This is a genomic window from Mycobacterium szulgai (assembly GCF_002116635.1).
In the GTDB taxonomy this organism is placed as follows: domain Bacteria; phylum Actinomycetota; class Actinomycetes; order Mycobacteriales; family Mycobacteriaceae; genus Mycobacterium; species Mycobacterium szulgai.
The window spans coordinates 57,672-112,991 of record NZ_LQPW01000178.1 but is presented as its reverse complement, the minus strand read 5'-3'; the positions used below and the strand labels follow the sequence as shown (position 1 = coordinate 112,991).

At 65.3% G+C, this 55,320-nt stretch carries 60 protein-coding genes and 1 pseudogene (2 of these 61 running past the window's edge); 29 read left to right on the top strand and 32 right to left on the bottom strand.

Annotated features, from left to right (window positions below; all coding sequences use genetic code 11):
* Together aftC and msrB are read left to right on the top strand one after the other, a co-directional pair.
* A protein-coding gene (aftC, locus tag AWC27_RS29585; protein ID WP_085674639.1) for an arabinofuranan 3-O-arabinosyltransferase crosses the window boundary here: on the top strand, positions 1-796 show its 3' portion. The gene continues 461 nt to the left of window position 1, outside the view; only the last 796 of its 1,257 coding nucleotides appear in the window; its start codon lies off the left edge, out of view; it ends in the stop codon at positions 794-796.
* A complete protein-coding gene (gene msrB, locus AWC27_RS29580; RefSeq protein WP_085674513.1) occupies positions 793-1,200 on the top strand; it encodes a peptide-methionine (R)-S-oxide reductase MsrB in 408 nt (135 codons plus the stop codon). The genes aftC and msrB overlap by 4 nt, the downstream gene beginning before the upstream one ends.
* A gap of 67 nt (positions 1,201-1,267) precedes the next feature.
* Here the strand turns inward: msrB and AWC27_RS29575 are convergent, their stop codons facing one another.
* The 4 genes from AWC27_RS29575 to hemE are packed head-to-tail and all read right to left on the bottom strand — an operon-like array spanning position 1,268 to position 5,107.
* The gene (locus AWC27_RS29575; RefSeq protein WP_085674511.1) at positions 1,268-2,017 is read right to left on the bottom strand and encodes a class I SAM-dependent methyltransferase; all 750 of its coding nucleotides are present in this window, start codon (positions 2,015-2,017) and stop codon (positions 1,268-1,270) included.
* Positions 2,014-2,709: a hydrogen peroxide-dependent heme synthase gene (gene hemQ / locus AWC27_RS29570; RefSeq protein WP_085674510.1), complete on the bottom strand. Its 696-nt coding sequence runs from the start codon at positions 2,707-2,709 to the stop codon at positions 2,014-2,016. The genes AWC27_RS29575 and hemQ overlap by 4 nt, the downstream gene beginning before the upstream one ends.
* Before the next feature lie 5 nt (positions 2,710-2,714).
* Complete coding sequence (locus AWC27_RS29565) at positions 2,715-4,061, bottom strand: protoporphyrinogen oxidase (RefSeq protein ID WP_085674508.1); 1,347 nt, start codon at positions 4,059-4,061, stop codon at positions 2,715-2,717.
* Positions 4,058-5,107, bottom strand: coding sequence for a uroporphyrinogen decarboxylase (gene hemE, locus AWC27_RS29560; RefSeq protein ID WP_085674507.1), 1,050 nt, complete (start codon positions 5,105-5,107; stop codon positions 4,058-4,060). Before hemE ends, AWC27_RS29565 begins: the two co-directional genes overlap by 4 nt.
* A gap of 52 nt (positions 5,108-5,159) precedes the next feature.
* Here hemE and AWC27_RS29555 point away from each other — a divergent pair, with 52 nt between their 5' ends.
* The 4 genes and pseudogenes from AWC27_RS29555 to AWC27_RS29545 all read left to right on the top strand — a co-directional run bounded on the left by AWC27_RS29555 (position 5,160) and on the right by AWC27_RS29545 (position 7,999).
* The gene (locus tag AWC27_RS29555; protein WP_085674634.1) at positions 5,160-5,966 is read left to right on the top strand and encodes an enoyl-CoA hydratase/isomerase family protein; all 807 of its coding nucleotides are present in this window, start codon (positions 5,160-5,162) and stop codon (positions 5,964-5,966) included.
* Positions 5,967-6,044: 78 nt separating this feature from the next.
* Positions 6,045-6,112: pseudogene (locus AWC27_RS33420) on the top strand (hypothetical protein); the annotation flags it as partial.
* A gap of 14 nt (positions 6,113-6,126) precedes the next feature.
* Positions 6,127-6,708 carry a DUF3000 domain-containing protein gene (locus tag AWC27_RS29550; protein WP_085674637.1) on the top strand — a complete coding sequence of 194 codons (582 nt, stop codon included), beginning with the start codon at positions 6,127-6,129 and terminating at the stop codon, positions 6,706-6,708.
* 1 nt (position 6,709) lies between these two features.
* A complete protein-coding gene (locus AWC27_RS29545; protein WP_085674505.1) occupies positions 6,710-7,999 on the top strand; it encodes a ribonuclease D in 1,290 nt (429 codons plus the stop codon).
* Here AWC27_RS29545 and dxs read toward each other — a convergent pair.
* On the bottom strand, positions 7,996-9,921 hold the full coding sequence (dxs, locus tag AWC27_RS29540) for a 1-deoxy-D-xylulose-5-phosphate synthase (protein WP_085674503.1): 1,926 nt from the start codon (positions 9,919-9,921) through the stop codon (positions 7,996-7,998). The two genes, AWC27_RS29545 and dxs, sit on opposite strands and share 4 nt — an antisense overlap.
* Positions 9,922-10,121: 200 nt before the next feature.
* On the opposite strand from dxs, the gene AWC27_RS29535 reads away from it, so the two are divergent.
* The 4 genes from AWC27_RS29535 to AWC27_RS29520 are packed head-to-tail and all read left to right on the top strand — an operon-like array spanning position 10,122 to position 14,088.
* Positions 10,122-10,565: a CBS domain-containing protein gene (locus AWC27_RS29535; protein ID WP_085674500.1), complete on the top strand. Its 444-nt coding sequence runs from the start codon at positions 10,122-10,124 to the stop codon at positions 10,563-10,565.
* Between the two features lie 41 nt (positions 10,566-10,606).
* Complete coding sequence (locus tag AWC27_RS29530; protein ID WP_085674498.1) at positions 10,607-11,896, top strand: ArsB/NhaD family transporter; 1,290 nt, start codon at positions 10,607-10,609, stop codon at positions 11,894-11,896.
* Between the two features lie 41 nt (positions 11,897-11,937).
* On the top strand, positions 11,938-13,227 hold the full coding sequence (locus AWC27_RS29525; RefSeq protein WP_085674496.1) for an ArsB/NhaD family transporter: 1,290 nt from the start codon (positions 11,938-11,940) through the stop codon (positions 13,225-13,227).
* 9 nt (positions 13,228-13,236) lie between these two features.
* On the top strand, positions 13,237-14,088 hold the full coding sequence (locus tag AWC27_RS29520) for a sensor domain-containing protein (RefSeq protein WP_085674493.1): 852 nt from the start codon (positions 13,237-13,239) through the stop codon (positions 14,086-14,088).
* An 8-nt stretch (positions 14,089-14,096) separates the two neighbouring features.
* On the opposite strand, the gene AWC27_RS29515 is transcribed toward AWC27_RS29520, so the two are convergent.
* From AWC27_RS29515 to AWC27_RS29495, 5 genes are all read right to left on the bottom strand, one after another.
* On the bottom strand, positions 14,097-14,837 hold the full coding sequence (locus tag AWC27_RS29515; RefSeq protein WP_085674491.1) for a fluoroquinolone transporter permease: 741 nt from the start codon (positions 14,835-14,837) through the stop codon (positions 14,097-14,099).
* On the bottom strand, positions 14,834-15,547 hold the full coding sequence (locus AWC27_RS29510; protein ID WP_085674488.1) for a fluoroquinolone export ABC transporter permease subunit: 714 nt from the start codon (positions 15,545-15,547) through the stop codon (positions 14,834-14,836). Before AWC27_RS29510 ends, AWC27_RS29515 begins: the two co-directional genes overlap by 4 nt.
* Positions 15,544-16,437 (bottom strand): ABC transporter ATP-binding protein, encoded by an 894-nt coding sequence (locus AWC27_RS29505; RefSeq protein WP_085674486.1) that lies wholly within the window; start codon positions 16,435-16,437, stop codon positions 15,544-15,546. Before AWC27_RS29505 ends, AWC27_RS29510 begins: the two co-directional genes overlap by 4 nt.
* Before the next feature lie 142 nt (positions 16,438-16,579).
* Positions 16,580-17,788, bottom strand: a complete 1,209-nt coding sequence (locus tag AWC27_RS29500; protein ID WP_085674484.1) for a class I SAM-dependent RNA methyltransferase — start codon at positions 17,786-17,788, stop codon at positions 16,580-16,582.
* Positions 17,789-17,790: 2 nt separating this feature from the next.
* Positions 17,791-19,788: an APC family permease gene (locus tag AWC27_RS29495; RefSeq protein WP_085674481.1), complete on the bottom strand. Its 1,998-nt coding sequence runs from the start codon at positions 19,786-19,788 to the stop codon at positions 17,791-17,793.
* A 98-nt stretch (positions 19,789-19,886) separates the two neighbouring features.
* Here AWC27_RS29495 and AWC27_RS29490 point away from each other — a divergent pair, with 98 nt between their 5' ends.
* Both AWC27_RS29490 and AWC27_RS29485 read left to right on the top strand, forming a co-directional pair.
* Positions 19,887-20,570: a potassium channel family protein gene (locus tag AWC27_RS29490; protein ID WP_083113802.1), complete on the top strand. Its 684-nt coding sequence runs from the start codon at positions 19,887-19,889 to the stop codon at positions 20,568-20,570.
* On the top strand, positions 20,567-21,229 hold the full coding sequence (locus AWC27_RS29485) for a potassium channel family protein (protein ID WP_085674478.1): 663 nt from the start codon (positions 20,567-20,569) through the stop codon (positions 21,227-21,229). The genes AWC27_RS29490 and AWC27_RS29485 overlap by 4 nt, the downstream gene beginning before the upstream one ends.
* Positions 21,230-21,289: 60 nt before the next feature.
* Here the strand turns inward: AWC27_RS29485 and AWC27_RS29480 are convergent, their stop codons facing one another.
* Together AWC27_RS29480 and AWC27_RS29475 are read right to left on the bottom strand one after the other, a co-directional pair.
* Positions 21,290-21,964 (bottom strand): DUF3159 domain-containing protein, encoded by a 675-nt coding sequence (locus AWC27_RS29480; RefSeq protein ID WP_085674475.1) that lies wholly within the window; start codon positions 21,962-21,964, stop codon positions 21,290-21,292.
* Between the two features lie 12 nt (positions 21,965-21,976).
* Entirely contained in the window at positions 21,977-22,345 is a 369-nt protein-coding gene (locus tag AWC27_RS29475) for an OB-fold nucleic acid binding domain-containing protein (protein WP_085674473.1), read from the bottom strand.
* Positions 22,346-22,499: 154 nt separating this feature from the next.
* On the opposite strand from AWC27_RS29475, the gene AWC27_RS29470 reads away from it, so the two are divergent.
* Complete coding sequence (locus AWC27_RS29470; RefSeq protein WP_085674631.1) at positions 22,500-23,207, top strand: hypothetical protein; 708 nt, start codon at positions 22,500-22,502, stop codon at positions 23,205-23,207.
* Here AWC27_RS29470 and AWC27_RS29465 read toward each other — a convergent pair.
* A complete protein-coding gene (locus AWC27_RS29465) occupies positions 23,204-23,962 on the bottom strand; it encodes a DUF3710 domain-containing protein (RefSeq protein ID WP_085674470.1) in 759 nt (252 codons plus the stop codon). The genes AWC27_RS29470 and AWC27_RS29465 overlap by 4 nt on opposite strands.
* Positions 23,963-24,427, bottom strand: a complete 465-nt coding sequence (gene dut, locus AWC27_RS29460; RefSeq protein WP_085674467.1) for a dUTP diphosphatase — start codon at positions 24,425-24,427, stop codon at positions 23,963-23,965.
* Between the two features lie 25 nt (positions 24,428-24,452).
* Between dut and AWC27_RS29455 the strand changes: the two genes are divergently transcribed.
* The gene (locus AWC27_RS29455) at positions 24,453-24,929 is read left to right on the top strand and encodes a DUF3093 domain-containing protein (RefSeq protein ID WP_085674465.1); all 477 of its coding nucleotides are present in this window, start codon (positions 24,453-24,455) and stop codon (positions 24,927-24,929) included.
* A gap of 9 nt (positions 24,930-24,938) precedes the next feature.
* Here AWC27_RS29455 and AWC27_RS29450 read toward each other — a convergent pair whose 3' ends face one another.
* Positions 24,939-25,241, bottom strand: coding sequence for a DUF4193 domain-containing protein (locus AWC27_RS29450; protein ID WP_083113809.1), 303 nt, complete (start codon positions 25,239-25,241; stop codon positions 24,939-24,941).
* A gap of 410 nt (positions 25,242-25,651) precedes the next feature.
* Here AWC27_RS29450 and cei point away from each other — a divergent pair, with 410 nt between their 5' ends.
* The gene (gene cei, locus AWC27_RS29445; RefSeq protein WP_085674462.1) at positions 25,652-26,302 is read left to right on the top strand and encodes an envelope integrity protein Cei; all 651 of its coding nucleotides are present in this window, start codon (positions 25,652-25,654) and stop codon (positions 26,300-26,302) included.
* Positions 26,303-26,306: 4 nt separating this feature from the next.
* Here the strand turns inward: cei and AWC27_RS29440 are convergent, their stop codons facing one another.
* Positions 26,307-27,167: an inositol monophosphatase family protein gene (locus AWC27_RS29440; protein ID WP_085674459.1), complete on the bottom strand. Its 861-nt coding sequence runs from the start codon at positions 27,165-27,167 to the stop codon at positions 26,307-26,309.
* 61 nt (positions 27,168-27,228) lie between these two features.
* On the opposite strand from AWC27_RS29440, the gene ppgK reads away from it, so the two are divergent.
* Together ppgK and AWC27_RS29430 are read left to right on the top strand one after the other, a co-directional pair.
* Positions 27,229-28,011: a polyphosphate--glucose phosphotransferase gene (gene ppgK, locus AWC27_RS29435; RefSeq protein WP_085674457.1), complete on the top strand. Its 783-nt coding sequence runs from the start codon at positions 27,229-27,231 to the stop codon at positions 28,009-28,011.
* 176 nt (positions 28,012-28,187) lie between these two features.
* Entirely contained in the window at positions 28,188-29,726 is a 1,539-nt protein-coding gene (locus AWC27_RS29430; RefSeq protein ID WP_085674628.1) for an RNA polymerase sigma factor, read from the top strand.
* Positions 29,727-29,777: 51 nt separating this feature from the next.
* On the opposite strand, the gene AWC27_RS29425 is transcribed toward AWC27_RS29430, so the two are convergent.
* Both AWC27_RS29425 and AWC27_RS29420 read right to left on the bottom strand, forming a co-directional pair.
* Positions 29,778-31,253 (bottom strand): PecA family PE domain-processing aspartic protease, encoded by a 1,476-nt coding sequence (locus tag AWC27_RS29425; protein WP_085674454.1) that lies wholly within the window; start codon positions 31,251-31,253, stop codon positions 29,778-29,780.
* Positions 31,254-31,740: 487 nt separating this feature from the next.
* The gene (locus tag AWC27_RS29420) at positions 31,741-32,202 is read right to left on the bottom strand and encodes a DUF4352 domain-containing protein (protein WP_085674451.1); all 462 of its coding nucleotides are present in this window, start codon (positions 32,200-32,202) and stop codon (positions 31,741-31,743) included.
* Positions 32,203-32,276: 74 nt separating this feature from the next.
* Between AWC27_RS29420 and AWC27_RS29415 the strand changes: the two genes are divergently transcribed.
* Positions 32,277-32,648: a RidA family protein gene (locus AWC27_RS29415; RefSeq protein WP_085674448.1), complete on the top strand. Its 372-nt coding sequence runs from the start codon at positions 32,277-32,279 to the stop codon at positions 32,646-32,648.
* On the opposite strand, the gene AWC27_RS29410 is transcribed toward AWC27_RS29415, so the two are convergent.
* Positions 32,645-33,001 (bottom strand): DUF952 domain-containing protein, encoded by a 357-nt coding sequence (locus tag AWC27_RS29410; RefSeq protein ID WP_139837304.1) that lies wholly within the window; start codon positions 32,999-33,001, stop codon positions 32,645-32,647. The genes AWC27_RS29415 and AWC27_RS29410 overlap by 4 nt on opposite strands.
* Positions 33,002-33,129: 128 nt before the next feature.
* Here AWC27_RS29410 and AWC27_RS29405 point away from each other — a divergent pair, with 128 nt between their 5' ends.
* Complete coding sequence (locus AWC27_RS29405) at positions 33,130-33,315, top strand: DUF7455 domain-containing protein (protein ID WP_083113818.1); 186 nt, start codon at positions 33,130-33,132, stop codon at positions 33,313-33,315.
* Between the two features lie 63 nt (positions 33,316-33,378).
* Entirely contained in the window at positions 33,379-34,365 is a 987-nt protein-coding gene (locus AWC27_RS29400; RefSeq protein WP_085674622.1) for a YihY/virulence factor BrkB family protein, read from the top strand.
* Here the strand turns inward: AWC27_RS29400 and AWC27_RS29395 are convergent.
* Positions 34,362-34,604, bottom strand: a complete 243-nt coding sequence (locus AWC27_RS29395; RefSeq protein ID WP_083113819.1) for a DUF3039 domain-containing protein — start codon at positions 34,602-34,604, stop codon at positions 34,362-34,364. The two genes, AWC27_RS29400 and AWC27_RS29395, sit on opposite strands and share 4 nt — an antisense overlap.
* 56 nt (positions 34,605-34,660) lie before the next feature.
* Here AWC27_RS29395 and AWC27_RS29390 point away from each other — a divergent pair, with 56 nt between their 5' ends.
* From AWC27_RS29390 to ideR, 3 genes are all read left to right on the top strand, one after another.
* Positions 34,661-35,089 carry a DUF3099 domain-containing protein gene (locus AWC27_RS29390; protein WP_085674446.1) on the top strand — a complete coding sequence of 143 codons (429 nt, stop codon included), beginning with the start codon at positions 34,661-34,663 and terminating at the stop codon, positions 35,087-35,089.
* 165 nt (positions 35,090-35,254) lie between these two features.
* A complete protein-coding gene (sigB, locus tag AWC27_RS29385; protein ID WP_085674444.1) occupies positions 35,255-36,226 on the top strand; it encodes a sigma-70 family RNA polymerase sigma factor SigB in 972 nt (323 codons plus the stop codon).
* A gap of 148 nt (positions 36,227-36,374) precedes the next feature.
* A complete protein-coding gene (ideR, locus tag AWC27_RS29380; RefSeq protein WP_085674443.1) occupies positions 36,375-37,067 on the top strand; it encodes an iron-dependent transcriptional regulator IdeR in 693 nt (230 codons plus the stop codon).
* Positions 37,068-37,075: 8 nt separating this feature from the next.
* On the opposite strand, the gene AWC27_RS29375 is transcribed toward ideR, so the two are convergent.
* The gene (locus AWC27_RS29375; RefSeq protein WP_085674441.1) at positions 37,076-38,134 is read right to left on the bottom strand and encodes a DUF4192 domain-containing protein; all 1,059 of its coding nucleotides are present in this window, start codon (positions 38,132-38,134) and stop codon (positions 37,076-37,078) included.
* A 114-nt stretch (positions 38,135-38,248) separates the two neighbouring features.
* Here AWC27_RS29375 and sthA point away from each other — a divergent pair, with 114 nt between their 5' ends.
* Positions 38,249-39,655, top strand: a complete 1,407-nt coding sequence (gene sthA / locus AWC27_RS29370; protein ID WP_139837309.1) for a Si-specific NAD(P)(+) transhydrogenase — start codon at positions 38,249-38,251, stop codon at positions 39,653-39,655.
* 12 nt (positions 39,656-39,667) lie between these two features.
* On the opposite strand, the gene AWC27_RS29365 is transcribed toward sthA, so the two are convergent.
* On the bottom strand, positions 39,668-40,486 hold the full coding sequence (locus AWC27_RS29365; protein WP_085674437.1) for a trypsin-like serine peptidase: 819 nt from the start codon (positions 40,484-40,486) through the stop codon (positions 39,668-39,670).
* 225 nt (positions 40,487-40,711) lie between these two features.
* Between AWC27_RS29365 and AWC27_RS29360 the strand changes: the two genes are divergently transcribed.
* The 3 genes from AWC27_RS29360 to AWC27_RS29350 are packed head-to-tail and all read left to right on the top strand — an operon-like array spanning position 40,712 to position 43,472.
* On the top strand, positions 40,712-41,689 hold the full coding sequence (locus AWC27_RS29360) for a proteasome assembly chaperone family protein (RefSeq protein WP_085674435.1): 978 nt from the start codon (positions 40,712-40,714) through the stop codon (positions 41,687-41,689).
* A 36-nt stretch (positions 41,690-41,725) separates the two neighbouring features.
* Complete coding sequence (locus AWC27_RS29355) at positions 41,726-42,751, top strand: alpha/beta fold hydrolase (RefSeq protein WP_085674433.1); 1,026 nt, start codon at positions 41,726-41,728, stop codon at positions 42,749-42,751.
* 34 nt (positions 42,752-42,785) lie between these two features.
* A complete protein-coding gene (locus AWC27_RS29350) occupies positions 42,786-43,472 on the top strand; it encodes a PhzF family phenazine biosynthesis protein (protein WP_085674431.1) in 687 nt (228 codons plus the stop codon).
* Between the two features lie 3 nt (positions 43,473-43,475).
* Here the strand turns inward: AWC27_RS29350 and AWC27_RS29345 are convergent, their stop codons facing one another.
* The 3 genes from AWC27_RS29345 to AWC27_RS29335 form a co-directional block, all read right to left on the bottom strand.
* The gene (locus AWC27_RS29345; RefSeq protein ID WP_085674429.1) at positions 43,476-43,970 is read right to left on the bottom strand and encodes a peroxynitrite isomerase; all 495 of its coding nucleotides are present in this window, start codon (positions 43,968-43,970) and stop codon (positions 43,476-43,478) included.
* Between the two features lie 22 nt (positions 43,971-43,992).
* Complete coding sequence (gene nrdR, locus AWC27_RS29340; RefSeq protein WP_085674620.1) at positions 43,993-44,457, bottom strand: transcriptional regulator NrdR; 465 nt, start codon at positions 44,455-44,457, stop codon at positions 43,993-43,995.
* A gap of 169 nt (positions 44,458-44,626) precedes the next feature.
* Positions 44,627-45,121, bottom strand: coding sequence for a LysM peptidoglycan-binding domain-containing protein (locus AWC27_RS29335; RefSeq protein ID WP_085674617.1), 495 nt, complete (start codon positions 45,119-45,121; stop codon positions 44,627-44,629).
* A 285-nt stretch (positions 45,122-45,406) separates the two neighbouring features.
* Between AWC27_RS29335 and lexA the strand changes: the two genes are divergently transcribed.
* Positions 45,407-46,111, top strand: a complete 705-nt coding sequence (gene lexA / locus AWC27_RS29330) for a transcriptional repressor LexA (RefSeq protein WP_085674427.1) — start codon at positions 45,407-45,409, stop codon at positions 46,109-46,111.
* Positions 46,112-46,134: 23 nt separating this feature from the next.
* On the opposite strand, the gene AWC27_RS29325 is transcribed toward lexA, so the two are convergent.
* Entirely contained in the window at positions 46,135-48,438 is a 2,304-nt protein-coding gene (locus AWC27_RS29325; protein ID WP_211281729.1) for a sunset domain-containing protein, read from the bottom strand.
* 290 nt (positions 48,439-48,728) lie between these two features.
* Here AWC27_RS29325 and AWC27_RS29315 point away from each other — a divergent pair, with 290 nt between their 5' ends.
* Positions 48,729-49,937 carry a TerC family protein gene (locus AWC27_RS29315; protein WP_085674423.1) on the top strand — a complete coding sequence of 403 codons (1,209 nt, stop codon included), beginning with the start codon at positions 48,729-48,731 and terminating at the stop codon, positions 49,935-49,937.
* Here AWC27_RS29315 and AWC27_RS29310 read toward each other — a convergent pair.
* From AWC27_RS29310 to AWC27_RS29285, 6 genes are all read right to left on the bottom strand, one after another.
* Positions 49,926-51,086: an acyl-CoA dehydrogenase family protein gene (locus AWC27_RS29310; protein ID WP_085674422.1), complete on the bottom strand. Its 1,161-nt coding sequence runs from the start codon at positions 51,084-51,086 to the stop codon at positions 49,926-49,928. The genes AWC27_RS29315 and AWC27_RS29310 overlap by 12 nt on opposite strands.
* 80 nt (positions 51,087-51,166) lie before the next feature.
* Positions 51,167-52,618 (bottom strand): GTPase HflX, encoded by a 1,452-nt coding sequence (gene hflX / locus AWC27_RS29305; RefSeq protein WP_085674614.1) that lies wholly within the window; start codon positions 52,616-52,618, stop codon positions 51,167-51,169.
* A 47-nt stretch (positions 52,619-52,665) separates the two neighbouring features.
* On the bottom strand, positions 52,666-53,547 hold the full coding sequence (gene dapF / locus AWC27_RS29300; protein WP_085674420.1) for a diaminopimelate epimerase: 882 nt from the start codon (positions 53,545-53,547) through the stop codon (positions 52,666-52,668).
* Between the two features lie 4 nt (positions 53,548-53,551).
* Positions 53,552-54,472 carry a tRNA (adenosine(37)-N6)-dimethylallyltransferase MiaA gene (gene miaA / locus AWC27_RS29295; RefSeq protein WP_085674418.1) on the bottom strand — a complete coding sequence of 307 codons (921 nt, stop codon included), beginning with the start codon at positions 54,470-54,472 and terminating at the stop codon, positions 53,552-53,554.
* Positions 54,469-55,161, bottom strand: coding sequence for a class III extradiol ring-cleavage dioxygenase family protein (locus tag AWC27_RS29290; protein ID WP_085674416.1), 693 nt, complete (start codon positions 55,159-55,161; stop codon positions 54,469-54,471). The genes miaA and AWC27_RS29290 overlap by 4 nt, the downstream gene beginning before the upstream one ends.
* Positions 55,162-55,203: 42 nt before the next feature.
* A protein-coding gene (locus AWC27_RS29285; RefSeq protein WP_169726892.1) for a DMT family transporter crosses the window boundary here: on the bottom strand, positions 55,204-55,320 show its 3' end. Its footprint extends 876 nt past the window's final position; only the last 117 of its 993 coding nucleotides appear in the window; its start codon lies beyond the right edge, outside the window; the stop codon is at positions 55,204-55,206.

The window sequence follows — 55,320 nt, the reverse complement described above, 5'->3', positions numbered from 1 at the left end:
ACTGGTGTTCACCAACATCAACGGCTGCATTCTGCTGCTGGAGGTTTTGTTCCTGCGCTGGCTGCTGGACGGCCGCGCCAGCCGTCAGTGGTGGGCGGGCCTGGCCATCGGGCTGACGCTGGTGCTCAAACCCCTGCTCGGCCCGCTGCTGTTACTCCCGCTGCTCAACCGCCAGTGGCGGGCATTGGTGGCCGCCATCGGCATTCCCATCGTCGTCAACCTGGCGGCGCTGCCGGTGGTGCCCCACCCGATGGACTTCTTCACCCGCACGCTGCCTTACATCCTGGGCACTCGCGACTACTTCAACAGCTCGATCCAGGGCAACGGCGTGTACTTCGGCCTGCCCACCTGGCTGATCATCGGGCTGCGGTTGCTGTTCACCGCGATCGCCGTTGGCGCGCTGTGGCTGCTATACCGCTACTACCGCACCCGAGACCCGCTGTTCTGGTTCACCACGTCGTCGGGCGTGCTGCTGCTGTGGTCGTGGCTGGTGATGTCGCTGGCGCAGGGCTACTACTCGATGATGCTGTTTCCGTTCCTGATGACGGTCGTGCTGCCCAACTCGTTGATCCGTAACTGGCCGGCTTGGCTGGGGATTTACGGCTTCATGACGCTGGACCGCTGGCTGCTCTTCAACTGGATGAGGTGGGGCCGGGCGCTGGAATACCTGAAGATCACGTATGGCTGGTCGCTGCTGCTGATCGTGACGTTCACCGTGCTGTACTTCCGCTACCTGGACGCCAAGGCGGAGAACCGACTGGACGACGGCCTAGATCGCGCTAGCGTAGACGCATGACCCCCAAGCTGCGGCTCACCGACGACGAGTGGCGTAAGAAGCTCACCCCGGAGGAGTTTTCCGTGCTGCGCCAAGCCGGCACCGAACGCCCATTCACCGGTGAGTACACCGACACCAAGATCCAGGGTGTCTACCAGTGCCGGGCCTGTGGTGCCGAATTGTTCCGCAGCACAGAGAAATTCGACTCGCATTGCGGCTGGCCGTCGTTCTTCGACCCGGCGAAATCCAGCGCGGTATTCCTGCGCACCGACTACTCGCTGGGCATGAAGCGCATCGAGGTGCTGTGCGCGAACTGTGACAGCCACCTGGGCCACGTCTTCGAAGGCGAGGGCTACCCCACACCAACCGACAAGCGCTACTGCATCAACTCGATCTCGCTGAAGTTGGTCCCCGGCGCTGTCTAGCCGCGAGCCTGTAGTTAGCGCGGCCCGCACTCGCACTTTCCCGCGCTAACTACAGTTTCGACGCCAGCTAGTCGACCCGCGTGGCGTGCACTTCCCAGAACGGGGCGTGCACCCGACCGTCCTTCAGCCACGGTTCCATCACCCGGAACCGTTCCAGCAACTCCTGTGCCCGGTCAGCCAGATCGGGATTTCGCGCCGCCATCATCTCGATCGACTCAATGCTGACGTTGACTTGGTAAGTGGTGGGCCCCAGGTAGGTGATCTCCCAGCCGCCGGCGGGCAACACCTGGTGAAAATCGTCCTCGGACAACGACCGCAGCATCCTGAACCCGTTGACGTCGTGCGCGCCGAACTCGAACATATACAGCCGCGCTCCGGGCTTGGTGGCCTGCCGCAGCGCCTGCACATAGGACTTCTGCAGGTCCGGTGCGGTGCTGAAAGTGTGGAAGAAGGCGCAGTCGACGACGGTGTCAAAGCGCCCCTCGAACCCGTCCAGCTTCGTTGCGTCGGCCACCTGGAAATCCACCGAGACACCGGCCTTGCCCGCGTTGGCGTGCGCACGCTCGATGGCGGCCGCGGAACCGTCGATGCCGGTGGCCGAAAAGCCCTTGGAGGCGTAGTAGATCGCGTGGTGACCGGGGCCGGTACCCGGGTCGAGCACTTCGCCCTTGATGGCGCCGACGGCGACGAGTTGCTGGACCACCGGCTGCGGGCCGCCGATATCCCACGGCGTGGCCACCGGCAAGCCGTGCGCGACCCGCGCGTCGCGGTACATCTCCTCGAAGCGGGTGGGATCGGTGGGATCGAAGGCGGTCATGGCAGCGAGTTCACCAGCTGCTCGACCGGCACCCGCGGACCGGTGAAAAACGGCGTCTCTTCGCGGGTGTGGCGCCGCGCGTCAGTAGCCCGCAGTTCCCGCATCAGGTCGACGATGCGATGCAATTCCGGGGCCTCGAAGGCCAGGATCCATTCGTAGTCGCCCAGCGCGAAGGCGGGCACCGTGTTGGCCCGCACATCCTTGTATTCACGGGCGGCCATGCCGTGTTCGGACAGCATGCGGCGGCGTTCCTCGTCGGGCAGCAGGTACCACTCGTAAGACCGCACAAAGGGATACACGCAGATGTAGGCCCCGGGCTCTTCGCCGGCCAGAAACGCCGGGATGTGGCTCTTGTTGAACTCCGCCGGCCGATGCAGCGCCACGCTGCTCCACACCGGCGTGCAGACCTGCCCCAGCGTCGTGGTCCGCCGAAAATCGGCGTAGGTGGCCTGCAGCGCTTCGACGCGCTCGGCGTGGGTCCAGATCATGAAATCCGCGTCGGCGCGCAGGCCCGCGACGTCATAGAGGCCGCGCACCACGACGCCGCGCTCTTCCTGCTGTTTGAAGAACGTGGCGGCATCGTCGACGACGGCCTCACGCTGATCGCCCAGGGCGCCCGGCCGCACCGAAAACACCGAAAACATCAGGTAGCGAATGGTCGAGTTGAGAGCATCGAAGTCGAGTTTGGCCATGAAACCTATCGTGCCACTTCCGCTTCGAGGGCTTCGATCGCCCGCCCAGCAGCCCCGACGCAGGCGGGTACGCCGATTCCGTCCAGGTAACTGCCGGCTACCGCCAGGCCCGGCGGCAGGCCGGCGCGCACCTCTGCAACCAGCTCCGCGTGGCCGGGCCCGTACTGCGGCATCGCACCGATCCAGCGTTGCACGCGAGCGTCGACCGGGTCGACGGCCAGATCGAATACATCGACGAGGTCGCTCAACGCCCACCCCAGCAGTTCGTCGTCCGAGGCGGTCGTGGTCAGATCATCGCCAAATCGCCCAAACGACAGTCGCAGCAGCTGCACGTCCCCATGCCGCCCCCATTTGCGCGACGACAACGTGATCGCCTTGGACCGCAACGGCTCGCCGCTTGCCGCCAGCACCCCCGAACACTGCGGGAAGGCGGTCTCGGCGGGTACCGCAAGAGCCACGACCGCCGACGAGGCGCTCACCACCCGGTTCGCGGCGGCACAGGTACGCGGAGCCAGCTCGCCCAGCAGGCGCACCAGCTGCGCCGCCGGGACAGCCAGGATCACCGCGTCAGCGGGCCAGCGTGCACCGGTGTCATCGCGCAGGACCCAACCGGGCTCCACCCGGGCTATCGCGGCGCGCTGCCACTTCAGCCGGCTGCGCGCGACCAGCTCGTCGACCAGCACCTGGTAGCCGCCGGCCACTGCGCCGAACACCGGAGCCCCGGTAGCGGACGGCAACGCCTGGCGCACCGCATCCGTCAAGGACGCCGCCCCGCGATCGAGGGCCGCCGCCACACCGGGGGCCGCCGCACGCAGCCCGATCGTCGCCGCCGAACCCGCGTACACCCCACTGAGCAGCGGGTCCACCGATCGGGCCACCACCTGTTCGCCGAAGCGGTCGGCCACCAACTCGGCGACCGCCGGATCACTACCCGGTTGCCAGCTGAACGGACGCGCGGGCTCGGCATCGATGCGCGCCACCGTGGCGTCGTCGACCAGCCCGGCAACCGATGCCGCCGACGACGGAATTCCCACCACCGTCTCCGACGGCAGCGGGTGTAGCCGCCCCTGGCTGTAGATCAGCGGCCGAACGCCGGTGGTGTCCAGTTGCAACCCCGATAGCCCCAGCTCGGCCAGCAGCGCCGGGACCTCGGGGCGGCGCCGCACGAAGGCTTCGGCGCCGACATCCATGGGCTGGCCGCCGACGATCTCGGTGCGCAGCACCCCGCCGAGCCGGTCGCCGGGATCGAACACCGTGATCGACGCGTCGTCCCCGACCGCCATGCGCAATCGGTAGGCGGCCGCCAACCCCGAAATGCCGCCGCCCACAACACAATACGAGCGTGCGGTCATAGCGAGTGGACCAGCGCCACCAGATCGGTCAGCACACCGGGATCGGTCTCCGGCAACACACCGTGGCCAAGGTTGAAGACGTGACCGGCCGCCCCTGAGTCCACGGCCCGGCGACCGTCGTCGACGACGGCGCGCGCGGCGCGTTCCACCGCCGGCCAGCCCGCCAGCACCACCACCGGGTCCAGGTTGCCCTGCAGCGCGGTGCCGGGCACCACCCTGGCGGCGGCGTCGGTGAGCGCGGTTCGCCAGTCGACGCCGACGACTGTGGCACCCGCTTCCGACATCGCTCCCAGCAACTCCGCGGTGCCCACGCCGAAGTGGGTCATCGGCAGCCCATGTTCGGCCAGCGCGCCGAATACCCGTGCACTGTGCGGCAGCACGTACTGCCGATAGTCGGCCAGCGACAGCGTGCCCGCCCAGGAGTCGAACACCTGGATGGCGTCCACCCCCGCGTCGATTTGGCCACTTAGGAACGCAATGGTGAGGTCGGTCAGCTTGGTCATCAGCGCATGCCAGCTCGCCGGCTCGGACAGCATCATCGCCTTGGTGCGGGCGTGGTGGCGGCTCGGCCCGCCTTCGACCAGGTAGGAAGCCAACGTGAACGGCGCACCAGCGAACCCGATCAGCGGCACCTCCCCCAGCGCGTCAACCAACAGCCCGATGGTCTGAAAAACGGGCTGAATCGCTTGGGGATCAAGAGGTTTCATCGCAGCGATGTCGGTGTCGGTGCGCACGGGCTGCGCGATCACCGGACCGACGTCGGCGACGATGTCCAGATCGACGCCGGCGGCGCGCAGGGGCACCACGATGTCGGAGAACAGGATCGCCGCGTCGACGTCGTAGCGGCGGATCGGCTGCAGGGTGATCTCGCAGGCCATCTCCGGCTCAAAACAGGCGGCCAGCATGCTGCGCTGTTGGCGCAGTGCCCGGTATTCGGGCAGGGAACGTCCGGCCTGGCGCATAAACCACACCGGTACCCGGCTCGGTTTACGGCCGCCGACCGCGGCCAGATAGGGCGACTGGGTAAGGTCGCGACGCGTACTCATCGACGTCAATGCTGCCACGGGCGCCGCGCGGACCTTGCGTAACATCGATCCGATGCCGGTCAGCTACGACGACTTTCCCAGCCTGCGCTGCCAAACCCAGGACAACGGCGTGCTGGAACTGGTTCTCGATGCCCCCGGGCTGAACTCGGTGGGACCGCAGATGCACCGCGATCTTGCCGACATCTGGCCGGTGCTCGATCGCGACCCCGCGGTAAAAGTGGTCCTGGTCCGCGGTGAAGGCAAGGCGTTCTCCTCCGGCGGCAGCTTCGATCTGATCGACGAGACCATCAATGACTACGAGGGCCGGATCCGCATCCTGCGCGAAGCCCGCGATCTGGTGCTCAACCTGGTCAACTTCGACAAACCGGTGGTCTCGGCCATCAAGGGCCCCGCCGTCGGCGCTGGTCTGGTGGTCGCATTGCTCGCCGACATCTCGGTGGCGGGCCGGACCGCCAAAATCATCGACGGACACACGAAACTCGGGGTCGCCGCCGGTGACCACGCCGCGATCTGCTGGCCGCTGCTGGTCGGCATGGCCAAGGCCAAGTACTACCTGCTGACCTGCGAGGTGCTCTCCGGCGAAGAAGCCGAGCGCATTGGCCTGGTCTCGACCTGCGTCGACGACGACGAGGTGCTGGCCACCGCGACCCGGCTGGCCGAGAATCTGGCCGACGGCGCCCAAAACGCCATCCGCTGGACCAAACGCAGCCTCAATCACTGGTACCGGATGTTCGGGCCGGCCTTCGAAACGTCGCTTGGCCTGGAATTCATCGGGTTCGGCGGCCCCGACGTGCGCGAAGGTCTGGCTGCGCACCGCGAGAAGCGCCCCGCGCGATTTGCTGACGGCTCGGACAGCTGACCGCAATTCGGCGCGCCTGATTTCGCGTGTCGGACGATAGGTCTACCGTCGGAAACTGTGAGTTCTTCGCCGACGACGATGCAGAGCGCAGCGATGCTGAGGAGTGGCGCATGATCCCGCCGACGACGATGCAGAGCGCAGCGATGCTGAGGAGTGGCGCATGACGGCAGCAGAACCGGCCCCATTCCGAGACGCAGTAGCGGCGATGAACGCCGTCACCGTTCGGCCGGAGATCGAGCTCGGCCCCATCCGCCCACCGCAGCGGCTGGCGCCGTACAGCTACGCCCTGGGCGCCGAAGTCAAACATCCCGACCTCGACATCGTCCCGGAGCGATCAGAGGGCGACGCATTCGGCCGGCTGATTCTGCTGTACGACCCGGATGGCTCCGATGCGTGGGACGGCACCATTCGCCTGGTCGCCTACATCCAGGCCGACCTGGACTCCCACGAGGCCATCGATCCGCTGCTGCCTGAGGTGGCGTGGAGCTGGCTCGCGGAGGCGCTGGAGGCGCGCACCGAGCATGTGACCGCCCTGGGCGGCACCGTCACCGCGACCACCTCGGTGCGCTACGGCGACATCTCCGGACCACCGCGTGCCCACCAGCTGGAACTACGGGCCTCATGGACGGCCACCAACCCCGACGTGAGCAGCCATGTCGAGGCCTTCTGCGAGGTACTGGAGCACGCCGCGGGCCTGCCGCCGGCCGGGGTCGTCGACCTCGGCTCGCGGTCACGCGCTTGACATGAGCGAACCAGAGGCCGATCTGGCCGAGGAGGACGACCCCGAACCGACTCCGTTGCTGCATCCGGCCAGCGGGGTGCCCCAGGTCTCGGTGAGCCCGCGCCAGATCAAGGCAGCCGCAGAACTGCTGGCCGGCGGGCATGGACCATTTGCCGTCGACGCCGAGCGGGCATCGGGGTTTCGCTACTCCAACCGCGCCTACCTGATCCAGATACGCCGGGCCGACGCCGGCACCGTCCTCATCGACCCGGTCAGCCACGGCGGTGACCCGCTGACCGTGCTGCGACCAGTCGCCGAAGTCCTCAGCGAAGACGAATGGATTCTGCACTCCGCCGATCAGGATCTGCCGTGTTTGGCCGAGGTCGGCATGCGGCCGTCGGCGCTCTACGACACCGAGCTCGCCGGCCGCCTGGCCGGTTTCGATCGGGTCAATCTGGCCACCATGGTCCATCGCCTGCTGGGGATGGGGTTGGCCAAGGGCCACGGCGCGGCGGACTGGTCCAAGCGACCGCTGCCCGCGGCTTGGCTCAACTACGCCGCCCTGGACGTGGAGTTGCTCATCGAACTGCGCGCGGCGATCTCGGACGTACTGGCCAGTCAGGGTAAAACCGATTGGGCCGCAGAGGAATTCGAGTACTTGCGCACCTATGAGGATCGGGCCCTCCCGGCTCCGGGTCGGCGAGACCGCTGGCGACGCACGTCGGGCATCCACAAGGTGCACGATCGGCGCGCGCTGGCGGCAGTCCGCGAGTTGTGGACGGCGCGCGACCGCATCGCCCAGCGCCGCGACATCGCACCCCGGCGCATCCTGCCGGACTCGGCCATCATCGACGCCGCCATTGCGGACCCCAAAACGGTCGACGACTTGACCGCGCTGCCGGTGTTCGGCGGGCGCAACCAACGCCGCAGCGCCGCAATGTGGTTGGCAGCACTGGAAGCGGCGCGCGAAAACCAGGATCTACCCGAAGTGGGCGAGCCGCCCAATGGGCCGCCACCGCCGGCCCGCTGGAGCCGGCGCAAACCTGAGGCCGCCGCCCGGCTGGAGGCGGCCCGCTCGGGGTTGGCGAAGGTATCCCAACGGGTGGGGGTGCCGACGGAGAATCTGGTCGCCCCGGACCTGGTGCGACGGCTGTGCTGGGACTGGGAGGGCGCGCGCGCCCCGGTCGAAGTGGTCGATAACTATTTGCGGACCGGCCATGCGCGGACTTGGCAATGCGAACTGGTGGTCGAGGTGCTGGCGACCGCGGTGACGCACCCGGCCCAGCCCGATCCCAAAGCCGATAACGCCTAGTCCAGCTGCTCGCGGATTTCGGCTACTGCCCGGTTATCCGATGCACAGGCTCCCAGCGCGGCAACCCATCCGGTGATCCGGCGCGCCACGTCCTGATCGGTGAGCCCCAACTCGGCCAGCACCTCGCCACGCGAGCCATGCTGGTAGAACTCCTGCGGCAGCCCTACATCGCGGCAGGGCACATCGATCTCGGCCTGCCGCAGCGCTGCCGACACCGCCGAACCCACACCGCCGGCCAGCCCGTTGTCTTCCAGCGTGACCAGCAGCTTGTGCTGGGCCGCCAGTTCACGCACCCCGTCGGACACCGGCAACACCCAGCGTGGGTCGATCACCGTCACGCCGATGCCCTGGTTGTGTAACCGCTTGGCCACCTCCAGTGCCATCGACGCGAACGCGCCGACCGCTACCAGCAGCACATCATGGCTCAAACCGCTGGCGGGCACCGCCAAAACATCTATGTCCGAACGCCGCTCCAGCGCTGGAATATCTTCTCCCACATCGCCTTTGGGGAAACGCAACGCCGTCGGCCCGTCATTGATGTCGAGCGCCTCACCCAGCTCCTCACGCAATCGGGTGGCGTCGCGGGGCGCGGCCACCCGGATGCCCGGCACGATGCCCAGCATGGACAAGTCCCACATGCCGTTGTGGCTGGGGCCGTCCGAACCGGTGATCCCGGCCCGGTCCAAGACCATGGTGACGGGCAGCTTGTGCAACGCGACGTCCATCATGATCTGGTCGAACGCCCGGTTCAGGAACGTCGAATAGATCGCCACCACCGGATGCATCCCACCCATCGCCAGCCCGGCCGCCGACGTCATCGCGTGTTGCTCGGCGATGCCGACGTCGAACAGCCGGTCGGGAAAGCGCTCTCCGAAGGCCGTCAGCCCGGTTGGTCCGGGCATGGCGGCGGTAATGGCCACGATGTCGCGGCGCTTCTCGGCGTAACCGATGAGCGCGTCGGAAAACGTCGTCGTCCAGCCCGGGCCCGCGATCTTGGTCGCCGCTCCGGTGACCGGATCGATCGGCACGGTGGAATGCATCTGTTCGGCCTGGTCGGCTTCGGCCGGCGCGTAGCCCATCCCCTTGCGGGTGACGACGTGCACGATCACCGGGCCCCCGAAGCCGCGGGCACTGCGCAGCGCGACCTCCACCGCCCGTTCGTCATGGCCGTCGACCGGACCGATGTATTTCAGTCCGAGGTCGGTGAACAGCAGCTGGGGTGACAGCGAGTCCTTGAGGCCGGCCTTGACGCTGTGCGCAAAGCGGTAGAAAACATCGCCCACCACCGGCACCGACAGCATGGCGTCGCGGCCTTTTTCCAGGAACTTCTCGTAGCTCGGCTGCAGTCGCAGGGTGGCCAGGTGATCGGCCACACCACCGATCGTGGGCGCGTAGCTGCGGCCGTTGTCGTTGACGACGATGATCACCGGCCGGCGCGAGGCGGCGATGTTGTTCAGCGCCTCCCAGCACATGCCGCCGGTGAGCGCGCCGTCGCCGACGACGGCGACCACATGCCGGTTGCGGTGACCGGTCAGCTCGAACGCCTTGGCTAGGCCGTCGGCGTAGGACAGGGCCGCGCTGGCGTGGCTCGACTCGACCCAGTCGTGTTCGCTCTCGGCGCGGCACGGATAGCCCGACAGGCCGCCCTTCTTGCGCAGCGTTTCGAAATCCTGACAGCGTCCGGTCAGCATCTTGTGGACATAGGCCTGATGACCGGTGTCGAAGATGATCGGATCGTGCGGCGAATCGAATACCCGGTGCAGCGCCAGCGTCAGCTCGACCACACCTAGATTCGGCCCCAGGTGCCCGCCAGTGGCAGCCACCTTATGAATCAGGAATTCACGAATCTCGGCAGCCAGGTCCCGTAACTGCTGCTGGGAGAGGTGCTGCAGATCAGCGGGCCCGCGGATCTGTTCCAGCATCCCGTCAGTCTACGCAGCAACCGCGGAATCACACCCCCTCGGCGACGACCAAAAAACCGCGCGCGATTGGTACGGTGAGTGCCGGTGCGCCGGGAAGCCTGGTCGGCAGTCATTGCCGCGCGACCCCTGCGACCCCGGAGAGCCGTTGAACCCTCAATGCCGACCACGCAGAGCGGCCACTTCAGACGTATCGTCACGGTATGCGCGCCGAGGAGTTCGCCGAAGAATTTCCCGTTGTCACGATCGATTCGAATGCGCTGGATGCCGCACGCACCCTAGCCGAACACCAGCTGCCCGGACTATTGGTCACCGATGCTTCCGGAAACCCGTATGCGGTGCTACCTGCCTCTCAGGTGGTGCGCTTCATCGTCCCCCGATATGTCCAGGACGACCCCTCACTTGCCGGCGTACTCAACGAATCGGTGGCCGACCGGGCCGCCGAGAAGTTGGGCGACAAGAAAGTCCGCGATGTATTGCCCGACCACCTGGTAGACGTTCCTCCAGTCAATGCCGACGACACCATCATCGAGGTCGCTTGCACGATGGCGCGGTTGCGCAGCCCACTGCTTGCGGTTGTCAAAGATGGGCGCCTACTTGGCGTAATCACGGCGTCACGCCTGCTCGCGGCAGCACTGTCGCGTTGATCGACCCCGAACCGACGCCGACTCGAATCGTCCACTAGCCGATGGACGTAGTCGCGGCTACTGTCTTCGTGCTGGTCTTTGCGCTGATCACCAACGATCGCCTCAACAAGACCCTGATAGCTCTGGTGGGCGCGGCGACAGTCATCTGCCTGCCGATCATCAGTTCCCATGACGTCTTCTACTCCCACGAAACCGGAATCGACTGGGACGTAATCTTTTTGCTCTTGGGGATGATGATTATCGTCGGCGTGCTACGACAGACCGGCGTCTTTGAGTACACCGCGATCAGGGCCGCCAAGCTCGCACGCGGTTCGCCGCTGCGCATCATGATCCTGCTGGTGCTGGTGACCGCCATCGCTTCGGCACTGTTGGACAACGTCACCACGGTCTTGTTGATTGCCCCGGTCACCTTATTGGTCTGTGACCGCCTAACGATAAGCGCCGCACCGTTTCTGATGGCTGAAGTGTTCGCTTCCAATATCGGCGGCACGGCTACGTTGGTCGGTGATCCGCCCAACATCATCATCGCCAGCAAGGCCGATCTGACCTTCAATGACTTCCTGGTCCATGTAGCGCCGATCGTGTTGATCGTGATGGGCGTGCTGATCGCGATGTTGCCGCGTCTGTTTCCGGGCTCATTTCTCGTCGATCCGGCGCGAGTCGCCGACGTCATGTCGCTGGAAGAGCGCGAAGCCATCCGCGATCCTCGGCTGCTGATCAAGTGCGGCGCCGTATTGGCAGCGGTTTTTGCCGCTTTCATCGCACATTCCGCGATACACCTCGAGCCGTCCCTGGTGGCGATGCTGGGCGCGGGCGTCCTGATCGTGATTTCCCGGCAAGAGCAGTCGGAATATCTGTCCAGTGTCGAGTGGGAAACGCTGTTGTTTTTTGCCGGCCTTTTCATAATCGTGGGCGCTTTGGTCAAAACCGGGGTGGTCAAGCAGCTCGCTCAGCTGACTGTGACAGCGACAGGCGGACACGCGTTGCTGACCACAATGGTTATTCTCGCGGGGTCGCTGGTGATTAGTGGCGTGGTCAACAACGTGCCTTATGCCGCGACAATGACGCCGATCGTTGCTGACCTCATCCCATCATTGATTGGCGACGTCAGCCACGACGCAGCGTGGTGGGCCCTGGCCATTGGCACTGATTTCGGTGGCAACCTCACCGCCGTGGGAGCCAGCGCCAACGTCGTCATACTCGGGATCGCCAGACGTGCCGAAAATCCGATCTCCTTCTGGGAATTCACCCGCAAAGGCGTCGTAGTGACGGCAATGTCGTTCACGCTGGCGGCGGTCTACCTCTGGCTGCGCTACTTCGTTTGGAGTTGACGGATGATCGCTAGCTCACCTTTAGATTCGGCGCCCGCTACATGAGCGTGATCGCCATTGCAGTGTTTGTCATTGCCTACGTACTGATCGCCAGCGACCGCGTCCATAAGACGGTGGCGGCACTTGTGGGGGCGGCGATCGTTGTCACCCTACCGATCATCAGTTCTCACGACGTCTTCTATTCGCACGAGACCGGAATCGACTGGGACGTAATCTTTTTGCTGCTCGGCATGATGATCATCGTGAGCGTGTTGCGGCAGACCGGAGTTTTCGAATACGTCGCGATCTGGGCGGCCAAACGCGCCCGCGGCTCACCGCTGCGCATCATGATCCTGCTGGTCCTCGTGATGGCGATCGGTTCCGCCTTGCTCGACAATGTCACCACGGTGCTGCTGATCGCGCCGGTGACTTTGTTGATGTGCGATCGACTGGCGATCAACCCGGCCCCGTTTTTGATGGCTGAAGTCTTCTCGGCGAACATCGGCGGTGCCGCGACGCTGGTCGGCGACCCCCCGAACATCATCATCGCCAGCCGGGCGGGCCTGTCGTTCAACGACTTCCTGCTAAACATGGCACCGATCGCGATCATTGTGTTGGGCGCTCTCGTCGCGTTATTGCCGCTGCTGTTCCGCGGATCTTTCAAGGTCGCGGCCGACCGTGTGGCCGACGTCATGTCGCTGAACGAGCGAGAAGCCATCCGCGACCCGAAATTGCTCATCAAGTCCGTCGGGGTGCTGTTACTGGTGTTCGCGGTCTTCGTAGCGCATCCGGTGCTGCACATTCAGCCGTCACTTGCCGCCTTGCTGGGCGCCGGCGTCCTCATCTTGATCTCGGGGCTGCACCACTCGGATTATCTGTCCAGCGTCGAGTGGGAGACGTTGTTGTTTTTCGTAGGTCTTTTCGTCATGGTCGGGGCTTTGGTCAAGACCGGCGTGATCGATACGCTTGCCCGGGCAGCGACCGAGCTCAGTGGCGGCAACCAGCTTTTCGCGGTGATGCTGATTCTCGGTGTATCGGCACCGGTTTCCGGCATCATCGACAACATTCCGTATGTCGCCACCATGACTCCGATCGTCGCCGGGCTGGTCGCAGCGATGCCGAACCAAGTCAACTCCGAGTCGCTGTGGTGGGGGCTGGCATTGGGCGCCGACTTCGGCGGTAACCTGACCGCAGTCGGGGCCAGCGCAAATGTCGTCATGCTGGGGATCGCCCGCCGCGAAGGCATTTCCATCTCGTTTTGGGAATTCACCCGCAAAGGCATCGTCGTCACGGCGGTTTCCATTGGCCTGAGCGCGATCTATCTGTGGCTGCGCTACTTCGTTTTGAGCTGAGGTCGAGTAATGACGCATGGGCACAACGCCTTTGATCCCGGTCCGATCTTCGAATATCCACCCGACGGTCCCCGTCCGAAGCACCGGCGCGTCAAGATCCTGGCGACCGCGTCGCTGGTGCTCGTCACCCTGGTGGTCATCGGACTGGTCGTATGGCAGACGTCGGGCAACGACGCGGTAAACCAGAGCGCAACCCCATCGGCCACGACTGCCGGTGGCACAGCGTCCACCGCCATCACGACGACACCAGCTCAACCCACGGTGGCGTCAAACGACATACCCAGCGTGTTGGCCAGCCTGGATGCTCTCAAGGAGATCACCGGAGATCCTGGGCTGAAGGCGGGCAAGACCTGGCACCAGATCGCCACGTCGGAGCGGGACGGAACAGTAGACCGTCCCGAGTGCTACGGAGCCATCGCGCCCGGCACCCCCGAGGCCTACGACATCAAGGACGTCCTCGGCTTTTACGCCGCCGCGTTTGCCGACATCCGAGACGCCCGCAATATCCTTCAGGTCATCCAAGGTGTGGCAGCGTTCCGCGACGCACCTGCGGCAACCGCTCAACTAGCCAAATTGCAGGCACAGTGGCGTCAATGCGGCGGCACCAGCGTCAAGGTGACTTTCACCGGTGGCCTTTCGGCGACGATGTCGCTCAGCCCTCCCAGCGACGCCGGCGACGGGATCACGACAATGGTTCAGACCACTCCGGGGATGCCGGTCCGGACCCTGCGGGCGATTGCGGCCAAAGCCAACATCGTCATCGACTTGGTGGTGTCCTATTCGGGCACCGTTATCACCAAGGATGCGCAGCAGGCCATTCTGGGCATCGCGCGCGTCATCCTCGACAAGGTGCCCGCCTGAGGGTGGGCTCAGGTGTGCTTGGCCTGAAAACGCCGAAACAGCGGCCAGGCGATGGCCAGGTTGTAAACAACACCGGCCAACAGGTAAGGCCACCACATGCCGTGCGCGCTGGCCATCCAAAATGCCTTGACGGCCCAGTACGGCGGTAACACACCAAAGGCCAGGTTCCAACTGGAATCGATAAACCACGGCAGACAGGGCAGGCCAGCAATCAGCATGCCGAGCGCGCGCACCATAGCCAACCCCTGAATCTTGTTGCTGGCGGTGGCGATAATCAACAGCAGAGTCACCACCGCCGAGAGCCCCGCCAACAGCCCGATCGGAATGAGCGCCGCAAGCAGGCCGCGAGCCAGAATGCCGCTAAGTGACATAGTCACGACCACATAGACCGTGGTCACTCCCATGACAGTCGCTGCGCGATAGGCAAAGTACGTCGACAGCGGCACCGGTGTAACCCGAAGCGCGATAAAGGTTTTTGCGTCGACGTCGTCCAACACCAGGAACGCTCCCAGCGCACCGCTGATGATGACGCTGGTCAGTAACAGGAAGGCGGTCAAAATCAGCGGATAGTATGGAACCAGGTCAAATCCGTTGCGCCGGGCGAGTAGCACGGTCACCCGCGGGGTCAAGAGCGCGACGCTGGTAGTCCAGATAACCGGGGCGCCGACGATCATGATGAGCAACGGATCTCGGTAGGTGCCCCGGAGGTCGCGGCTCCCGAAGGCGGTCAGAGCGCGCACTGTCCTCATCCCGATCCCCCGGATTTTGCGACGACGTAGCGGCCGAACGAGAATTTTGCCGCCACGCCCAACCCGGCGATCCAGAGCACTGGGTAGGCCAGGCAGTATCCGATTTGCCACGGCTGCAGACTCGTCTGGCCAAAGGCACTGGCGACGAGCAACAACGGTGCCTGCATCGGTAGCAAGTACAACGCAGGGTTCGGCCATACGCCGGACAGATGCAGAATCGGCAGATTCATCACGGCCAGCGGGACCGTAGCCGACAGAAACCAATCGCTGATCGACGCAAACGGCAGCGAGGTGACGAATCCCACCAATAGCATCAACAGCGTTCCCAGCATTACGCCGAGGACCATCGGGATGAACCGATAGGCGAAGCGATGCGCGATGGTGGCCACTATCACCGCCACCGACACCGACACCACCATCAGCACAGCGAGTTTCGCAAAGAGATACTCACCGAATCGCAGCGGCGTCGATATCAGCGCGCCCAGAGTGCGTTCCTGCTTCTCGAAGAACACCGCACCCGCAATGAAGAAGAATCCGATGATGGTGGTATCGCCGCACATGACGTAAGGCTCGGCGGCCGCACGCAGACCAGGTGGCATCGGCAATAGCACCGCCAACCAGATCAGTCCGGAAAAGACGGCTGCGGGTAGGAACCGTTGCCGCACTTGAGTAGTCAACTCGAGTCGCAACACACTTAGCAGCCGGGTCATGTCAACTGCCGGCCCGTAATGTCCACGAAGACATCGTCGAGGCTGGCCTCCCTGCTATGGATGGTTTCGATCCGATGATGGCCCAGTACCGCATGAAATGCGTCGTCGACGGCCAACGTGTCCATCGGGAATTCGGCGGACTCGAGAACGCCTGTGTTCGCACGATATTCGACCCTCACCAACCGCCGGCTACGCGCGATCTTCAGTTCAGCCGGCGTGTCCAACGCAACGATCTGCCCGTCGACGACAAAGGCGACCCGGTCACACAACTCGTCGGCGGTGGCCATGTCATGGGTAGTTAGGAAAACGGTGCGCCCCTGGGACTTGAGGTCCCAGATCATGCTTTTGACGGTGCGCGCATTCACCGGATCCAGGCCAGATGTGGGTTCATCCAGGAACAGCAGCTCGGGGTTATTGAGCAATGATCGTGCGAAGGTCAGGCGCATCTGCATTCCCTTTGAGTACTTGCCCACCCGAGTACGCGCGTGGTCGGCCAGGCCGACGGCGCTCAGCAGTTCCATCGGGTTGGCGGTGGCACCGCTGTACAGCGAGGCGAAGAAGCGCAGATTCTCCAGGCCGGTGAGCTTCTGATAGTGATTAGGCAGCTCGAACGAGACACCGATGCGTTCGTAGTAGTCAGGCCCCCAGTCGACCGGCTCGCGTCCCCATACGGTGGCCTGGCCACCGTGTCCGCGCAGCAGGCCGATCAGTAGCTTCTGCGTAGTCGACTTCCCTGCGCCGCTGGGGCCGAGGAAGCCGAAAATCTCACCTTGACCCACGGTGAAATCCATTCCGCGAATCGCCGGGTCAGCCGACTTCGGATACCGAAACGTGAGCCCGCGAACTTCGATCACATTGGGCGATGCGAATGCCGCCTGGACATTCTGCATAGTGCTGGCGCTCCCTCCCGGTGAGCGCGGCGCGCCGGACTGGCCGTCGTACCGCGTGAATACGGATAACGAGTTCCGACCAGACTTCCCGGAGCGCCAGAGTCAGCATAGCCAACATCGAACCGCGACCGCGCGCAGATAACTAGCGCGTCAGCAGCGCGACGCACTCGACGTGGTGCGTCAACGGGAACGCGTCGAAGACCCTCATCTTCTCGACGGTGTAGCCGCGTCCGAGGTACAACCCGATGTCACGCGCGAAAGAGGCTGCCTCACAACCGATATGCACTACCCGCGGCACCCCGGCCGCGGCCAGTGGGTCGATCACGTCCCGTCCGGCACCCGCTCGCGGCGGATCCAGGACCGCCACATCGGCAGGGGCTCGTTGGGCCGCCAGCACACGGCGAACCGAGTCGGTGACGACATCGACCTGCGGCAGATCCGCCAGCGCGGCACGCGCGGCACCCGTCGCCGCGCGTGCGGTGTCGACCGACAGCACCCGCCCAGACTCCCCTACCGCCTCACCCAGCACCGCGGCGAAAACTCCTGCGCCGCCGTACAAATCCCAGGCCGTCATGCCAGTGCCGGGCTGCGCCCAGTCTGCGAGCAAGCCGCTGTATACCGCGGCCGCATCGCGATGTGCCTGCCAAAACGCTGTCACCGGCACCCGCCAGGTCCGCCGGCCCACCCGCTGCAGCGCATGATAGTCACCCTCGAAAACCTTTGTCGCGGTTCGAGTTTTGTTGCGCTGACCCTGGCGCATGGTGCGCACAACATGGCGTCTGCCGTCGTCGTCGACGGCGACATGCAGCTGCGCGCCCGGCGGCCAATCCGGCGCATCCAGGCCATCCAGCATGCCGTCGGGCAATTGCCCGCAGCGCAGGTCGGTCACCAGCTCGTCACTGTGGTAGCGGTGAAAACCGGCTCGACCATCTGCTCCCACACTGAGCCGGACCCGGGTTCGCCAACCCGTCGGTCCGGCATCCGACAGCGGTTGCGCCTCGCCCGGCCAGTTGTACCCACCCAGCCGTTGCAGCTGATTGGCCACCACTTGAGCCTTGAGTTCACGCGCGGCGTCGGGTTCAGCGAAGGCCAGGTCGCAGCACCCGGCGCCGCCGACGCCCGCGATGGGACACAGCGACTCCGCGCGGCGGGGAGACGCATCCAAAATCTCGAAAGCCGCTGCATGCCAATAAGATCCGTGGTCGGCGGTGACCCGGACACGCACTCGTTCGCCGGGCAACGCGTAGCGGACAAAGACGACGCGGCCTTCGTGGTGCGCCACGCAGCTGCCGCCGTTGGCCGGGGCGCCGGCGACCAACGTCAGTTCCGCGGGAACGACGTCAGACTGCATGGTCAATCGAAAATGCCCCGGCGTGCATCGCCTGGCGCGGCGTGCGGCTGCAACGCGTTGACCCGTTCCGAGGAGGTCAGTTGCCAGGGAACCGAAGTCACCATCACTCCGGGCATGAACAACAGCCGGCCCTTGAGCCGCAGCGCACTCTGGTTGTGCAGCAACTGTTCCCACCAGCGGCCCACTACGTACTCCGGAATGAACACCGTGACAACGGTGCGTGGGGACTCCTTGCTGACGCGTTTGACGTAATCGAGCACGGGGCGGGTGATCTCGCGGTAGGGGGAAGCGATGACCTTCAGCGGCACGGTGATGTCGCTTTCCTCCCACTGGTGCACCAGCTCACGGGTTTCGGCATCGTCGACGCTGACCGTGAGGGCTTCAAGCACGTCGGGACGAGTCGCTCGTGCATAGGCCAGCGCGCGCATCGTCGGTAGATGCAGCTTGGAGACCAGCACCACGGCGTGGTTGCGGCTAGGCAATACCATCTCGTCCTCGTGGGCGGCGGCTTGCTCCGCCAATTCCCGGGTAACCCCGTCATAGTGCCGGCGGATCAGTTTCATCAGCACGAACAGCAAGCTCATCGCGACGATGGCGATCCACGCCCCGGCCAGAAACTTGGTGACCAGCACCACCAGCAGCACCGTGCCGGTGGCGATGAACCCGATCGTGTTGACCACCCGAGAGCGCATCATCTTGCGCCGGGCCGACGGGTCGGTCTCGGTGCGCAGCAGCCTGGTCCAGTGCCGCACCATGCCAATCTGACTCAGGGTGAATGAAATGAACACGCCGACGATGTAGAGCTGGATCAACGCGGACAACTCGGCGCGAAACGCGACGATCGCCAGCAGCGCCGCTATCGAAAGGAACCCAATTCCATTGGAGAAGGCCAATCGGTCGCCGCGGGTGTGGAACTGGCGGGGCAGGTAACTGTGCTGTGACAGCACGGAGCCGAGCACCGGGAATCCGTTGAACGCGGTGTTGGCCGCCAGCACCAAGATCAGCGCGGTGACCGCCGTAATCAGTACGAACCCGACGTGGAAACTGCCGAACACCGTCTGGGCCAGCTGGGTGACCAGCGTCTTCTGGTAGTAGCCGGCGGGCGCACCGGAGAGCTGCGTCGCTGGGTCGCTGACCAGCTGCACCCCGATCTCCTTGGACAGCAAGATAATGCCCATCAAAAGCGCCACCGCGATGCCGCCGAGCATCAGCAGTGTTGTTGCGGCATTACGCGACTTGGGTTTCTGGAACGCCGGCACCCCGTTGCTGATGGCCTCCACCCCGGTCAGCGCAGCACAGCCCGACGAGAACGACCGGGCCACCAGGAACACCAGCGCGAAACCGAGGATCTTTCCGTGCTCGGAATGCATCTGGAAACCTGCCGACTCGGCCCGCAACGGATTTCCCAACACGAAGATCCGGAAGAACCCCCAGCCGATCATGCCCGTCACGCCGATGATGAAGGCATAGGTCGGGATGGCGAACGCCAGTCCCGACTCGCGCACCCCGCGCAGATTCATCGAAGTCACCAGCAGGATGGCGGCCACACAGAACCACACCTTGTGCTGAGCCACGATCGGAACGGCCGAGCCGATGTTCGACATCGCTGAGGCCGTCGAAACAGCAACGGTGAGAACGTAATCCACCATCAGGGCGCTGGCCACAACCAGGCCCGCGTTGCCACCGAGGTTGGTGGTTACTACTTCATAGTCGCCGCCGCCGGACGGGTAGGCATGCACGTTCTGCCGATAGCTGGCCACCACGACCAGCATCACGGCGGCCACCGCCAGGCCGATCCACGGCGACAAGGTGTACGCCGCCAAGCCGCCCACCGAAAGCATCAGGAAGATTTCCTCCGGCGCGTAAGCCACCGAAGACAGCGCGTCGGAGGCGAACACCGGCAGGGCGATGCGCTTGGGCAGCAGCGTGTGGCTCAACCGGTCGCTGCGAAACGGCCGGCCGATAAGCAGCCGGCGCGCAGCGGTTGAAAGTTTGGACACGAGAGCCAAGAGTAAGCCCACGTGGGTTTGACGGTAGCGTTCCCTAGCGAGAACTTTCACCGAACACAACGCGCAGGACACAGCCGAAAGGACCTCAAGTGCGGGTGGTTGTGATGGGGTGCGGCCGAGTCGGGTCTTCGGTGGCCGACGGCCTGTCCCGGATAGGCCATGACGTCGCGGTTATCGACCGGGACAGCGCGGCCTTCAACCGGCTCAGCCCAGAGTTCGCCGGCGAGCGAGTCCTGGGCCAGGGTTTCGATCGCGATGTGCTGCTGCGGGCGGGCATCGAAGGCGCCGACGCGTTCGCCGCGGTGTCCTCCGGAGACAACTCCAACATCATCTCGGCCCGGCTGGCCCGGGAAACCTTCGGAGTAAAGCGCGTGGTGGCCCGGATTTACGACGCAAAGCGCGCCGAGGTGTACGAACGGCTGGGCATCCCCACCATCGCCACAGTGCCCTGGACCACCGATCGTCTGCTCAACGCACTCACCCGGGAGACCGAGACCGCCAAGTGGCGAGACCCGACCGGAACCGTCGCGGTCTCCGAGGTCGTCTTACACGAGGACTGGGTTGGGCACCGTGCCACCGATTTGGAGCAGGCCACCGGGGCCCGCGTGGCATTCATGATTCGCTTCGGCACCGGGATCCTGCCCGAGCCGAAGACAGTTCTGCAGGCCGGCGATCAGGTCTACGTGGCCGCCATCTCCGGCCGGGCCGCCGAGGCGGTGGCCATCGCGGCCTTACCCCCGAGCGAGGACGTCGAGACGGGACCGGGCAAATGAAGGTCGCGGTAGCCGGCGCAGGTGCTGTCGGCCGCTCAGTCACCCGCGAGCTGGTGGACAACGGGCACGAGATCACGCTGATCGAGCGAAACGCCGAGCACCTCGACCCGGACGCCATTCCGGCCGCACACTGGCGCCTGGGAGATGCGTGCGAGCTGAGCCTGCTGGAATCGATACATCTCGAGGATTTCGACGTTGTCGTTGCCGCGACCGGTGACGACAAAGCCAACGTGGTGCTCAGCCTGCTCGCCAAGACCGAATTCGCCGTGCCGCGGGTGGTTGCGCGGGTCAATGATCCACGCAACGAGTGGCTGTTCACCGACGCCTGGGGCGTGGATGTGGCGGTGTCCACCCCGCGTATGCTCGCCTCGCTGATCGAGGAGGCGGTGGCCGTCGGCGACCTGGTGCGTCTGATGGAGTTCCGCCGGGGTCAGGCCAATCTGGTCGAGATCACCCTGCCCGACGACACCCCGTGGGGCGGCAAGCCGGTACGCAAACTGCAGCTGCCGCGCGATGCCGTGCTGGTGACGATTCTGCGCGGACCGCGGGTGATCGTTCCCGAAGCCGACGAACCGCTGGAAGGCGGCGACGAATTGCTCTTCGTCGCGGTCACCGAGGCGGAAGAGGAACTGAGCCAGCTGTTCCTGCCGACCAGCTGACCGCCCGCCGCACAGACACACCGGAAACCTGAGCGCACACTCCAACCGGTAAAGCTGGAACTAAGGCTGTTCGCGCCGGGCATCAGCGTCGATAGCGTCTGCTTCGACTTTGGCGTCGACGACTTCGGCCGGCATCGCCCGCTGCACGCCCTTGAGCGCGATGTAGGTGGCCAGAGCGGCCATCGCGGTAAGCGGCCAGCCCATCCCGATGCGTGCCACGCCCAGCCAGCCGGTCTTGTCGGCGTCGTACAGCATGTGCTGGACGACGAACCGGGCACCGAACACCAGCGTCCAGCCCAGCGTGGCGATGTCGAACGCATAGACGGCGCGGGGTACCTCGCGCCAGCTGCGATCGCGCCCGCTGGCCCAGCTCCACAGGAAGCCGACCGCGGGCCGGCGGATCAGGACCGACACGGCGAAAACGACCGCCCAGAACAATGACATCCAAATGCCCAGCAGGAAATAACCCTTGGATTGCCCCACCAGATAAGCGATCAGCGCACATACCGCGACGCCGAAGAAACCCGAAATCGCCGGCTGGGTGGATTCCCGCCGGATGAGCCGCCAGAGCAACACCAACGCGGCCGCGCCCAGCGCCGATCCGATCGCCACCAACAGACCCGAAACGCTGGAGGCAATGACGAAAATCACAATCGGCAGCGAAGAATAAATGAGACCGCTGATGCCCCCGGCCTGTGCCAGCAGGCGATCAGCGCTAAGACGACTGGCGTTCACGGTTAAGGGTGTTCACCGCTGAATTTCGTAATGCGGGTTGTAAATGGCCTTGGTGCCGTTCTCCAGCTTGCCCAACCGCCCCCGCACCCGAAGCGTACGGCCCGAGTCGATGCCGGGTATCCGGCGCTGCCCCAGCCACACCAGCGTCACCGTGTCGCTGCCGTCGAACAGTTCAGCCCGCACACCGCCTGAGCATCCCTTGCCGTTGGTTTCCACACTGCGCAGCGTGCCCACCATTGTGACCTCCTGGCCCCGCTGGCAATCGATGACTCGCTGCGCGCCGGTATTGGCTACCTCGTCGGAGAGTTCTTCGACGTCGCGCTGCTCCGGGTCCTCCGTCAAACGACGGGTGAGCCGGCGCAAATAACCTTGGGCCTTCATGGCCTCTCCTGACACTTCACCGTCGGTACGGAATGACTGCTAGCGATTGGCATTCCATCATGCCAACGGTCACCGTAGACCTGTTGGTTCCCGTCCGCTAGGCAGACCAAACTGTGATTTTGGCCCCGTTTTGGGCACCATGCACTATCAAAGGGTGGTTGTCGATCTGCGCGGTGTCACGACCGTCTTGTTGCCCGGTACCGGCTCCGATGACGAATACGTCTACCGGGCGTTTTCCGGCCCACTGCGGGCGGCCGGCGCGGTGGTGGTCACGCCGCCGCCACAGCCGGATCAGCTGATCAACGGCTATCTGGCGGCCTTGGACGACGCCGCCCGCAGCGGCCCGATCGGCGTCGGCGGAGTATCGATCGGAGCCGCCGTGGCGGCCGCGTGGGCCCTGGCTCATCCCGATCGGGCGGTCGCCGTTCTGGCCGCGCTGCCGCCGTGGACGGGATCGCCCGAATCGGCGCCGGCCGCGCATGCCGCGCGGTACACCGCGGCACAGTTGCGCAGTGACGGTTTGGCGGCGACGACGACGAAGATGCGCGCCGACAGCCCGCCCTGGCTGGCCGCGGAGTTGACGCGATCGTGGCAGGCCCAGTGGCCGCATTTGCCCGACGCAATGGAGGAGGCGGCCGGCTACGTGGGGCCCAGCCGGGCCGAGCTGGCCCGGCTGACCACGCCACTGGGGGTGGCCGCCGCCGTCGACGATCCAATCCACCCGCTACAGGTCGGTCTCGACTGGGTGAGCGCCGCGCCGCGTGCCGCGCTGCGGACAGTCACCCTCGACGAGATCGGCGCGGACACCGCCGCGTTGGGTGCGGCCTGCCTGGCAGCTCTTGCGGCGATCGAACTGCTTTAACCGCCACCGGTACTGCGCAGCTGCTGCATCGCCGATCCCTCGGCGCCGCGACGCGGAGCCGGCCCACCGGATTCCTGTTGTGCTGGGGCTTGTTCGGATCCCTGCTCTGCGGCCTGCTGGGCGGCCGCCTCCCGCAGCTGCTGCACCATCGGCTCAGGTAACTGAACCGGCAGCGGCGTCCGAACCGGCAGCGGGGTGTCGCCACGGCGAACGACGGTGTCCGCCAACGCCTCCCGCGCCTCGCCGGTCAATGCGTCGATAGTCTCGTGCGGCCCATTGACGACGCAGCGGATCATCCAGCGGTAGCCGTCGACGCCGATGAAGCGCACCACGCCGGAGGCGGTGCCGATCACTTCGCGGCCCCACGGACCGTCCTTGATGGAGACCTGAGCCGAATCCTTGCGCAGCGAGTCGGCGAGCTCGCTGGCCACCTCGCGCCACAGACCGGCGCTCTTGGGCGCCGCGTACGCCGCGATCGTGAAACGCCCGTTGGGCGTGACGACCCACACCGCACTGGGCACGCCAGTCTCGGTCAGCTCGACCTGCACTTGACCCGCGGCCGGCATCGGAATCAGCACCGAACCCAGGTCGAGCCGGGCCAGCTCGGCGGCCGACGGGTCGTCGAAGTCTTCGATGTCGAAGGGCCCCTGCAGCTCATCCTCGCCGTCGTCGGGGTCAACTGGCGCCTCGACGTCGGGTTCTACCGGCTTGCCGGCAGTGCTGTCGTTGTCGCCTTTGCGTCTACCGAATGCCATTCACAAACTCGCATGTCCGCCGGAGGAACCGTGACCACCGTCGCCACGGGATGTCTGGGCCAGCCCGGCCTCGTCGAAGGACGACACCTCAACCAGCTCGACCAATTCAACCCGCTGCACCAGCAACTGGGCGATACGGTCGCCGCGATTCACCTTGATCGGCGTCGCGGGGTCGAGGTTGATCAGTGCGACCTTGATCTCGCCACGGTAGCCCGCGTCGATAGTGCCCGGACTGTTGACGATGGACAGCCCTACCCGCGAAGCCAGTCCCGACCGCGGATGGACCAGCCCCACCATGCCGTACGGCACGGCGACTGCCACACCCGTACGGACCAGGGCGCGGTGCCCCGGGGCCAGCTCGACATCTTCTGCGCTGTACAGATCGACTCCGGCGTCGCCGTCGTGAGCACGGTTGGGCAGCGGCAGCCCTGGGTCTAGGCGAACAACGGCAAGAGTGGTCGACACGGGGCCACAGACTACCCTTGACCGGATGTCCAATACCCGCGTCGCGCCGCATAACGTGCGATATCGCGAGCGACTCTGGGTGCCGTGGTGGTGGTGGCCGCTCGCGCTGGCGCTCGCTGCGCTGATCGCGACCGAAGTCAACCAGGGAGTTCCCGCCCTGCCCGACTGGGTGCCGTTCGTCACGCTGTTCGCCGTCGCGGCCGGTGCACTGCTGTGGCTGGGCCGCATCGAGATCCGGGTCACCGCCGGATCAGACGGCATCGAACTATGGGCCGCCGAGGCGCATCTGCCGGTCACCGTGATCACCCGATCCGCCGAAGTCCCGCGCACCGCCAAGTCGGCGGCCTTGGGCCGCCAGCTCGACCCGGCGGCCTTCGTTCTGCACCGAGCGTGGGTCGGCCCGATGATTCTGCTGGTACTCGACGACCCCGACGATCCGACGCCGTACTGGCTGGTGAGCTGCCGTCACCCCGAGCGGGTGCTGTCGGCACTGAGAAGCTGAGTGCGGCTCTCAGGCCGCGCAGTCGGTACAGATCATCACGCCGTTCTTCTCGCTGGCCAACCGGCTGCGGTGTTGCACCAAGAAGCAGCTCGAGCAGGTGAACTCGTCGGCTTGCTTGGGAATGACGCGCACCGACAGCTCTTCGCCGGACAAGTCGGCGCCGGGCAATTCGAAAGATTCGGCGGATTCTGATTCATCCACGTCGACGACTGCCGACGCCGCCTCGTTCCGGCGTGCCTTGAGTTCCTCCAGCGAATCCTCCGAGACCTCGTCGGTCTCGGTGCGCCGCGGAGCGTCATAGTCGGTAGGCATCGTCCTGTCCCCTCACATGCCCTCATAAAGTTCAAGCAACGCTTTGTACCAGCGTCGAACGCATCCACCAAATGATTCGTGCCCGTATCTCGGGAGATTCGACTGTGATTTACGTCACACCCCCGATCTAACCCTTGTGTTCGGCCTTAAACGGTGCGTTCAGCGTTGCCGCTCACCCCGACCGTCCGCCTCCTCAACGTGCCGTGCCGGCACCCATCGTCGGCGGACCTAAGCCCGACCCTCCGCCTCCTCAACGTGCCGTGCCGGCACGCATCGTCGGCGGACCTAAGCCCGACCGTCCGCCTCCTCAACGTGCCGTGCCGGCACGCATCGTCGGCGGACTAAGCCCGACCGTCCGCCTCCTCAACGTGCCGTGCCGGCACGCATCGTCGGCGGACTAAGGTGCACATGTGGTCGCACAAATCACCGAGGGTACCGCCTTTGACAAGCACGGTCGCCCATTCCGGCGGCGCAACCCTCGCCCCGCCATCGTCGTGGTCATTTTCCTGGCGGTGGTGACGGGTGTGGTGTGGACGGTCGCACTGACCCGACCGGTGGATGTGCGCGAAGCCGCCGTGTGCAACCCGCCGCCGCAAGCCGCCGACGCGGGACCGACCAGGCTCGGCGAGCAAGTGCAACGCAGCGAAATGACCGACGTCTCCCCCGCCAAACTCAGCGACACCAAAGTCCGCGTGCTCAATGCGAGCGGGCGCGGCGGTCAGGCGGCCGACATCGCCGGCGCGCTGCAGGATCTCGGGTTCGCCCAGCCGACATCGGCCAACGACCCGCTTTATGCCGGCACCCGACTGAACTGCCAAGGCCAGATCCGCTTCGGCACCGCCGGCCAAGCCGCCGCGGCTGCGGTATGGCTCGTCGCGCCGTGCACCGAGCTGTTCCACGACAGCCGCGCCGACGACTCCGTCGACCTCGCTCTCGGCACCGACTTCACTTCGCTGGCGCACAGCGACAACATCGACGCGGTACTGGCCACCTTGCGCCCGGGAGCGACCGAGCCGGCGGATCATGCGCTGCTGGCAAAGATCCACGCGAACAGCTGCTGACCCCTTAGTCCAGGATCGGGCCCAGACCGTCGAATCGCTCGAGCGCCGCTAGCAGTTCGTCGGCGATTCCCGGCGCCGCAGCAACCACCAGTCCGGCGCCGTTCACATTCGCCGACGGCAACACAACCCGCGCGCCCGCCTCGGCCGCGATCAACGCCCCAGCCGCCGAGTCCCAGGGCTGCAGCCCGTGTTCGTAGTAGGCATCCAGCTGTCCGGCAGCGACCATGCACAGATCCAAGGCCGCCGACCCGATCCGACGGACATCGCGCACCACCGGGACCATCCGGGCCAGCAGCGCGGCCTGAACGGTGCGGCGTCGCGGTGAGTATCCAAACCCGGTACCCAGCAATGCCATCGACAACTCGTCGACGCCGTTGCAAGACAATGCCCGGGTCCCCTGCGCGTCACTGACGTGCGCACCCAGGCCGGACGCCGCCGAATACACCTTGCCGGCCACAACGTCGGCAACCGCGCCGGCCACTGAAACACCGCCGATCTGAGCTCCGATCGACACCGCGTACGCGGCTATGCCGTAGACGAAATTCACTGTGCCGTCGATGGGGTCAAGCACCCAGGTGACCGTGTCGGCGGCCGCCGAATCGGGCCCGCCGCCCTCCTCGCCGAGAATCGGATCACCCGGCCGCAGTCGAACCAACCGGTCTCGCAACAGCCGTTCGGTTTCGGTGTCGACCACCGTCACCGGATCGGTAGGGGTGGTCTTGGTTCGCACCGCACCGCTTTCGACGGCCTCGGCAGACGCGCCGAACACCTCCGCGCGCCGATCCCGCACGAACGCAGCCGCCTCTGCGGCAAGGGTTTCGGCCACCGAGCGCAGCTGCGCGGGTTCATTGTGGGGTGGGGTCACCGGACTATCGCATCACACGGCTTAAGGTGGGCCGACAGCACAATCTCGCCGAGGAGATTCGATGACCAGCAGCGAGCTCGGTAACGACACGCCCCGGCGTCGCGGCTTCGGCATCGACGTCGGGGGCAGCGGCATCAAGGGCGGAATCGTCGACCTAGACACCGGACAGTTGATCGGTGAGCGGCTCAAGCTGTTGACCCCGCAACCCGCCACTCCCTCGGCGGTCGCCAAGACCATCGCCGAGGTCGTCAACGGGTTCGGCTGGACAGGTCCGCTCGGGGTGACCTATCCCGGGGTGGTGACCCACGGCGTCGTGCAGACGGCGGCCAACGTGGATAAATCCTGGATCGGAACCAACGCGCACGACGTCATCAGTGCTGAACTGGACGGCCAGCAAGTCACGATTCTCAACGACGCCGACGCGGCCGGGCTGGCCGAGGAACGCTACGGCGCGGGTCGCAACAACTCTGGCTTGGTCGTGCTGCTCACCTTTGGAACCGGAATCGGTTCGGCGCTCATCCACAACGGAGTACTGATCCCTAACACCGAGTTCGGCCATCTTGAAGTCGGTGGCAAGGAAGCCGAGCAACGGGCCGCGTCATCGGTCAAAGAGCGTTACGACTGGAGCTACCAGAAGTGGGCAAAACAGGTGACACGCGTGCTCGTCGCCATTGAGAACGCCATCTGGCCGGACCTGTTCATCGCCGGCGGCGGCATCAGTCGCAAGGCCGACAAATGGGTGCCGCTGCTGGAAAACCGCACTCCGGTGGTCCCCGCCACCCTGCAGAACGCCGCCGGGATAGTGGGCGCGGCCATGGCTTCAGTCACGGACGTGACGCACTGATTTTGCCCGCTCGGGCAGTACAAGTGCCCAGTGAAGTTACAATGGTCGTCGGCGGCCGCCCAACCGATAGCGCGCGAGTACTCACGCTGATATCAACGCCGACATTCGACATAGCAGACACTTTCGGTTACGCATGCCCAGACCCACCGGAAGTGAGTCCAACCGAAGGGGTGTATGTGGCAGCGACCAAGGCAAGCCCGGCGACTGACGAACCGGTAAAGCGCACCGCCACCAAGTCTCCGGCCAAGGCCCCCGCTAAGCGATCACCAGCAAAGGCCGCCAACGGCGCCGCCCCCGCCAAGCGGGCCGCTAAGACGGCAACCCGGGCGGCCAAGTCCCACGAGGAAACCGATCCCACCGACGCCACGAAGAAAGCCCGTCCGGCCAAGGGCCCAGCAAAGGCCGCCGGGCGCGGTGCGGCGACCAAGGCTGCCGGGGATTCCGCCGAAGTATCGACCGACGTCGACGGCGGCCTGGAGGTCGCCGAGGACCTAGACATCGACCCCGAAATCGACGTCGAGCCGGGCGACGATCTCGACATCGACACCGATCTCAGCCTCGACGACTTGGAAGATGTCGCGTCCGAAAGCGACGACGGTGAGCTCGACGCCGGTGACGCCGAGGAGTCCGAAGACGGCGAGGCGCCCGCGGCTGCCGCGCCCGGTGAGGCTGCCGCCGAAGAAGACGAGGAGATCGCCGAGCCCTCCGAAAAGGACAAGGCCTCCGGCGATTTCGTGTGGGACGAAGACGAGTCCGAAGCGCTGCGACAGGCGCGCAAGGACGCCGAGCTCACCGCATCGGCGGACTCGGTTCGCGCCTACCTGAAGCAGATCGGCAAGGTGGCGCTGCTCAACGCCGAAGAAGAAGTTGAGCTGGCCAAGCGCATCGAGGCCGGTCTGTACGCAACCCAGCTGATGTCCGAAATCAACGACCGCGGCGAGAAGCTGCCCGCCGCCCAGCGTCGGGACATGGTGTGGATCTGCCGCGACGGCGATCGCGCCAAGAACCACCTGCTGGAAGCCAACTTGCGGCTGGTGGTCTCGCTGGCCAAGCGCTACACCGGCCGCGGCATGGCGTTTCTCGACCTGATTCAGGAAGGGAACCTGGGCCTGATCCGCGCGGTCGAAAAGTTCGACTACACCAAGGGCTACAAGTTCTCCACCTACGCCACTTGGTGGATTCGCCAGGCCATCACCCGCGCCATGGCCGACCAGGCCCGCACCATCCGCATCCCCGTGCATATGGTGGAGGTGATCAACAAACTGGGTCGTATCCAGCGCGAGTTGCTACAGGACCTGGGCCGCGAGCCCACTCCCGAGGAGCTGGCCAAGGAGATGGACATCACGCCGGAGAAGGTGCTGGAAATCCAGCAGTATGCCCGGGAGCCGATCTCGCTGGACCAGACCATCGGCGACGAGGGCGACAGCCAGCTCGGCGATTTCATCGAGGACAGCGAAGCTGTGGTGGCCGTCGACGCCGTGTCGTTCACGCTGCTGCAAGACCAACTGCAGTCGGTGCTGGACACGCTTTCCGAGCGCGAGGCCGGCGTAGTACGGCTGCGTTTCGGCCTCACCGACGGCCAGCCTCGCACCCTTGACGAGATCGGCCAGGTGTACGGCGTGACCCGCGAGCGCATCCGTCAGATCGAGTCGAAGACGATGTCAAAGTTGCGCCACCCCAGCCGTTCTCAGGTGTTGCGCGACTACCTGGACTGAGCGGCCCTCCCGAACGCGCTTTCCCTTGGGAATACAACCCCGAGTGACCGCCTACGGCGGCGGGTAGTCGAACACCAACGTCCCGACGCCCATGGGGTTATTCGAGATGTACACGGGGCCCAACGCGAGCGGCATCACCCCGGTGTTCATCGGCACGTTTCCGGTGACGACGGGGCTGTCGGCCGCAGTCGTGGCGTAGGAGTAGAGCGGCGTCTGGTTGTTGTCGGTGGCGATCGATATGACCGTCCCGGGCGGCAACACCCCGGATGTCTGCCCGGTGCCCAGGACGACCCCGGGCAGGGTGCCGTGGTTACCACCGGAATCCAGGATCGACGTGACCGACCAGTACGCCCCGGCGGGGTCATAGCCGCCGATTTGCACGTCGAAGGATGTGATCGGCGCGCCGGTGACCGAGGTGATCGGGGTCCCGGTGTTGGGCCCGAACTGCAGGTGGCCGCCGGGGATGTCGATCAGTTCGCCCTCGCTGAGTTGTCCGGGCAGCGCCGTGGTGACGACGTTGCCGTGCCCGTCGGCGGCGTAAGCGTTGACGTTGGGGCCGATGCCCAGGATGCCGTGCCCGCTGGGGCCGAACGCGTGCCCGGACGCAATGAGGGTGAGGCCCGGCAGCGACGTCGGGAATGGCAGGAGCCCAACCTGGACGCTGGTCGGCGCGGTGACGGCCCCGGCCCCGAAGTCGACTGTGGTGGGGAAATCGGCGTAGAGGATCCCCACGCCGTTGCCGTAGCGAATGACATTGAACCCGGTCGGCAAGCCCAGGTGCTGCCACCCGACATCCCAGAACGGCACCACGAGGCCGGCCGAGCCGGTATCGAGCAGCACCGGCACGGTCTGGCCGCCGTTGACCGACACGCCCACCATCGGGAAGTTTCCGTCCATCGACAACGGGACGGACACGTTTACCGGCGAACCGCTTCCGGCGAGGCCGTTGTTGCCCCGGAGCCAGCCGCCGATCCCGCCGCCGCCGCCTGGTGCGCCAGGCCCACCGGCGCCCCCGGCGCCGCCGTTGCCGATCAGCCCCGCCTGCCCGCCGGCGCCGCCGACCGCGCCGGCCGCGGTCTGCGAGTAGCCGGCGCCGCCGTTGCCGTACAGCAGCCCACCGTCGCCCCCATTGGGGCTCGCGGCCGTGCCGTTGGTCCCGTCGCCGATCAACGGTCGCCCCAGGAGCAACTGAGTGGGCGCATTGACCGCCCCCAGCACGTTCTGCTCGGCCGATCGCAACAGTGACGCCCCTGTCGCATCGGCGGCCTGGTATGACCCCGCCGCGTCGGCGAGGGCGCGCGCGAACTGCCGCTGGAAGCCACCGGCCTGCGCCGCGAGGACCTGATAGTCCCGGCCAAACCCGGCGAACAGCGCGGCCGCCGCCGCCGAGACTTCATCGCCGGCGGCGGCCGCCAGTGCGGTGGTCGGCACGGCCGCCGCGGCATGCGCGGCGCTCAGTTCCACACCGAGGCGCTCCACATTCGATGACGTCGACGTCAACCACTCCGGCGCCACGGTCAGCGACATTGGCAGAGCATACCGAGGGTCGGCTGTTGAAAACGCCGAAAATCATTCGGCCTGAGCCGAGGGCATTCAGGGGGTGGGGCGATCGTGGCGGGCCCGCGGCGGTTGGCGGCGCGCGGGCCCGCCACCGACTAGTGAGTCGCGACGCACGTCGCGAGCTTTGACCACACAGCAGATTTTTTTCTCGCCGTCAGCAAACGCATCGTGTTACCAGGGTTCCTTCGGGCATTCGCCGGCCCAACAATGTTATTTTTCAACGCATTTCGGGTCCCGACGGGGTGGCTCGACGAGTGGCTTCGGAGCGCTTCCGGGGCGGCGTCTAGCAAAGCTGTCTCTGGGTGCGTTATTGGGGGTGAAAATCATTGAGTTGGCGCCGCAACGGGTGCCTCGCCCGCCTGCCGTTATCGCTGCGAAAATCGAATCGCAGGGTGCAGGCTAAGACACGTACAGCGTTAACTGGACCCTAGTGAGCGACTACCCGGACTGATTTTCAGCGCACGCCGAGCAGCGTCACTGTCGCGCCCTTGGAGTAGGGCGAGTCGTGCACCTGCAGCGTGGCCGGCAGCGTGCCGACGGGCACGTCGAACGCACACGTCACGTGAACCTGATTGCCGGGGTTGATGTTGATCTGGTCTTCCCGGCTGCCGACCGTCACGGCGTTGTCGTACTTCCTGCCGGCTTGGTCTCGCAATATCTGGTTTTGGCAGTACACGGTTCTCGGCAGTTTGGCGATGTTCTTGACCATGAGGTGAACGACCACGAAGACACCCTGCGGGACCTGGTAGCCGATCTTTTGCACGCCAAGGTCGATCACCTTCACGGTGAACTCGAAATTGCCGTCGCGGACCTCGTCGTTCAGCGAGGCGGTCGGTGCCGAGCTGTGCACCCAGCTCAGGCAGCCACTGACCAAGGCCGCCACGGCAACCAGGGCGCCGGCAGGAGTTATTCGCACACAGCACTGCTACCAGCAGAGTCCCTGCAGGTAAAGCAGCCGCCCCGCTGGAGCGTTCGCCGTACTGTGGCCGCATGCCAGCCAACCGCCAAAACGTCTCGTCCGGATCCGATTTCGAAGCCACCGTCGGCTATTCGCGCGCGGTGCGTAGCGGACCCCATGTGGCGGTCGCCGGCACCACCGGAAGCGGCGACACCGTCGCAGCTCAGACTCGAGATGCCCTGCGTCGCATAAGAATTGCACTTGAGGAGGCCGGTGCGACGCTGGCCGACGTGGTCCGTACCCGCATCTACGTGACCGACATTTCGCGCTGGCGCGACATCGGTGAAGTGCACGCTGAGGTCTTCGGGGAGATCGGTCCGGTTGCCACCATGGTCGAGGTCTCGGCGCTGATAGCTCCGGAGCTTTGGGTCGAGATCGAAGCCGACGCCTATCTGGGCGCCTAGCCCGATGCCGCGACTGGGAAGGTGCCGTCGGCGGCAGGCGGATAGGCCACGGCCTTGATGACGGCGCTCACCGGGAGCGGACCGTACAGGTGCGGAAACAGCATCGACTCCGGGTCGATTTCGACTCCGCGCTCCCAGCGCACCGGTGCGTACAGGGCCGCCGGGTCGATGTGCAGCAGCAGCAAGTCGGCTCGGCCGCGGTAGAGCCGATTCGCCGGGAGGTGAACTTGCTCAGGCGTGGAGAGGTGGATGAACTCCTCGCCCGGACCGGGATAGATCCCGCCGCGGTCACGTGCCTGGTCCCAATCTGCGACCCCGCAAATGTGGACTAGCAGCTGTGGAGCAACGCACACCCTTTCCAGCTTTCCCCATTTCACAACGTGATTACGCGTGAGAAACGACACACCCGATAACGGTCTGGGAACAAGGCGAAAACGCCAAACGTCTGACACAGTTAAGAACAAGCCAGAACGGAGAAGCCATGAATGCAACTCTGACCAGTCCCGAGCTAACCAGAGCAGACCGCTGCGACCGATGCGGTGCGGCGGCCCGGGTGCGGGCCAAGCTGCCCAACGGTGCCGAGCTTCTCTTCTGTCAGCATCACGCCAACAAGCACGAGGCCAAACTCGTGGAACTGGCCGCGGTGCTGGAGGTCAGCCCCGAGTAGACGGCCGAACTCGCCTGGCGGGAATGTCGACCACGGGAGCACTCTTCGGTAATGCTGGACGGGATGAGCGACCAGGTTCCTGACCAGACTCCGAAACCGTCGCGTCACCACATCTGGCACATCAGCAAGCGCACTCTGTCCAAGGCATGGGACGATTCGATCTTTTCAGAATCGGCCGAAGCCGGATTTTGGACCTGCCTTTCCACGCCCCCGCTGCTGCTGGGGATATTGGGGACGCTGGCGTACGTCGCTCCGCTTTTCGGCGCCGACACCTTGCCCGCCATCATCAAGAGCACGTTGTCCACGGCACGCAGCTTCTTTTCGTCGAGCGTGGTCAACGAGATCATCGAACCCACCATCCGCGACATCACCGCCACCGCCGGCGGCGAGGTCGCTTCGCTGGGTTTCTTGATCTCACTGTGGGCTGGATCCTCGGCGATTTCCTCGTTCGTCGATGCCATCGTCGAAGCCCACGACCAGACGCCGCTACGCCACCCGGTGCGACAACGGTTCTTCGCGCTGTTCCTGTACATGGTGATGCTGGTGTTCGTGGTGGTGTCCGCGCCGGTGGCGGTGATGGGTCCGCGCAAGGTCAGCGAACACATCCCCGACACCCTGTCCAACGTGCTGCACTACGGCTACTACCCAGTGGTGATCCTCGCGCTGATGGCCGGAGTGACGGTCCTCTACCGGGTGGCATTGCCGGTGCCACTGCCGACGCATCGGCTGATACCGGGCACGGTGCTGGCCACCGTGGTGTTCTCGATCGCCACCCTGGGCCTGCGGTTCTACCTGAGGTGGATCGGCAGCACCGGCTACACCTATGGCGCCCTCTCCACGCCGATCGCGTTCCTTTTGTTCGCGTTCTTCGGCGGTTTCTCGATCATGATCGGCGCCGAACTCAATGCCGCCATCCAGGAGGAGTGGCCGGCGCCTGCGACGCACGCACATCGGCTGCGCAAGTGGCTGCAGCACCGCACCGGCATCGGCGTGCCGACGATGTCGTCGACAGCGCGGCAGAGCCCGGTAGGGTCAGAGCCGCCCGCTTAATCGCCCTTCTTGAGCCGGTCATAGATCTGCTTGCAGTCCGGACAGACCGGCGAGCCCGGCTTGGCGGCCTTGGTGACGGGAAACACCTCACCGCACAACGCGACCACATGAGTGCCCATGACCGCGCTCTCAGCGATCTTGTCCTTCTTGACGTAGTGGAAGTATTTGGGAGTATCGCTGCCGGTCCCGTCGTCGACCCGTGCGTCGGTATCGGTGCGTTCGATCGTCTGGGTGCGCATGCCAATATTGTGCCTCCTGCGGTGGGTCCTGACACCGCTGAGCCGAAATCGATTCGATGTGGGACAGTGGAGGAATGAAGCGCGGCCCCGAGCTGGGTTTCGACGACAAGTTTGACGACGACGGTCGACCTGTATTGATCACCGCCGCCGCTCCCTCGTACGAAGTGCAGCATCGCGCGCGAGTGCGTAAATACCTGACCCTGATGGCCTTCCGGATCCCTGCACTCATCCTGGCCGCCCTGGCTTATGGTGCGTGGCACAACGGCCTGATCTCGCTGCTGATCGTGGGCGCCTCGGTGCCACTGCCATGGATGGCTGTGCTGATCGCCAACGACCGGCCCCCGCGTCGCGCCGACGAGCCTCGACGCTTCGAAGAGTCGCGCCGGCGTACCCCGCTATTCCCTACCGCCGAGCGCCCCGCGCTGGAATCCCGGCACCATGTAGCACCGCAACCGCAGTGGCACGACATCGACGGCGAGAGCTAGCCGGCGTTCGGAGTTAAGCGCTCGCTCGCAAGACTTCTCAGGACATTCTCAGGTCCTTGGCACATTTGTGCACGTCACGGCGTGTGAGTTGGCGATCGGGTGGGAACTCTAAGCCAGGGTCTCTCGTTACACCACATGACAGCACAAGCCGATCGGGAGGGCGCTATGGCACAGCCCACAGCAAGGGCCACCACAAGCCGGGTTGACGGCGATCTAGATGCTCAAAGCCCCGCAGCGGATTTGGTGCGCGTTTATCTGAACGGCATCGGCAAGACGGCGTTGCTCAACGCCGCCGGTGAAGTCGAGTTGGCCAAGCGCATCGAAGCCGGACTGTACGCAGAGCATCTACTGGAAACGCGAAAGCGCCTCGGCGAGAACCGGAAACGGGATCTGATGGCGGTTGTGCGCGATGGCGAAGCGGCGCGCCGGCACTTGCTGGAAGCAAACCTGCGGCTGGTGGTTTCACTGGCCAAGCGTTATACCGGCCGGGGCATGCCATTGCTGGATCTCATTCAGGAAGGCAACCTGGGACTGATCCGCGCGATGGAGAAGTTCGACTACACAAAGGGATTCAAGTTTTCGACCTATGCCACCTGGTGGATCCGTCAAGCCATCACGCGCGGCATGGCCGACCAGAGCCGCACCATTAGGCTGCCGGTTCACCTGGTCGAGCAGGTCAACAAGCTGGCCCGAATCAAGCGCGAGATGCACCAGAACCTCGGCCGCGAGGCAACCGATGAGGAACTGGCCGCCGAGTCCGGCATTCCGATCGAGAAGATCAACGACCTGTTGGAACACAGCCGCGACCCGGTGAGCCTGGACATGCCGGTCGGCTCGGAAGAGGAAGCCCCGCTGGGTGATTTCATCGAGGACGCCGAAGCCATGTCCGCGGAGAACGCGGTCATCGCCGAACTGCTGCACACCGACATCCGCAGTGTGCTGGCAACTCTCGACGAGCGCGAGCACCAGGTGATCCGGTTACGCTTCGGCCTGGACGACGGTCAGCCGCGCACCCTCGACCAGATCGGCAAGCTGTTCGGTCTGTCCCGTGAGCGGGTCCGCCAGATCGAACGCGATGTGATGTGCAAGCTGCGCCACGGTGAGCGAGCAGACCGACTGCGCTCTTACGCAAGTTGAGGTGACCGGCCAAGGTCGTAAGGAATAGCCTGTCAATAGACGGTGTGCCCGCCGCGTCAGCGGCGGGCATACTGCTGCGATGGGGTGTTTTGACGAACCACTCACGCGGCTGGCGAAGTAGACTCGGCGGCAACGGAGGATTTAGTTAATGAACGAGTTGGTTGATACCACCGAGATGTACCTGCGGACCATTTACGACCTCGAAGAAGAGGGCGTAACTCCGCTGCGTGCCCGGATCGCCGAACGACTCGAACAGAGCGGACCTACCGTCAGCCAAACCGTTTCCCGGATGGAGCGCGACGGGTTACTTCGGGTAGCCGGCGACCGCCATTTGGAACTCACGGACAAGGGCCGGGCCCTGGCCATCTCTGTCATGCGCAAGCACCGGCTGGCCGAGCGGCTCCTGGTCGATGTCATCGGATTGCCGTGGGAAGAAGTGCACGCCGAGGCCTGCCGGTGGGAACACGTGATGAGCGAGGATGTCGAGCGTCGGCTGGTCAAAGTGCTCAACAACCCGACCACCTCCCCGTTCGGCAACCCGATCCCCGGCCTGCTGGACCTCGGAGTCGGCCCGGAGTTCGGTGCTGACGATGCCAACCTCGTCCGGTTGACCGAGTTGCCGACCGGGTCGCCGGTCGCGGTCGTCGTCCGTCAACTCACCGAGCACGTCCAGGGCGACATCGACTTGATCACCCGCCTCAAGGACGCCGGCGTCGTGCCCAACGCCCGAGTGACCGTCGAGACCAGCTTGGGCGGCGGAGTGACCATCCTCATTCCGGGCCATGAGAATGTCACCCTGCCGCACGAGATGGCGCACGCTGTCAAGGTCGAGAAGGTCTGATCCGACCCCTATCCGGCTTGGCGGCCGAACGCCCGCCGGGGCGGTAGGCGCACCCCGATCTGCTTTGCCAGCCGGTACCCGGTATCGGCGAGGTCGCGAATATCGTTCGGCCGCAGGCCGGACTGGAGGGCCGTGTCGAGCATGCCCGCCATCCGATGCTCCGGATCGCAACGCAGCGCGGCTTCCAGCGCGATGCCGGTCAGCGGACCGTCGCCGCGCACATAGGCGCTGAATGCAAGAAGAACCAGCGCCTCCACCCGCCACGGCTGCGGCAGCACCCGCGAAAGCTGCACCCATAAAGACTCGGCCTCACCAGCGTTCTCGCCGACGGCAAGGGCATACAGCGTGTCGCGCACGCGCACGTCGGGCAGCGCACAGGCCAGCTGGGCCAGTTCGCCGTCGGACAGCGGTTGTCCGTCGGCGACACGCGCGGCGGCGGCCATCGCGGCTTCGACGTCACGACGGCTGCAACCCGCCGGGTCCGCGCTGTGCGCGATCTCGCGAGCGGCCACCCGCTGTCCGATCGCGGCGGCTAGCCCGGCGCTGCGCCGCGGGTCGTCCACGGCGACCACCGCCTGCAGGTCGGCACGTCGCCGGTAAAGCCGACGACCGTCCAGCACCGCCGCCACCGCTAGCGGCGAGGCCGACGGGTCTTCCACCGTGCCGGCCGAACCGCAGTTATCCACGCAATGCCATTGCCCCCCAACAGCTATCCGGTCCACCACGTGCGCGGCCCACAACACGATATGGTGCCCTTCCAGTGCCGCATCGAGCACCGCGCACAGCTGCCGGTACTTCTCGTTGCACACCGGACAATGGGCACCCTCGGCGTCGATGATCACCGCGATCACCGACTCCGGATCCGCCGCGGCGGCCACTTCGGCGAGGTGTTCGACCCGGTTGGCAAGATCCTCCGACAAGTCCGCCCGCATCACCGACCCCAGTGCGCCCTCTTCCAAGGTCACCAGGACCAGTGAATTCTCCGGGACGAAACCAAGAACAGCCGGGAGCGCGGCGATCAATGCGCCGGGACGATTGAGTGCAAAGTCAGGCTCATGCTTTTTCATGAGTACCAACGCTGACGACTGCCACCGTCTAGTCCGTGCTACCGCAACGCAAATCAGCCTCCATCTGTGGAGAAAGTCGCGACTGTGGGCTCTATCGTCTATCTCATGACTTCGATGCGGGAGTACGACCTGGTCGTCATCGGTTCGGGGCCCGGCGGCCAGAAAGCCGCCATTGCCGCGGCCAAATTGGGCAAGTCCGTGGCGATCGTCGAACGCGGCCGAATGGTGGGCGGCGTCTGCGTGAATACCGGCACGATTCCGTCAAAGACGTTGCGCGAGGCCGTCGTTTACCTCACCGGCATGAGCCAGCGCGAGCTCTACGGCGCGAGCTACCGCGTCAAGGACAAGATCACCCCGGCTGATTTGCTGGCGCGAACCCAGCACGTGATCGGCAAGCAGGTCGATGTGGTGCGCTCGCAATTGATGCGCAACCGGATCGACCTGGTTCTGGGCCACGGCCGCTTCGTCGACCCGCACACCGTCCTCGTCGAGGAAGACGCCATGGGCGAGCGCGTCACACTCAGCGGCGACTACATCGTCATCGCCACCGGAACCAGACCGGTGCGGCCGTCGGGCGTCGAGTTCGACGAAAAACGGGTGCTGGACTCCGACGGCATCCTGGACCTGCGATCGCTTCCGGCGTCGATGGTAGTGGTCGGCGCGGGGGTCATCGGGATCGAGTACGCGTCGATGTTCGCCGCACTGGGCACCAAGGTGACGGTGGTCGAAAAACGCGACAACATGCTGGAATTCTGTGACCCCGAGATCATCGAAGCCCTGAAATTCCACCTGCGCGACCTGGCGGTGACCTTCCGCTTCGGCGAGGAAGTGACCGCGGTCGACGTCGGCTCGGCGGGCACGGTCACCACCTTGGCCAGCGGCAAGCAGATTCCCGCCGAGACCGTGATGTACTCGGCGGGCCGCGAAGGCCAGACCGAACATCTGGGCCTGGAGAACACCGGCCTGGAAACCGACAGTCGCGGAAGGATTTTCGTCGACGACCAATTCCAGACCAAGGTCGAACACATCTACGCCGTCGGCGACGTCATCGGCTTTCCGGCACTCGCGGCGACCTCGATGGACCAGGGCCGGTTGGCCGCCTACCACGCATTCGGCGAACCAACCGACGGCATCACCCCGATGCAGCCGATCGGGATCTACTCGATTCCCGAGGTGTCCTACGTCGGCGCAACCGAGGTCGAACTGACCAAGGATTCGATTCCCTATGAGGTAGGCGTGTGCCGATATCGCGAACTGGCGCGCGGCCAGATCGCCGGCGACTCCTATGGCATGCTCAAACTGCTGGTATCCACCCGCGATCGCACACTGCTGGGCGCGCACATCTTCGGTACCAGCGCCACCGAAATGGTGCACATCGGGCAGGCGGTGATGGGATGTGGCGGCACGGTCGATTACCTGGTCGACGCCGTCTTCAACTATCCGACGTTCTCCGAGGCCTACAAGGTCGCCGCACTTGACGTCACGAACAAGATGCGCGCGCTCAACCAGTTCCTGCGCTGAGCGACCCGCGCGCTAACAGGTGTCAGCCAAATCGACCGGCGCGGTATCACCGGGGCCGCCGGCTTGCGCACGCACCAACAGCGCAGCGGTGTGTTCGTCGAACGGCGCCGAATACGACATGCGCTCCGTGCATCCCCCGCTTTCCAGTCCACCGATCACCCCGGTAACCGTAGAACCGCTGACCCAGGGCGCACCACTGGTACCGCCGACCAGCCCGTCGCAGGACAGGGAGGGAAAGCCGCTTTCGGTGCGCCCGGTGCTGCCCTGACAGGCGACGGGCCGGCCGCCTACACCGGCCGGATATCCGGTCACGGTGACCAAGCTGCCCGGGACAGGCGCTGCGCCCAGTGACAGTGCCGAGCCAACCTGCTGCTCCAGCGATTCGCGACCGGTGCCGATTACCCGCGCGATCGCGTAATCCGCATGCGGATCGACGCTGTTGATCCAGCGCGGATCCAAGTAGATCTGGCGAATGCTCCAGTGATCCGATGGCGCGGCTGCGCCGGCGAAACCGGGAACGAACGTGGCCTTGGACTGACCGAGCAGACAATGCGCAGCGGTCAATACCAGGTCGCCATCCGCGGAATGCAGCACCGAGGCGGTGCAGAAGTGCGCATCGTCGCCGTCGGGGAAAATCGCGCCAATCCGCGGATCGGGGTACACCGGTCCTGCCGACGGCGCCGGCTGGGGCTCGCTGAGCTGCTGGGCCGGTACGCTCGCCCGGGGTATCGGCAGGTGCGGGACCGATGCGCGATCGGCCGGCCGGCCGCAGGATGCGATCAGCATCGCCAGGCTGACCGGCAGGCAAAGCGCCGCGGTGGCATTGCGCATCGCTTGCCATCATGCCTGACCGCGGGCCAGCAAGTGCGCCACCGCGGTTCAGATGCGATAACAGACACCCCAGCAAACCGCAATTAGGCAAACCCGTGACGCTGAAATAGCGTTTGTCGCTGTTCCGTTAACCACACGAGGCGATAGGTTTTCGCTGTTTCAATACTGGGTTGAGGGACACTGGGTGGGGCACCCTGGAAAGCACCCCCGAAAGGAGGCAACACCATGGCCCATGACCATGACCCCGGTGAGGCGCAGGACTATCAGCCGGGCCAAGCCGGCATGTACGAGCTGGAGTTCCCGGCGCCCGTATTGTCGACGCCCGACGGCCGCGGTCCGGTGTTGGTGCACGCGCTGGAGGGCTTCTCCGATGCCGGACATGCGATCCGCCTGGCTGCCTCGCACCTGAAGGCGGCCCTGGACACCGAACTGGTCGCATCCTTCGCGATCGACGACCTGCTGGATTACCGATCGCGTCGGCCGCTGATGACGTTCAAGACCGATCACTTCACCCACTACGACGACCCGGAACTCAGCTTGTATGCGCTACGCGACACCGTCGGCAACCCGTTTCTGCTGCTGGCCGGCATGGAGCCGGACCTGAAGTGGGAGCGGTTCATCACCGCGGTGCGGCTATTGGCCGAGCGACTCGGGGTACGACAGACCATCGGTCTGGGTACGGTTCCGATGGCCGTTCCACATACGCGGCCGATAACGATGACCGCGCACTCAAACAACGGCGATCTGATCGCCGATTTCACGCCGTGGATCTCCGAAATTCAGGTTCCGGGCAGCGCTTCCAATCTGCTGGAGTACCGCATGGCCCAGCACGGCCACGAGGTCGTCGGGTTCACCGTGCACGTACCGCACTACCTCACCCAGACCGACTACCCCGCCGCCGCCCAAGCGCTGCTCGAACAGGTCGCCAAGACCGGATCGCTGGAACTGCCGTTGACCGCCCTGGCCGAAGCGGCGGTCGAGGTTAGAGCCAAGATTGACGAGCAGGTTCAGGCAAGCGCCGAGGTGGCTCAAGTGGTGGCAGCCCTTGAGCGCCAGTACGATGCCTTCATCGACGCTCAGGAGAACAGGTCCTTACTAGCGCGTGACGAAGATCTGCCTAGCGGCGACGAACTGGGAGCCGAGTTCGAGCGGTTCCTGGCTCAGCAGGCAGAAAAGAAGTTCGACGACGACGACCACACTTAAACGCCGTTAGTTGGCCCGACACCGAGGTTGGCCGAGATGACCGAGCGGAAGCGCAATCTTCGCCCGGTGCGGGAAGTGACTGCGCCCTCGCTGCAGTTCCGCACCATCCACGGTTATAAGCGGGCGTTCCGCATCGCCGGTGACGGGCCGGCGATTCTGCTGATCCATGGCATCGGCGACAACTCGACCACCTGGAACGTCATCCACGCCAAGCTCGCCCAGCGGTTTACGGTGATCGCCCCGGACCTGTTGGGGCACGGCAAGTCCGACAAACCGCGGGCCGACTACTCGGTCGCGGCATACGCCAACGGGATGCGTGATTTGCTCAGCGTTCTCGACATCGAGCGAGTAACCGTCGTGGGCCATTCGCTGGGCGGCGGGGTAGCCATGCAATTCGCTTACCAGTTCCCGCAACTGGTCGAGCGGCTGGTTCTGGTCGGCGCGGGCGGCGTCACCAAGGATGTCAACGTCGTGTTCCGATTGGCGTCGTTGCCGATGGGTAGTGAGGCCCTGGCGTTGCTGCGGCTGCCCCTGGTGCTGCCGGCGGTCCAGCTGGCGGGACGGATCGCGGGCCGGGCTATCGGCTCGACCGGCTTGGGGCGTGACCTGCCTAACGTGTTGCGGATTTTGGATGACCTGCCAGAGCCGACGGCCTCAGCGGCGTTCAGCCGCACCTTGCGGGCCGTCGTCGACTGGCGCGGGCAGATCGTCACGATGCTCGACCGCTGTTATTTGACCGAGGCCATCCCCGTGCAGATCATCTGGGGCGAGCGCGACGTGGTGGTGCCCGTCCGCCACGCCGAAATGGCGCACGCCGCAATGCCCGGCTCGCGATTGGAGATCTTCGAGCGATCCGGTCACTTTCCGTTTCACGACGATCCGGCCCGTTTCATCGACGTCGTTCAGCGCTTCATCGACACCACTCAGCCCGCCGAACACGACCCGATCGCATTGCGCCAATTGCTGCGCACCGGCAGTGGCGAACGCACCGTCACCGGCCCGGCCGACACCCGCGTTGCCGTCCTGAACGCGATGGGCTCCGACGAACGCAGCGCTACCTGACCGAGCTGGCCATTAGGCGTCGTACAGTCGGGCCATGGGCATCGACGTCACGGTATTGCGAGTCTTCACCGATTCACGGGGCGGTTTCGGGAATCCGCTCGGCGTGGTCGACGCGAGTAAGGTGCACCCCCGCGAGCGGCAGCGCCTGGCCACCGAATTGGGTTACAGCGAAACGGTATTCGTCGATCTGCCCGCGGCCGGCTCGACCACCGCACACGCCACCATCCATACGCCCCGAACCGACCTTGCTTTTGCCGGACACCCGGTAGTCGGAGCGGCCTGGTGGCTGCGCCGCAACGACACACCGATTCACACCCTGCAGGTACCGGCCGGGATCGTGCAGGTGAGCTACAGCGGCGACGTCACCACCATCAGCGCGCGCGCCGACTGGGCGCCAGAGTTCGCCATTCATGACATCGAGTCGGCCGAAGCCCTCGCCACCGCCGACCCGGCTGATTATTCCGATGACGTCGCCCACTACTTGTGGACGTGGACCGACCGGCCCAGTGGATCGGTACGTTGCCGGATGTTCGCCTCCAACCTTGGCGTGACAGAGGACGAGGCGACCGGCTCCGCGGCGATGCGCCTGACCGACTACCTGAGCCGCGACCTAACCATTACCCAGGGCAAAGGGTCGATAATCGAGACCACCTGGAGTCCCGAGGGCTGGGTTGGGGTGGCCGGCCGCGTCGTGAATGACGGTGTCCGGCAAGTCGATTGAGGGTCAGCTCGTTCGGTGTAGCACGGCGGCGAGGTGATGCTGCAGAGGTTGGCCGACGGCTCCCATCTGCAGCGAGTACGAAAGTTCGTCGCCGTCGACGCGGAAGGAACGAGTAAGCGCGCTCACTTCCTTGGCTGTCGGAGTCAACCCGACGGTCCCGCCTTCATTTGTGGACAGCTCGAGTTCGATGACGTCGTCGTCGCGCGAGAAGGTACCGACCCCGATTTCGGTGATACCGCTCGGATGAGCCAGGACCAGCTCGACGTGGCCCGGTTGCGGCACCCGCAGATACCCCGCTTCGGCATGCAGCGGTTTGCCGTCGGCAGCCGACTTCGTCTTCTGGCCATAAATCAGGAACGGCTTGCCCACGTGCGAGAAGGCGATTTCTTCGAAGTACTCGAACGGCTGAATCGTCGGGTACTCCCCCGCACCTCGACCGGCCCACGTACCCAACAGTGGTGCCAGTGCCTCGAGATTCGGGTGCAGGTCAGCAACCATGCTTAGAGCCTAGCCTCGGCGGTCAGCTCGAAGCCGGCACCTTGCGGTGCGCGCGTAGCGCCTCGATCTCACGCTCGAAGTCCTCAGCAGAGGAAAAGGAGCGGTATACCGACGCAAACCGCAGATAAGCGACCTCGTCAAGGTCACGCAACGGCCCCAGGATCGCCAGACCCACCTCGTGACTGGGCACCTCCGGCGAGCCGGCGGCCCGCACGGAATCTTCCACCTGTTGAGCGAGCAGATTGAGGGCATCGTCATCTACCTGGCGGCCCTGGCATGCTCGGCGGACTCCGCTGATCAGCTTTTCGCGGCTGAACGGCTCGGTGACGCCGCTGCGCTTGACCACGGCCAGCACCGCGGTTTCCACGGTGGTGAACCGCCGGCCGCACTCCGGACACGATCGGCGCCGCCGAATGGCCTGCCCTTCATCGGTTTCCCGCGAATCGATCACGCGGGAATCGGGATGCCGGCAGAACGGGCAGTGCATGGCCGCTCCTTTGCCGTGCTCACGTCCGGGTACTTGAGACCACTCCGAGAGTACCTGTGCGCCCGCACACAGGACCAACGCAGTCGCAATCCACGCTCGTTCCATCCCGCCAGCATCGAACAGTGTTGGCATACCAGCATTTTGGCTGCACACGGCGATCCCAATCCCGTCAGCCGACCGGCGCGATCAGTGTCTGGCCCGCCGACAGAGACCCCGTGTCCAGAGCGTTGAGTTCGCGGATGCGTTCGGCAACCTGGCGGGCCGGCGCGTCCGGGGCCACCCGCGCGGCGACGTCCTGCAGAGATTCCCCTGGCAGCACCCGCACCACGGCAAGCGTGTCGGGGATGTGAACGGCCGAATCGGCTGAACCGTCATTAGCCATTTGCCCGAAGTGCGCGACCACGCCGAGCCAGAGCGTGATCAACCCGGCGAGCAAGGCCAGGCCCATGGTCGTCGCCAGGGTGACGGGACGCCTGCGATGGGGGGCGATCGACACCGCCACGCCGGTGCCGTGGTAACGCAGCGGCGAACCTGCTGGCCGGCAGGTGCCGGGCCGGCGCGACGTGCTCAACCCCGTTCGACCAGAGCGCGGCTCGTGGATTGGCCCGTTGACCGGTCCCCGGACACTGCGGCTGCGTGGCGGGGCTGCGTAGATGAGTGTCATGTTCGTTCCTCTGACCGAAGGGGCATCGCTCGTGTGTTCGACACTGTAGTCGCTCGTGTGTTCGATACCCGAACATTTGATCGAAGTGTGTCGCATGAGCAAAACGCTAGACCACACCACCGACAGAACTTTTCGGTCGCGTGCGGTCCCATAAATCGCGAATACCCGACCGCGCAAAGAGTTACACACTTGTGATTCAGGAGGTGGGCGCGCCGCACCGCCCTGGCGACACACCTGTCGAACACATGTTTGATTCTTGGCGGCGGTGCGGCTACATTCAGTGCCATGAGTGACAGCAACGACACCTCCGCACCCCCGACCGGGGAGGCCGCCGACCGCTTGCAGTCCGTTGATTCATCGCTGACCGAGCGGCAGCGCACCATCCTCAACGTCATCCGCGCGTCGGTTACCAGCCGTGGATACCCGCCGAGCATCCGGGAGATCGGCGACGCGGTGGGCCTGACGTCAACGTCCTCGGTCGCCCACCAATTGCGCACCCTGGAACGCAAAGGCTATCTGCGCCGGGATCCGAACCGTCCACGTGCTGTCGACGTGCGCGGCGCCGACGACACGCCAACGCCGGTCACCGACGTCGCCGGCTCTGACGCCTTGCCGGAACCCACGTTTGTCCCCGTTCTGGGCCGCATCGCGGCCGGCGGGCCGATCCTTGCCGAAGAAGCCGTGGAAGATGTCTTCCCGTTGCCGCGAGAGCTGGTAGGCGAGGGCACTCTGTTCCTGCTGAAGGTGGTCGGTGACTCCATGGTCGAAGCCGCGATCTGCGACGGCGACTGGGTGGTGGTGCGTCAGCAGAATGTCGCCGACAACGGTGACATCGTTGCCGCGATGATCGAAGGCGAGGCCACTGTCAAGACGTTCAAGCGCGCGGGTGGTCAGGTGTGGCTGATGCCGCACAACCCGGCGTTCGATCCGATCCCCGGCAATGATGCGACGGTGCTGGGCAAGGTCGTCACCGTCATCCGCAAGGTCTAGCCGCTGCCAGCGGCCGTACGGGTTCAGTCCGCCTTGATGAATCCGTTGGCTTGCGCGACTTCTTCGCTGGCCAACCAGATTTCAGCGAGGGTGTCGTGGTACAGCGCACTGTTGGGCGTGTAGTACAAGCCCGAGCGAGCGCTGGCCTTGATCGGATATCCGTCCGGCGCCTGATACGGGTCGTGATCTAGCGGCAGGTGGATCATCGGCCGCGCGCCCGCGGTGGGGGCCGGTGGTGCTGGGGCGGCCGGTGCTGCTTCCGGCACCGCTTGATAGGCCGCTTCGGCGGCAGCCCCTTCCGAACCGTACGCGTCGGAATCCGCGGCTGCGTGCCGGCCGGATCTCGGCTCTGAAACCGCTCTGGCCTCCGTCTCGGCCGTCTCGTCGACCATGAGCTCGGGGGATTCGGCGACCGGGGCGGGAGGGAAGAAAGTGTCCGGGAACGCGGCGTCCGGAGCCTCGGTATCCGGAGCGACGGACTCAGGAGCCACGGATTCGGGAACATAGGCCTCAGGCGCGAAGGTGTCTGCTCCTACAGTCTCCGGAACGGCCGGTTCGACCGCTGTCGCTTCGAGGAGGTCCCTCGGCGTCACGATCGGCGTGGGTGTGGTGTCAACTGCGTCGGGGTCTTCCTCGGCGTCTTCCTCGTAAACCTCTCCGACCTCGGCGAACTCATAGCCCTGGGCGGATCCGTTAAACGCGTCGCTGCTGTAGGGCTCTTCACTCGGCTCGTACTCAGCGGCGGCGCCCCCGCCACCTCGCGGCCAGCTGACCCGCGACATCGCGCCGGCGTCCTGCGGCTGATGTTCGGGCGGATGCTGATCGTCTAGCGGGAAGCGTTCCGTCCCGTAATCGGCCTCTTCATGCGGCCAATGTCCGCCGGCGTCATAACCGGCCGCTAAATCATGCTCGTGGTCGGGTTCATGGTCATGGTCATAGTCGTGCTCGGGCAGGTAGGCCGGGGTCGCCGGCGCGCCACCGCGACGCCGGCGCAGTCCGAACACCACCAAGACGAACATGACGATGAGCAGGACCACCGGGACGGCCGCTGCCAACCACCACCAGTGCCAGGTGAACTTCTTGCCGTGCGCGGTCGGGCCCGCCGCACTGGGCTGGTTCTGTCCCGTCACCTGCAAACCGGATAGCAGAGGTGCCAGGTTGGCCGGATCGGTGGTGAAGGTGTTCTTCGCGCGATTCCACGAGATCTTGCCGCCGGCGAACTTCTGCGAGATCACGTCGCCGTCCACGGTTTGGTCGCCCAGCGGGGCCCCGAGTTTGCCGGTCGCTCCCTTCAGCTTGTCCCACGCGGCCTTCATTGCTCCGCGCACGACGAACGCACCGTGGTCGGGGGTCCAGAAGATCACCGGCTTGTCGGCCGCCGCGAACGACGCGATCCGACTTGCGGGGGTGATGCCGCCGTCGGCCTCATTGGCGATGGGGAAACCCAGGTCGCTGCTGACCGGGCCGCCGAGTGATTCGTACTTCTGCAGGATTGCGCCCTCGACGGCATTGGCGCCGGTAGCTGGGCTGAAGAAGACCTTGCCCCCGGTGAAGTCCTGCGCGATGCCGTCGCCACCGATCGGGTACTGGTCGCCCTTCTTGGCCCCCAAGGGGCCTGCAGCACCGCCGGCGGCGCGCCAGGCCATGTTGATGGCGGCGGTGGGGTCTATCGCTACCTGCAGGTCCTTCAACTGATCGGCCAGCGTCGGCGGGGTGGTGGTGAATTCCTTGGTCTTTCTATTCCAGGAGACCTGTCCGCCGTTGAACTTCTGGGTGGTGACCTCGCCGTCGTAGGTCTCATCCCCGATCGGAGCGCCGAGCACGCCACCGGAGCTACCGAGCTTGTCCCATGCGGCGTTCAAGGCGCCCCGCACCACGAAGGCACCGTGGTCGGGCGTCCAGAAGATCACCGGGTTGTCGCTCGCGGCGAAGGTGCTGACACGACTGTCGGGGCCGGCCAGGCCGGGAACCTCGTTAATGGTTGGGAAGCCGAGATCACTGCCGCCCGGACCACCCAGCGACTCATACTTGTCCAGGATCGGTCCGTACATGTATTTGGCGCCGGTTGCCGGGGTGAAGAACATCTTGCCGCCGTCGAAGTCCAGTGCGAATCCGTCGGCTACCGGGTATACGTCACCCTTGCGGGCGCCGAGCGTCGACGTGTCGCCCCCGGCTTTCTCCCACGCGGCCATCATGGCCGCTTCGGCGTCGCCTATCGGAGACGCCACCGCGCTGGGCGCCCACAGTGCGGCGGCCAGCGCCGCAGCCGACAAGCTGAGCAGCGCGCGCCCGACCAGCTTCCTCAATTGACCTCTCTGCCCGCTCACCAAGCCTCCCAGCCGATGCCCTGCCCGCATCGCGGGCCGGTGGATTTCCCACCGTGGGCCGTCCCCCAGCTACGGTCCGCATCGTCGCCGGGCTCGCATAACTTTGCTCTAGCGAACGGGAAATGCGAAGAAAAATCGAAAATTTTACGAAAACGGATACCCAGCTGATGTCGAAATGATGCCTGGCCGCGCTCGTGTCGCGAGCAACCGCAATGCGAGCCGACCACGGTCTGGGATACCGTGCCGAGGACGACAACCCGATCGATGCCGTGAGAGGAAACCCAGCGCAAATGGGTGTTTCGGGACATGTCTGGGCACTGACCATCGTACTGATCACAGGCCTGCTGCTGTTCGACTATGTCTTCCACGTACGCAAAACCCACGTGCCGACGTTACGTGAGGCCGCAGTCTGGTCGGCAATCTACGTCGGGATCGCGATCGTGTTCGGAATCTGCGTGCTCGTCGTGGGCAGCCCCGAGATGGCGGTCGAATACTTCGCCGGTTATCTGAGCAACGAAGCCCTCTCGGTCGACAACTTATTCGTCTTCTTGATCATCATCAGTAGCTTCGCCGTGCCCCGGGTGGCACAGCAGAAGGTGCTGCTGTTCGGCGTGGCGTTCGCGTTGATCGCGCGCACCGGTTTCGTACTGCTCGGCGCCGCGCTGCTGGACAACTTCAACTGGGCGTTCTATGTGTTCGGCCTGGGCTTGCTGGTCATGGCGGGCAACTTGGCCAAACCCGGGGAGTCCGAAAACCATAGCGCCGATAACCTCATCATCCGGCTGGCCAGTCGCTTCTTGCGGACCTCGCCGCACTACGACGGCGACCGACTGTTCACCTTCGAAAACGGCAACCGGGTGATGACCCCGATGCTGCTGGTGATGATCGCCGTCGGCGGAACTGACGTGCTGTTTGCATTCGATTCGGTACCAGCGATGTTCGGATTGACGCAGAACGTCTACCTGGTTTTCGCCGCAACCGCGTTCTCGCTGATGGGCCTGCGCCAGCTCTACTTCCTGATCGACAATCTGCTGGACCGCTTGGTCTATCTGTCCTACGGCCTGGCGGCGATTCTTGGCTTTATCGGCGTGAAGCTGATACTGGAAGCATTGCACGACAACAACATTCCGTTCATCAACCACGGTATGCCGGTGCAGGTGGCCGAAATCAGCACCGCTGTGTCGCTGACGGTGATCATCGTCATCCTGCTGATCACCACTGTCGTGTCGTTGTTCTCCGCCCGCGGCCGTAAACAGAATGCCGTGGCCAGAGCCCACCGTCATGCCACCGAATACCTCGACTTGCACTACGAGGTTGATTCCGCCGAACGTGAGAAGATCTTCGCCGCACTGCTGGAAGCCGAGCACGAAATCGACTCACTGCCAACTAAATACCGTGCGCAGCTCGCGCAGGACCACGAACTCAGAGCGCTGCTGCGAGGGGCCCACGACGCGCACGAAGCCTATGAGCCCGATGACCAGACACCGTCAAACACCTAGACTGCGGCCGATGATTTCTTTCATGATCTCGGTGGTACCGCCGTAGATGGTCTGCACCCGGGCGTCGAGATATGCCCGGGCGACAGGATATTCGCGCATGTAGCCGTACCCGCCGTGCAACTGCAGGCAGCGGTCGATGAGCTGTACCTGCTTCTCGGTGGAATACCACTTGGCCATCGCCGCCTGTTCGGCCGTCAGCTTGCCTTCCAGGTGTAGCGCGAGGAACTCGTCGACCATGATGCGTACCACGGTGGCCTCGGTGGCCAGCTCGGCCAGCAGGAACCGGCTGTTTTGGAAGCTGCCGATGGACTTCCCAAAAGCCTTGCGTTCCTTGGTGTACTGCAGCGTCTCTTCCAGCACGGATTCCATTGCCGTGGCCGCCATGACCGCGATGTTGATCCGTTCCTGCGGCAGATTCTGCATCAGGTAAATGAATCCCATGCCCTCTTGGCCGAGCAGGTTTTCAGCCGGCACCTTGACGTCGGTGAAGGACAACTCGGCGGTGTCCTGGGCGTCCAGCCCGATCTTGTCCAGATGGCGGCCGCGTTCGAATCCCTCCATACCGCGTTCGACCACGAGTAGACTGAAGCCCTGGGCACCCTTTTCGGGATCCGTCTGCGCCACCACGATCACCAGGTCTGAATTGATCCCGTTGGTAATGAACGTCTTTGACCCGTTGAGTACATAGTGGTCGTCCTGCTTGACCGCGCGGGTCTTGATGCCCTGCAGGTCACTTCCGGTTCCCGGCTCGGTCATGGCGATCGCGGTGATCAGCTCCCCGGTGCAGAACTTGGGTAGCCAACGTTGCTTTTGCTCGTCGGTAGTGAGTTTCAGCAAGTAAGGAGCTACGACGTCATTGTGCAGGCCGAACCCGAGCCCGCTGTATCGTCCGGCGACGCTTTCCTCGGTGACGATGGTGTTGTACCGAAAGTCGGGATTTCCGCCGCCACCGTATTCCTCCGGTACCGCCATGCCAAGGAAGCCCTGCTTGCCGGCCTCGAGCCACACCCCACGGTCGACGATCTTGGCCTTCGCCCATTCGTCGTGATAAGGCGCGACGTGGCGCTCGAGAAAAGCCCGGTAGGACTCGCGGAACAAATCGTGTTCGGGTTCGAAAAGAGTGCGCTGGTATTTGACGGCGCTGCCCATACCTAAAGCCTCCGGCTATCCGAGGAAAAGAAAACTCTGCCACCCAAGATATACCAACCGGGCGGTTGGTAGGCGGTTGCCTAACCGCCGTTGACCGAGAAGTCCTGCAGGCTAGCCGCCAGTGCGACCGGAACGCGGGCCTTGATCCGGGTGCCGTCCGGGTTGTGCTCGGCTTGCTGGACGCGGCCATCGGCGTGCACGCGGGCCACCAAGTCGCCGCGATGGTAAGGAATCACGACGTCGACGGCGGTATCGGTGGGTTTGGCCAGCTCCGCCATGCGCCGTCGGAGCGCGTCCATGCCCTCCCCGGTGCGAGCGGAGACGAAGACCGCGCCGGGCAGTTCGTGGCGCAGCTTGGCCAGCATCAGACCGCTTGCGGCGTCGATCTTGTTGACCACCAACAACTCCGGCGGCGGGTCCCCATGATGGTCGGCGATGACTTCGGAAATCACCTGCCGAACCGCGCTGATCTGGGCCAGCGGGTTGACGTCGGATCCGTCCACCACGTGCACCAATAGGTCGGCGTCGACGACCTCCTCCAGCGTGGAACGGAAGGCCTCGACCAGCTGGGTGGGCAGGTGCCGGACGAAGCCGACCGTGTCGGTGAGTACGAATGGTCGGCCATCCTCGAACTCCGCGCGTCTGGTGGTGGGTTCCAGGGTGGCGAACAGGGCGTCCTGGACCAGCACCCCGGCCCCGGTCAGGGCGTTGAGCACGCTGGATTTCCCCGCGTTGGTGTACCCGACGATGGCGATCGACGGCACATCGCTTTCCAGCCGGCGACTGCGCTGGGTGTCGCGGACCTGTTTCATGGCCTTGATGTCACGCCGCAGCTTGCTCATGCGTTCGCGGATGCGGCGCCGGTCGGTCTCGATCTTGGTCTCACCAGGACCACGCAGGCCCACCCCGCCACCGCTGCCGCCCGCGCGACCACCGGCCTGCCGAGACATCGACTCACCCCAACCACGCAGCCGCGGCAGCATGTACTCCATCTGGGCCAGCGACACCTGCGCCTTGCCCTCCCGGCTGGTGGCGTGCTGGGCGAAGATGTCGAGGATCAGGGCGGTGCGGTCGATGACCTTGACCTTGACGGCCTTCTCCAGCGCGGTCAGCTGCGCCGGGGAAAGTTCGCCGTCGCAGATGACGGTGTCGGCGCCGGTCGCCACGACCACATCGCGAAGCTCGGCAGCCTTGCCGGAGCCGATATACGTCGACGGGTCGGGCTTGTCGCGACGCTGAATGAGCCCCTCGAGCACTTGGGAGCCGGCTGTTTCGGCCAACGCTGCGAGCTCGGCCAGGCTGGCCTGGTTGTCGGCCGCGCTGCCCTCGGTCCATACCCCCACGAGCACCACGCGTTCCAGCCGCAGCTGGCGGTACTCGACCTCGGAGATGTCGGCGAGCTCGGTGGACAGCCCGGCCACCCGGCGCAGCGCCGAGCGGTCTTCGAGCGCGAGTTCACCGAGACTCGGTGTGGATTCTGAGAAGCCCGTCATCGGCGAATCTGCCTTCTTGGGCGAGTCTGGATAAGTCATAGCCAACACCGATGGTTCCACGATGCGCGCGGCCGTGCATCCGAATTTCAACCCAGGGTGTTCCACCAGTCGTCGGCGAGTTCGCCGCGGGCCAGCAATACCGACGGTCCGCGCAGGTAACTGGTGGCGTCGGTAACCGTGACGACTACGTCGCCGCCGGGCACGCGCACGGTCAGTGTGCCGGTTTCGGCACCACTTGCCTCCAGAGCGGCGACTGCCGCCGCGACCGTTCCGGTGCCGCACGAGCGGGTTTCGCCGACGCCGCGTTCATGGACACGCATGCAGACCACGCCATCGATAGGGGCGGTGAGCACCTCGACGTTGACGCCCTCCGGGAACCGCGCCTGGTCGAAAGCGACTGGCGCCGCTACGTCTAACGCCGCCAGCGCTTCGACCGTCAGTTCCGGATCAACGCAGGCCAAATGCGGATTGCCCACATCGACGGCCACGCCGTTAAACCGCCGCCCACCGACTGTGGCCTCGAAGGCCGGCCCTCCGCTTCCCAGCCGGTTGGCCTTGCCCATGTCGACGGTGACGTCGGCGTTGGTGGCATCGACGTGGTGCAGGGTGACCGGGCGCGGTCCGGCCAGTGACCCGACGACGAACTCATCGCCCGATTCCAGGCCACTGGCCCGCAGATAGTGGGCGAACACCCGCACGCCGTTGCCGCACATCTGCGCGATCGAGCCGTCGGCGTTGCGGTAGTCCATGTACCAGTGCGAACCGTCCACGCCGTCGGGCAGACGGTCGAGCACCCCGGCCCGCACCGCGGCTTGCGCCGTCGTAACGCGCAACACCCCGTCGGCGCCCAGGCCTCTGCGCCGGTCGCACAAGGCGGCCACCCGGGTAGCTGACAGCACCACCCGGGCGTCGAGGTCGGGCAGCAGCACGAAGTCGTTTTGGGTGCCGTGGCCCTTGGCGAACAGCATGCCGTCAGGGTACTTGGCGCCACGCCAGCACTGCGTCCTCGACGAGGCTGTCGGTTCCGGCGTCGAGCCAGTGCACCCGATGGTCGCGGCGAAACCACGAGCGTTGCCGGCGCACATAGCGGCGGGTACCCACGAAGGTCTGTTCCTGCGCCCGGCACAGCTGGTCCGGGCCCCCGCCGGCATCCAGTGCCTCGAGCACCTGGGCGTAGCCCAGGGCGCGCGACGCCGTCACGCCCTCGCGCAAGCCCTGCCCGAGCAGGGTCCGTACTTCCGCGACCAGGCCGGCATCGAACATCAGCTCGGTGCGCCGAGCCAGCCTCTCGTCGAGAATCGATGTGTCACAGTCCAGTCCGACGATTGCCGTGCTCCATCGCGCGGCGCCGATGCGCGGTGCCGACGCCGCGAACGGCTGGCCGGTGAGCTCGACCACCTCGAGTGCCCGCACCGTGCGCCGGCCGTCGGTGGGCAGGATCGTGGCAGCCGCGGCCGGGTCGCGGCGAGCCAGTTCGGCGTGCAGCTCGCCCACACCGATCTCGGCGAGCCGCTGCTCCCATTTGGCGCGCACAGCCGGGTCGGTCGCGGGAAAAGTCCAGTCGTCGAGCAGCGATTGGATGTAGAGCATGGAACCGCCCACCACCAGCGGCACCGCTCCCCTGTCCATGATCGCCTCGATATCGGCGGCCGCGGCCTGCTGATAGCGAGCGACTGTCGCGGTTTCGGTGACGTCGAGCACGTCGAGCTGGTGATGCGGGATGCCGCGCCGCTGGTGGACGGGCAGCTTCGCCGTTCCGATGTCCATGCCGCGATAGAGCTGCATTGCGTCGGCGTTGACGATTTCAGCGGTGATGTCTAGCCGTTCGGCCACGTCGAGAGCCAGTTGCGACTTGCCCGTGCCCGTCGGGCCGATGATCGCCAGGGGTCTCACGGTTGCCAGACACCAGCGAAGTAGCCCACGCCGTACGGCGCTCCGCGATAAAGCTCTTTGGCCGACCGGGGCCCGGGTTCGGTGAGGCCGGCAAGCACCTGGAATGCCATCCGGCCGAGGACTGGTCGGGAAAGCTGGGTCAATGCGGCGACGTCGCCGCTGGCCAGCGCGCCGTCGAGGGCCGCCTGGGCACCGGAGCTGGCCGGGTCGTAGCCGCCGGGGGCAGCGGGTGTCAGGGTGTTCACCCCGTCGGCCACGATCAAGACACCGGTCGGGTCTGGCGCCCGGTCGATCTCGGCGCGCAGCTGCCGACCGCGGGCAAGCGCAGCATCGGGGTCGTCACCGGCATACACGCGAACCTCTGCGCTGGCTTCTGGCCGGGCCTGCCCGCGCACCCACGCGGCGATCACCGCGCACAGGGGTAGTTCGGCCGGCTCGTCAGGGCCGCCGGAAGCTTGCGGCGCCAGCCGCACCCGCAGGTCGACCCCGAATCCCGCGAAGGTCCCGACGCCGTCGACGCCCACCACTTCGTCAGCGTGGCCCACCCCGATCGCAATCCAGCGGGCGGGCAGACAGGCAGCCGCGGCGATCACCGCGGCCCTGAGCTCGGCCATTTCGATTGCGGCGGATCCGGTGAGTTCGGGGACGAGCACCGGCGCACACGGAACGATTGCGATGGCGCTCAACACGCCACCAAACTAACGTCTCCCCGATACGCAGTCAGCCGCTGATCAAGCCGAGGACGGCCGCCACACCGGGTCCCCTGCTACCACCGGCTCCGCGGCACCGCCGACGTCTCCGCCGGAGGAGGGTGGCGGGAGCCGCTTTGCGCGCTTGGCTTCGGCCCG

Bases quoted from the DNA above. Each gene is read 5' to 3' on its own strand.
- AWC27_RS29500 (WP_085674484.1), bottom strand. From the start codon at position 17,788: ATGCAGTCTGACGTCGTTCCCGCGGAACTGACGTTGGTCGCCGGCGCC.
- AWC27_RS29415 (WP_085674448.1), top strand. From the start codon at position 32,277: ATGCCAGCCAACCGCCAAAACGTCTCGTCCGGATCCGATTTCGAAGCC.
- AWC27_RS29515 (WP_085674491.1), bottom strand. From the start codon at position 14,837: ATGAGGACAGTGCGCGCTCTGACCGCCTTCGGGAGCCGCGACCTCCGG.
- AWC27_RS29550 (WP_085674637.1), top strand. From the start codon at position 6,127: ATGACGGCAGCAGAACCGGCCCCATTCCGAGACGCAGTAGCGGCGATG.
- dapF (WP_085674420.1), bottom strand. From the start codon at position 53,547: ATGCTGTTCGCCAAGGGCCACGGCACCCAAAACGACTTCGTGCTGCTG.
- dxs (WP_085674503.1), bottom strand. From the start codon at position 9,921: ATGCTGGAACAGATCCGCGGGCCCGCTGATCTGCAGCACCTCTCCCAG.
- ideR (WP_085674443.1), top strand. From the start codon at position 36,375: ATGAACGAGTTGGTTGATACCACCGAGATGTACCTGCGGACCATTTAC.
- AWC27_RS29450 (WP_083113809.1), bottom strand. From the start codon at position 25,241: ATGCCTACCGACTATGACGCTCCGCGGCGCACCGAGACCGACGAGGTC.
- AWC27_RS29530 (WP_085674498.1), top strand. From the start codon at position 10,607: ATGGACGTAGTCGCGGCTACTGTCTTCGTGCTGGTCTTTGCGCTGATC.
- AWC27_RS29360 (WP_085674435.1), top strand. From the start codon at position 40,712: ATGGCCCATGACCATGACCCCGGTGAGGCGCAGGACTATCAGCCGGGC.
- AWC27_RS29395 (WP_083113819.1), bottom strand. From the start codon at position 34,604: ATGCGCACCCAGACGATCGAACGCACCGATACCGACGCACGGGTCGAC.
- AWC27_RS29355 (WP_085674433.1), top strand. From the start codon at position 41,726: ATGACCGAGCGGAAGCGCAATCTTCGCCCGGTGCGGGAAGTGACTGCG.
- AWC27_RS29520 (WP_085674493.1), top strand. From the start codon at position 13,237: ATGACGCATGGGCACAACGCCTTTGATCCCGGTCCGATCTTCGAATAT.
- AWC27_RS29510 (WP_085674488.1), bottom strand. From the start codon at position 15,547: ATGACCCGGCTGCTAAGTGTGTTGCGACTCGAGTTGACTACTCAAGTG.
- nrdR (WP_085674620.1), bottom strand. From the start codon at position 44,457: ATGCACTGCCCGTTCTGCCGGCATCCCGATTCCCGCGTGATCGATTCG.
- AWC27_RS29525 (WP_085674496.1), top strand. From the start codon at position 11,938: ATGAGCGTGATCGCCATTGCAGTGTTTGTCATTGCCTACGTACTGATC.
- AWC27_RS29535 (WP_085674500.1), top strand. From the start codon at position 10,122: ATGCGCGCCGAGGAGTTCGCCGAAGAATTTCCCGTTGTCACGATCGAT.
- AWC27_RS29565 (WP_085674508.1), bottom strand. From the start codon at position 4,061: ATGACCGCACGCTCGTATTGTGTTGTGGGCGGCGGCATTTCGGGGTTG.
- AWC27_RS29400 (WP_085674622.1), top strand. From the start codon at position 33,379: ATGAGCGACCAGGTTCCTGACCAGACTCCGAAACCGTCGCGTCACCAC.
- hemQ (WP_085674510.1), bottom strand. From the start codon at position 2,709: ATGGCCAAACTCGACTTCGATGCTCTCAACTCGACCATTCGCTACCTG.
- hflX (WP_085674614.1), bottom strand. From the start codon at position 52,618: ATGACTTATCCAGACTCGCCCAAGAAGGCAGATTCGCCGATGACGGGC.
- ppgK (WP_085674457.1), top strand. From the start codon at position 27,229: ATGACCAGCAGCGAGCTCGGTAACGACACGCCCCGGCGTCGCGGCTTC.
- AWC27_RS29455 (WP_085674465.1), top strand. From the start codon at position 24,453: ATGTCCAATACCCGCGTCGCGCCGCATAACGTGCGATATCGCGAGCGA.
- AWC27_RS29505 (WP_085674486.1), bottom strand. From the start codon at position 16,437: ATGCAGAATGTCCAGGCGGCATTCGCATCGCCCAATGTGATCGAAGTT.
- AWC27_RS29545 (WP_085674505.1), top strand. From the start codon at position 6,710: ATGAGCGAACCAGAGGCCGATCTGGCCGAGGAGGACGACCCCGAACCG.
- msrB (WP_085674513.1), top strand. From the start codon at position 793: ATGACCCCCAAGCTGCGGCTCACCGACGACGAGTGGCGTAAGAAGCTC.
- AWC27_RS29350 (WP_085674431.1), top strand. From the start codon at position 42,786: ATGGGCATCGACGTCACGGTATTGCGAGTCTTCACCGATTCACGGGGC.
- AWC27_RS29315 (WP_085674423.1), top strand. From the start codon at position 48,729: ATGGGTGTTTCGGGACATGTCTGGGCACTGACCATCGTACTGATCACA.
- hemE (WP_085674507.1), bottom strand. From the start codon at position 5,107: ATGAGTACGCGTCGCGACCTTACCCAGTCGCCCTATCTGGCCGCGGTC.
- AWC27_RS29475 (WP_085674473.1), bottom strand. From the start codon at position 22,345: ATGAAGGCCCAAGGTTATTTGCGCCGGCTCACCCGTCGTTTGACGGAG.
- AWC27_RS29425 (WP_085674454.1), bottom strand. From the start codon at position 31,253: ATGTCGCTGACCGTGGCGCCGGAGTGGTTGACGTCGACGTCATCGAAT.
- AWC27_RS29310 (WP_085674422.1), bottom strand. From the start codon at position 51,086: ATGGGCAGCGCCGTCAAATACCAGCGCACTCTTTTCGAACCCGAACAC.
- AWC27_RS29465 (WP_085674470.1), bottom strand. From the start codon at position 23,962: ATGGCATTCGGTAGACGCAAAGGCGACAACGACAGCACTGCCGGCAAG.
- sigB (WP_085674444.1), top strand. From the start codon at position 35,255: ATGGCACAGCCCACAGCAAGGGCCACCACAAGCCGGGTTGACGGCGAT.
- lexA (WP_085674427.1), top strand. From the start codon at position 45,407: ATGAGTGACAGCAACGACACCTCCGCACCCCCGACCGGGGAGGCCGCC.
- AWC27_RS29345 (WP_085674429.1), bottom strand. From the start codon at position 43,970: ATGGTTGCTGACCTGCACCCGAATCTCGAGGCACTGGCACCACTGTTG.
- AWC27_RS29390 (WP_085674446.1), top strand. From the start codon at position 34,661: ATGTGGGACAGTGGAGGAATGAAGCGCGGCCCCGAGCTGGGTTTCGAC.
- AWC27_RS29485 (WP_085674478.1), top strand. From the start codon at position 20,567: ATGAAGGTCGCGGTAGCCGGCGCAGGTGCTGTCGGCCGCTCAGTCACC.
- AWC27_RS29405 (WP_083113818.1), top strand. From the start codon at position 33,130: ATGAATGCAACTCTGACCAGTCCCGAGCTAACCAGAGCAGACCGCTGC.
- AWC27_RS29335 (WP_085674617.1), bottom strand. From the start codon at position 45,121: ATGACACTCATCTACGCAGCCCCGCCACGCAGCCGCAGTGTCCGGGGA.
- AWC27_RS29375 (WP_085674441.1), bottom strand. From the start codon at position 38,134: ATGAAAAAGCATGAGCCTGACTTTGCACTCAATCGTCCCGGCGCATTG.
- sthA (WP_139837309.1), top strand. From the start codon at position 38,249: ATGCGGGAGTACGACCTGGTCGTCATCGGTTCGGGGCCCGGCGGCCAG.
- AWC27_RS29365 (WP_085674437.1), bottom strand. From the start codon at position 40,486: ATGCGCAATGCCACCGCGGCGCTTTGCCTGCCGGTCAGCCTGGCGATG.
- AWC27_RS29575 (WP_085674511.1), bottom strand. From the start codon at position 2,017: ATGACCGCCTTCGATCCCACCGATCCCACCCGCTTCGAGGAGATGTAC.
- AWC27_RS29555 (WP_085674634.1), top strand. From the start codon at position 5,160: ATGCCGGTCAGCTACGACGACTTTCCCAGCCTGCGCTGCCAAACCCAG.